Origin of the sequence: Bradyrhizobium xenonodulans, from assembly GCF_027594865.1 — a bacterium.
In the GTDB taxonomy this organism is placed as follows: Bacteria; Pseudomonadota; Alphaproteobacteria; order Rhizobiales; family Xanthobacteraceae; genus Bradyrhizobium; species Bradyrhizobium xenonodulans.
The window spans coordinates 1,299,781-1,355,917 of sequence record NZ_CP089391.1; the positions used below are offsets into that span (position 1 = coordinate 1,299,781).

The window sequence follows — 56,137 nt, forward strand, 5'->3', positions numbered from 1 at the left end:
CTGGGCGGGATGAATCTGCCGATCGGGCTCTTGTCGTTCTATCTGCTGGCGGCGCGTCCGCACTTCTTCCAGCCGGTCGAGGCCCAGCTTGCGCTGTTCCTGTTCTTCGCCGCCTGCCACTTCAGCCAGTTCGCCTATAACCTGCCGGTCCTGATGCGCGGAGGGCGTGTCGGGGTGGCTTACTGGCCCGTGCTGAAAGGCCCGATGCTCAGGATCTTCGTGATCGACGCGGCCCTGTTCGCCGCCAATCTCGGCGTCGCGCTGCTGCTCGTGTCTCGTCCCTGATCAGCGCGTTGCCGACAGGGCGGACCGCAGCATCGCGGCGAGATCCTGCCGCTTGAACGGCTTTGTCAGAATGCGCGCGTCGACCCCGTCGGGCGTCTTGACGGGATCCTGGGTGTAGCCCGAGGTGAAGAGCACCTTGAGCCCGGGCCGTAATTGGGTCGCTTGCCTCGCAAGCTCCGGGCCGAACATGCCGCCGGGCATCACGACGTCGGTGAACAGCAGGTCGATGTCCCCTCGCTGGCGCAACAGATCGAGCGCCGCGGGACCGTTTGATGCCGCGATGACGCGATAGCCGAGGATCTTCAGCTCGTTCTCGACATAGGCGCGAACCATATCGTCGTCCTCGACGACGAGAATGGTCTCGCTTCCCTCGTGCGTGACGATCCGTTCCGCAGGTGCCGGATGCTCGTTTTGCGGTGTTGCAAGGCGGGGAAAGAACAGCCTGACGACGCTGCCCTGTCCCGGCTCGGACTGCATCTGCACGAGGCCGCCGGACTGTCGCACGAACCCGTAGACCATGCTGAGGCCGAGCCCGGTCCCCTTGCCGACTTCCTTGGTGGTGAAGAACGGCTCGAACGCCCGGCTCGCCACCTCGGCGGTCATGCCGCTGCCGGTGTCCGTCACCGCCACCATGACGTAGTCGCCCGGCCGCGGCTCGCCGTTGACGTCGAGGTCGGATTCCCCGAGCGAAATGTTGCGCACCTCGATCGTCAGCTTGCCGCCGAGCGGCATGACGTCGCGCGCGTTGAGCACAAGATTGAGCAGCGCCGTCGCCAGTTGGCCGGGATCGATGCTGGTCAGCCACACGTCCGGCTCGAGCGTGACGGCGCACTCGATCTGCCCGCCCAGCGTTCGGCGCAGCAATTGCTCCATCTCGTGAATCTTGCCGGCGATGTCGATGTCGCGTGGCCGCAGCGGCTGCTTGCGCGCGAAGGCGAGCAGACTCCGCGTCAGATCGGAGCCGCGCTCGGCCGCGGTCGCGATGTCGTTGGCGATCCGGTGCAGCTCCTTGTTGCCCGCCAGCCTGTCGGCAAGATGCTCCGAATTGCCGAGAATGACGGTCAGGAGATTGTTGAAATCGTGCGCCACGCCGCCGGTGAGCTGGCCCATGGCCTCCATCTTCTGGGATTGACTGAGCTTCTGGTTGAGGTCTGCGATGGCGGCGCGTTGTTGCTGGAGCGACTCGGCGGTGTCGTTGAGCAACCTCATCAGCCCGCCCAGCTCGCCGCCCGGATGGGGAGGTGGAATTCGTGCGCCGAGGTCGCCGCGTCCGAGCGTCTTCGCCATCGCGGCGAGCCGGCCGACCTGGCGTCCGACGCTCACAGTCGCAAGGATCCAGACGGCCGCCAGCAACAGCAGCGAGGCCACCGCGAGCATTGCCACGTCCTCGTAGAGCCGGCGATTCGCCGCCGCGACCAGCCCGTCCTTGGACCGTCCGACCAGGATGGTGAGGCCGGCATCACGGGTCGAAGGCGAGCGGGCCGCGGCCCAGACCTGCGTGCGGCCCTCGCGATCGGTCACCTCCTGAAACATCTTCCGATCGGGAGCGGTGGCGAAGCGGAACAGGTCGGATCCCGCGATCGACGCGCCGACGGGCCCGGTCCAGCCTCCGCCCAAGGGCGCGACGAGAACCGTGCCATTGCCGTCGATGAGCAGGATGTCCTTCTCGCCGAGCAGCCGCTTGTGGTGATGCTCGGCGAATTTGCGCAGGTTGAACGACGCCAGCAGGATCAATTTCAGTGCGCCCGCGTCCGATCGTACCGGATAGGCGATCTGGAGCACCGATAGTCCGGTCAGCCGGCCGAACACCGGCTCGAGCACGACGTTGCGCGAGACCAGGGCCTGCTTGAAATAGGCGCGATCCCTCAGATCGAGCTTGCGGTCGGTCCGCAGCGAGTCGCAGAACAGGCTGCCGTCCGGATCGATGGTCAGGATCCCGGTGAACTGCGGGTACTCCTCGCGCACATCCGACAGAAACGCCGAGCATGCCGCCTTGTCGCGCGTGTCGAGATCTCGGGCGCGGGCGAGACCATAGTGAAGCTGGGCGGTGCCTTGGATCTTCTCGTCCAGATCGCTCGCGATGTTGTCCGCCGACGCCGCCAGGTTGGCCAGGGCCGCGTCGACCTCGCTGCTCCGGTTCTGCATGAAACGCAAGCCGACCAGGATCGCCGGCACCAGCATGGCGGCGATGACGAGTATCAGTAGCCGGGTACGCAAGCTCATCGGTCGGGCGGTCCAAACTGGTCATCGCGTGTGCTGCTTCGAAGGTACAATTTGCGGCACCATCCTCCGCTCAGTCCATAGGCATCGTGCGGAAAAGGCATCGATGGGGAAAGATTTCTGAAGTTGCGCGCATCATGGATGAGCCCCGAAAGGGCTTCTGCGGTACCGACGTCCGGCGATCAACTCGCGCGTGCATGCCGGCCGCGAGGGCGCTACTATCGACGTCAATCCGCGTGCGACGAAGATCGCGCCGGCAGATCAGGGAGGGAGCCGAATGTCGATTTCGGGCAAAGTCGATCCAGTGGTGCGGCCCGTGGCGGCGACCGACATCGCTGAAGCGCTGGTCGAGGGATTGCGCGATTTCCAGGCGCTGCCGTTCTACGGGCTCTGCTTCGGCGCGCTCTACGCCGGCGGCGGCATCGCCATCATGCTGTGTCTCACCGCCTTCGGTATGGTCTATCTCGTCTATCCCCTCGCGGCCGGCTTCGCGCTGATCGGGCCGTTCGTGGCGATCGGCCTCTACGAGGTCAGCCGCCGCCGCGAGCGCGGCGAGCCCGTCTCCTTCGGCGCCATCTGGTCGGCGATACGCTCGCGCAGCGAGATCGGCTGGATGGCGTTCGTCACATTGTTCGTGTTCGTGATCTGGATGTACCAGGTGCGGCTCCTGATCGCGCTGCTGCTCGGCCTGCACGCCTCGTTCTCGAGCCTCCAGGAATTCATGACGGTGGTGCTGACGACGAACGAGGGCCTGCTGTTCCTGGCCATCGGCAACGCGGTCGGTGCCGTGCTGTCGCTGATCTTGTTCTCGCTGACCGTGGTGTCGTTTCCGCTGCTGCTCGACCGCGAGGTCGATTTCGTCACGGCCATGGTGACGAGCGTGCGCGCGGTCGTGACCAGTCCGCTGCCGATGATCTCGTGGGCCGCAGTCATCGTGATGCTGCTGATCGTGTCGGCGCTGCCGTATTTTCTCGGACTGATCGTGACGCTGCCGGTGCTCGGGCACGCGACGTGGCATCTTTACCGGCGGCTGGTGGTGCGGGTGTGACTCGTCGCTGTTTCTCTTTCTCCCTTGCGCGGTGCCGTAGGGTGAGCAAAGCGAAGCGTGCCCACGCGTCTGTTGCAGTGTTGGCTTGGTGGTGGGCACGGCGCAAATGCGCCTTTGCCCACCCTACGATTTTGTGGTTGTGGCCGGATCGGCGTTTCGCTGGTCCGGGACGACGGCATTGGTGGCCGCTGTTTACGGCGTCTTGATTCCCATCGCCTTCAGCGCATCCAGCATCCGCTGCGGCGGGCCCAGCTTGACGACCAGCGGCTTGCCGGTCTCGAGCATGCTCTTGAGGCTGGAGAGGATCGCCGGCCAGCCCGAACGTCCGCCGGCAAGGATGTCGTCGCTGAGCGGGCGATCATGGCCTTCGCTCATGGTGAGCCGGACCGCATCGCCGACCGGCTCCATCTCGTAGGTGACGAGGGTCGGCCCCAGCTTCTCGATCAGCTCGGGCCAGTTGACGTTGAAGGTGACGGCGAGCTTTCGCGGCGGATCGTAGGCGAGCACCTCGCCGCTGATGTGCAACGCGCCGTCGGGCGTGCGCACGGTGAATGCGCCGCCAAGTCGCGGCTCGACCTCGACGGCATTGCCGAAGAAGTACTGCCTGCTGAACTCGGCCGAGGTCAGCGCCTCCCACACGTTCTCCGGTGTCGAGGCGATGTAGATGGTGTAGACGGTCAGCGGCTTGAACTGGTCGAGGGTCATCATTTAAATCCTTCGAAGTCGAGCGCGGCGGGCGGGATCGCCGGTGCCTTGCCGGTTTCGAGCAGGCTCTTGAGCCCGGACAGAATGGCGGGCCAGCCCTTGGAGATGCCGTCAAGCAACTTGCTGCCTGTGGTGAAGCCCTCATGCGTCACCGTCAGCTTCACGAGATTGCCCCAGGGCTCGATGCGGAAAACGACCTTTGTCGCCGGCTCCTTGCGCATTTCGGCATCCGCTTCGTGCTTGAACGTGTAGGACAGCCGTCGCGGCCGGTCGGCCTCGAGGATCTCGCCGGTGTCCGTGACCTTGCCGCCCATCACGAGGGCGAAGGGCGAGCCGACCTTCCAGTCGGACCTGACTTCGGTGTCGAACCAGTAGGCCTTCGTGAACGCGCTGTCGGTCAGCGCCTCCCACAGTTTTTCCGGCGTGGTCTCGATATAGGTTACGTAGACGAATTCCGGTTTACTCATCACGCTTCTCCAACTGGCGTTTCAACTCGCTGAGCGCGGCGAGTTTCCCGCGCTCGAATTTTCTGATCCAGCGCTCGCCGATCTGATGGATCGGCACCGGGTTGAGATAGTGCAGCTTCTCGCGGCCATGCCTGATGGTCGTGACCAGATTGGCCTCTTCGAGAATGACAAGGTGCTTGGTCACGGCCTGCCGCGTCATCGAAAGGCCCTCGCAGAGCTCGTTCAGCGTCTGGCCGTTCCTGGCGTGAAGCCTGTCCAGCAGCGACCGTCGTGACGCGTCGGCGAGCGCTTTGAAGACCTCATCCATGGCAGGGATAATATGCAACCAAATGGTTGCATGTCAAGATGATGTCTTTGGCGCACGCAAATGGCTGTGCTAGCCTTGAAGCTCAGCCAACGAAGATTGGTTCCGGGAGGACTTCGATGTTCCGCTGCGTCTTGACTGCTGCAGGCCTCGTCCTTTTTGCCTGCGGCACCGCGGCCTACGCGCAAAAGCAGACCATCGGCGCGCCGCCCGAAGCCTCCAACATGAAGCTGGTCGGCACCAACGACCTCCAGGCGCGCAGTGCCTATCAGCCGACGATTCATCGCCAAGGCGACCGCTGGATTGCCTATATCGGCCATCACGGCGGCACCGACGACGTGCCCGCTCCCCTCAATCCAATGACGGCGCAGGCCGAGCCGAACGGAACATCGATCGTTGACGTCACCGATCCCGCGCGTCCAAAATACCTGCGACACCTGCCGGGGCAGGAGGGCAAGTACGAATCCGGCGGCGCGCAGATGGTGCGGGTATGCGACGGCAAGTCGTTGCCGAAGGGCGATCCGAACGCCGTCTACATGCTGCGCACCTTCGGCAGCGCGGCGCACGAGATCTGGAACGTCGCTGATCCCGCCAATCCCGTACTCGTCACCCGCCTCGGCGGCTTGAAGGACACGCACAAGAGCTGGTGGGAATGCGACACCGGCATCGCCTTTCTCGTCTCGGGCGCACCGGACTGGCGCACGCGACGCATGACGCAGGTGTACGATCTCTCCGATCCCGCGCATCCGCAGAAGATCCGCGACTTCGGCCTGCCCGGCCAGGAGCCGGGCTCGACCGGCGCGGTGCCGACCGAGCTGCACGGGCCGATCTCGAGCGGCCCCGATGGCAACCGCGTCTATTTCGGCTACGGCACCAACAAGGGCGGCATCCTTCAGATCGTCGATCGCGACAAGCTCTTGAACGGACCGAAGGAGCCGACGCCGGACAATCTGCGCTATCCCGAGATTTCGCGTATGCCGATGTCCGCCTTCAACGGCGCGCACACGACGTTCCCGATGCTCGATATGCCCGTTGCCGAATTCGCCGAGGACAAGGATGGCAAGACCCGCGACATCGTCATGATCGTCGACGAGGCGATTTTGAACGAATGCGGCGAGGCGCGGCAGATGGTCTGGTTCGCCGACGTCACCACCGAGATGCGGCCGATGATGATCTCGAGCTACACGGTGCCGGAGGCGAGCGGACAGTTCTGCCAGCGCGGCGGCCGCTTCGGCTCGCATTCGTCGAACGAGAGCATGGCGCCGGTCTATTACAAGAAGATGGCCTTCATCGCCTTCTTCAATGCCGGGGTGCGCGCGCTCGACATCCGCGATCCCTATCATCCGAAGGAGGTCGGCTATTTCATCCCGGCGATCACGAGCGCGACGGACAAGCGCTGCATTCCGATCGAAGGCGGCGAGCGCTGCAAGGTCGCGATCCAGACCAACAATGTCGAGACCGACGATCGCGGCTACATCTACATCGTCGACCGCGCCAATACCGGGCTGCACATTCTCGAGCTGACCGGACCTGCGCGCGCCGTCGCCGGCCTGCCGAGGAACTGACGGTGCGGCGCGGGGTGGCGATCGCGGCGATGGTGATCGCGCTCGGTGTATCCGGCGTCGGGGCCTATCAGCTTGCGCCGTCGCCGGCGGAACAGACAGTGCATTGGCGCGAGATTGCCTGGCCGTTCCCGCGCGACGGCTGGCCCGCCGGGCGCGCCTTTCGTTGCGACGGTGCCTGCGCGGGCGCAGAGCTCTACATTCGTGCCAAGCGCGGCTTCTGCAATTGCAATCGCGGCGTCGCCGATGACGATGAGGTCGATCGGGTCGCGGATATCGATCTGATCAGCCCGCGCTTTGCAGCGGTCGCACCGGGTGAGGAAGTGGGCGTTGGCGAGCTGCGTGGTCGCGCCAGGCGCTATGATCTCGACATGCCGGACGTCCGTCACGTGGCAATCGGCATCGCCGTCTCACGCCGCTGCGATCTCTTCGTTGCGGCAGCGCAGGGTCGTGCGGAAGCAGACGTGGTGCAGCGCACGGCGCTTGCGTTTCTGGAGACGGAGGGGATGAGGACATGGGTGGCGGCGGCGCTGGATGGACGGTGAGCAAACCTCGGCCACGCCGCGCGCTCCGCTGTCATCACCCGCGAAGGCGGGTGATCCAGTATTCCAGAGACACTGGTGGGATACGGAGAAGCCGCGGCGTACTGGATACCCCGCCTTCGCGGGGTATGACGCCGATCGGGCGTACACCCCGCGCTCATCAGTCTTCCGTTCCCGCTCCTCCCATGCATTAATGCCCCGAAACCTCAGCCGAGTCCTCCCCATGATGTCCATGCAAGCCTATCTCGCCTTTGTCGCCGCCTGCATTGCGCTGGCGCTGCTGCCGGGGCCGATCGTCACCCTCGTCATCGCCAACGGCCTGCGCCACGGCACCCGCGCGGCGCTGACCAATGTCGCGGGCGCGCAGGCCGGGCTCGCCATCGTCATCGGCATCGTCGCGGTCGGCCTGACCTCGCTGATGTCGACCATGGGTTACTGGTTCGACTGGGTGCGCTTTGCCGGCGCCGCTTATCTCGTCTGGCTCGGCATCAGGCTGATCTGGGCACCGGTCGAGGGCGTCAATGTCGACGAGCCGCCGGCGCCGCCGCGCGGCGGGTTCTTCCTGCAAGGCTTTCTGGTGCTCCTGTCGAACCCGAAGGTGCTGGTGTTCTTCGGCGCCTTCATTCCGCAGTTCATGGACATGAACCAGCCGCACTTTCCGCAAGTCGCGCTGCTGGGCGCCACCTTCATGGTCACGGCGGTCATGACGGATGCGCTCTATGCCATCGCAGCCGGGCGCGCGCGAAAGTTCTTCTCGGCCCGCCGCACCCGGCTGATGTCGCGCATCTCCGGCGGCTTCATGATCGGCGGCGGCATCTGGCTGGCGCTGACAAGGGCGAAATAACCGCCCAAAATAACTTCCGACCGGCCGGTTGGCCTCGAACCCTTCGCGGCGGCGATGCGTCCAATCAGGCATTGCCGCTGACGAAGGAATTTGGCCGTGCCCGATCTGCCCTGGTTCGTCTATGCGATGCTGCTCGCACCGCTCGGGCTGTTATTGGTCGCGGCCGTTGTGAAGACCTGGCAGGTGCGCGAGGCGCGCAACTGGCCGCAGGCACCGGGCAAGGTCGTCACCTCGGTTGCAGAGGTGCGCGAGGTCAGGGTCTCCGACAGCGACCGCGAGGAAGGCTATCGCCTCGACAAACGCAATTTCGCGAACGTGACTTACGAATATGCGGTCGGCGGCCGCAAGCTGCGTTGCAACTGCATCTCGATCGGCGAGGATCTCGGCAATTTCGAGGTCGCCGAGAAGCTTGCAAAGTATCCCGCCGGCAGCATCGTCACCGTCTACTACAATCCGCGCCATCCCGATCAGGCCGTGCTGGAGCGCGACCTGCCCAAGGGGCTTTGGGGCTGCCTCGGCATCGGCACGGCGATCGTGCTTGGCATCGTGTTCGGCTCGGCGTTCGGTCTCAACCAGACTTATGCATACCTCGCGCACCAGATCGCCCGGCCCGATCTCGCGGGCCTCGTCGTCGGACTCGGCGCGTTCGGCATCGTCATTGCGCTGATGGGGTATGGGGTGCGACGGCAGGCGTCGATGGCGGCACGCTGGCCGGTGGTGCGGGGCACGATCAAGCTGTCGGGAATCGAGCAATATTACGAGGCCAGCGAGCCCGGCGAGCGCCGCGGTACCGAGATGTTCGGCAAGCGCGTGACCTACACCTATCGCTATCAGAACGTCAGCTACACCAATGAATGCGCGCGCATTGCGGCCGGGACGTCCGAAGCGATGTTGAAGAAGCTCATGTCGCGCTACCGGGACGGCGCGACCGTCGAGGTGCGCGTCAATCCCGACAACCCGGCCGAGGCCACGCTCGATACAAGCGGCCCCGTCCGCATCGCCTGGCTGCTGTGGGGCATCGCCGCGATCTTCGCCGCGCTCGCATTGTTCGTCGCGACGCGGGGCTAATCGACCAGTCTCTCCGCCTGCAGTTCCACCTCGATCTTCGCAAAGATCCTTGCCAGCCGCTCGGCCCATTCCTGCTGGCCGGATTGATCCGCGATCAGATCCTGACGGATTTCGATGCCGGTGTTGACGAGGCCGCGCGCTTCGCCGTGGACGGGGATGGTGTAGTCGCCGAGGTCGCTGACCGCATAGGGCTCGTTGTCGCCGACGACGAGATCGCCCTCGCTGCGCAAATGCTTCAGCAGAAGCTGCGGCAGCACGGTGTCGCGATTGTAGAGCGCGGCGATGTGCCAGGGCCGCGCGACGCCGGCATAGACGGGCGTGAAGCTGTGCAGCGACACCAGCACCGTCGGCCGCTCGTCGTGCAGGCGGCGGTCGATCGCCGCATTGATGCGGCAATGATAGGGCTCGAATATCTCGCGCCGCCGTGCTGCGCGCTCGCCCTCGGAGATGGCCTCGTTGCGCGGGATTGTGGTTGCCTCCGAGATCACGGGGATCGAGCTCGCGACGCCCGGTGAGCGGTTGCAGTCGATCACGAGCCGCGAATAGCGCTGCGCGATCAGATGTGCATCGAGCATCCTGGCCATCCGCTCGGCGACGCCGGCGATGCCGATGTCCCAGGCGATGTGCCGCGTCAGCTCGCTCTTGGCAACGCCGAGATCGCCGAGCGCGCGCGGCAGGATGCGCCCGTAATGATCCGAGGTGAGCAGGAAGGGCGATGTCCCTCCTGCATTCACCTCATGCACTGGCGGAATGTCTCCCTCGCCGAGGAGTTGATCCGTCGCCTCCGCTGTGTCTAAAGCCATCCTGATTGCCTATGGAAAAAGCAGTCGCCCCGAAAAATTGGGCAAAGAATCGCTATAAATTGGTTCGCCCAAAATCGCCATGATTGCCTGACGATGCCGCTGCTGACGATTCACCACAAGACCGAATATCGCTACAACCGCCCCGTGGCGTTCGGTGCGCACAGGATCATGCTGCGTCCGCGCGACGGGCACGATCTGCGCGTGCTCGACAGTCAGCTCGAGATCTCGCCGGAGCCGATGTCGCTGCGCTGGATCCACGACGTGTTCGGCAATTCGGTCGCGATCGCCGATTTCGACGAGCGCGCTGATCGTCTGACCTTCGACTGGCACGTCACCGTCGCGCACAATCCGGTGGAAGAGTTCGCGCTGACGCCTGATGATCCCGCCTATTTCTATCCGTTCGTCTACGACGACGAGGAATTCCCCGATCTCGTCCAGTACACCACGCCGCAATATGCCGATCCCGACGGCAAGCTCGGCGAATGGGCGCGCGGCTTCCTCGACGAGGAGGCGCCGTCGCCGACCTTCAGGATCCTGAGCCGCATCACCCACGCCATCCGCAAGCAGTTCAAATACCGCAGGCGGCACGAGCCCGGCACGCAGCATCCGCTTCACACCATGCAGTCGGGCAGCGGCACCTGCCGCGACTACGCGCTGTTCATGATCGAGGCGCTGCGCCATCTCGGCATCGCCGCGCGGTTCGTCTCCGGCTACATCTTCGTGCCTGAGGACATCGCCCAGCACCATGTCGGCGGCGGCTCGACGCATGCCTGGGTGCAGGTCTATCTGCCGAGTGCGGGCTGGATCGAGTTCGATCCGACCAACGGGATCGTCGGCACGCGCGATCTCATCCGCGTCGCGGTCGCGCGCGACCCGCGCCAGGCGATCCCGCTGCACGGCGTCTATATCGGCACCCAGGACGCCTTCGATGTCATGGAGGTGAGCATCAGGGTGGTCTCGGACGAAGAGCGCAGCGGCGAGGAGCTGGAAGCAGAGGTTTTGTAGATGGAGCTGCTATCCTTCGTCATTGCGAGCGAAGCGAAGCAATCCAGGGTCTTTCCATGGCGGCAGTCTGGATTGCTTCGTCGCAAGAGCTCCTCGCAATGACGGCTTTGAGCGTCTATAGAGCCCCCATGACCTCCGACCGTCTGTTCGTCTACGGCACCCTGATGCGCGGCTTCGACCATCCGATGGCGCGGCTGCTCGCGAGCCATGCGGATTTTCTGGGTGACGCCACCTGCCGCGGCCGGCTCGTCCTGGTGAAGCATTACCCGGGATTGCTGATGTCGGAGGCGGCCTCCGACATCGTCCACGGCGAGCTGTTTCACCTGCGCGTGCCCGACGAGCTGCTGGGCGAGCTCGACATGTACGAGGCCTGCGGCGAAGGCTTTCCGGAGCCGACCGAATATCTGCGCCAGCTGATCGATGTGACGCTGCCTGACGGCGCCACGGACAAGGCGTGGACCTACGTCTACAACTGGCCCGTGACCGATCTGCCGCGCATCGAGTCAGGTCGCTTTCTCGACCACTAAGCCGACAGCACTTCCTTCACGACACGCACGTCGACCTCGCGCTCGACATAGGTCCACTCCTCGGTTCGCCTGAGCATCGCGACCAGCTCCTCGAACAGCGCGGCGTCCGCGGGTGCGTATTCGAACCAGGTCAGGAAGTCGAAGGGGCCGCCGAGGTCGCGGCAATGATAGAGCTGCCGGGCGATGGCGGGCAGAAAACGAAGACTGCTGGCGATGTGGTGCGACCTGTCTTCGAAGATCCTGCGCCGCTCCTCCTGCGTCAGCTTCCACCAGGCCTGCGACTTGCGGATCGGGATCAGCGCCGCGGACGTCGCTTCGATCCGGCCGAGCCCGGCCTGCACGGCAACGAGCTGCTGCTTCTCGGGCCGCTCGGTGTAGCGGAGGCTGCTGGCGACGCCGACCAGCCGCCACGCATTGCGTGAGGGGACCAGCGGCAACGAGACGGCCTCGCTGTCGGTGACCGACAGCGCCGGCATGAAGGGCAGGGGCTCGCCCGTCACCGGTGAAATCGAGGTGACGCGCCAACCCCCGCTATGGCCGCCTCGAAAGGTCCTGAACATGGCCCATGGAAGCGTGGAACCGGGCCGGGTTCAAGCTTTCTGTCGAATCTTTCGGCCTGTGAATAGCCGGGAGAAGCCCCAAGTGCTTCGTATTTTGCGGGGCCATCCTTATATGCCTATCCGATTGGCCCAACGCCCGACTCACCCAGAAATTAACCTGATGCGCTTCACGCCCCAATTCCTCGACGAGCTTCGCGCCCGGCTTTCGGTCTCCGAAGTCGTGGGCAAGCGCGTCAAGCTGAAGAAGGCGGGGCGGGAGTGGAAGGGGCTGTCGCCGTTCCAGCAGGAGAAGACGCCGTCCTTCTACGTCAACGACCAGAAGGGCTTTTACCACGACTTCTCCTCCGGCAAGCACGGCGACATCATCAGCTTCGTGATGGAGACCGACGGCCTGCCGTTCGCGGAGGCCGTGGAGCGGCTCGCCAGCATGGCGGGGCTGGCGCTGCCGGCGGTGACGCCCGATGCGGCGCGGCAGGAGCAGCGTCGCCGCACGCTGCACGACGTCATGGATATTGCCGCGACATATTTCGCGGAGACGCTGGCCTCGCGGGTCGGTGCCAAGGCGCGCGGCTATCTCGCCGATCGCGCGATCTCGCCGGCGACGCAATTGCAGTTCCGCCTCGGCTATGCCTCGCCCGATCGCTTCGCGCTGAAGGAGCATCTCGGCAAGCTCGGAATCTCCGTCGACGACATGGTCGAGACCGGCTTGCTCGTGGCCGGCAACGACATCCCCGTGCCCTACGACCGCTTCCGCGACCGCGTGATGTTTCCGATCACGGATATTCGGGGGCGCGTCATCGCCTTCGGGGGCCGCGCGCTGGAGAAGGACGTTCCGGCCAAATATCTGAACTCGCCGGAGACGCCGCTCTTCCACAAGGGCGACAATCTCTACAACCACCAGACTGCGCGCAAGGCCACCCATGACGGCAGCGCGCTGATCGTGGTCGAGGGCTATGTCGACGTCATCGCGATGGTGACGACTGGTTTTCCCGGCGCCGTCGCGCCGCTCGGCACCGCGCTCACCGAAAGCCAGCTCGCGCTGCTGTGGAAGATGGCGGACGAGCCGATCCTCTGCTTCGACGGGGACCGCGCCGGCCAGAAGGCGGCTTATCGTGCCGCGGACCTTGCCATGCCGTTCCTCGCACCCGGCAAGAGTCTTCGTTTCGCGCTGCTGCCGGAAGGGCAGGACCCCGACGATCTCGCGCGTTCCGGCGGCCGCGGTGCGATTGAGGAAGTGATCGCGGCGGCGAAGCCGCTTGCCGAGATGATCTGGTCGCGCGAGCTCGAAGGCGGCAATTTTTCAACACCCGAGCGCCGCGCCGCGCTGGAAGCCCGCATCAAGGAACTGTCCAACGGCATCCGCGACGAAGTGGTTCGGCGCTATTATCGCGACGATTTTGCCGAGCGGCTTCGACGCACCTTCGCGCCTGAGGGCGGCCGCGGCGGCTTTGCCGGCCGGGGCAATTTCCAAGGTAACTCCGGGCGCTCCTTCCAGCCCCGCAGCGGGGGACAGGCGAATCGATTCGGGGGCCAGGGATTCGGCAGCCAAGGGCGGCGCGGGGCCCCCGGCCCTGCCTTTATTCCCTCCGGCCCCTACCAGGCCGCGAGCCCGCAGCTCGCGACGAGCCCGATCATGAAGGGCCAGCGCAGCGCCATCTCCCGCCGGGAGGCGCTGATCCTGCAATGCCTGATCAACCACCCCTGGCTGCTGCATGACCATCTGGAGGAGGTCGCCGCCCTGGAGCTGGCCCATCCCGAGGCCCATAAGCTGCGGGCCGGTATCATCGCCGCCTTCGCCAACGACCATCACCACTCCCCAGACCCGGGCGAGCTGGCCGATAAGATGCGCTCCGACATCGAAAAGAGCGGATTTTCTCAGCTTCTTCAAAGAGTTGAGAATGGCATCACGAACGCGGCGGTGTGGGGCGCCCGTGAGGGAGCGGCGCGGGACGATGTTCTCGCCACCTGGCACCAGCTCGTTACCTTGCATCGCCAATACCATTCACTACTTAGAGAGTTGAAGGACGCCGAGCTGGCCTTGGGGGAGGACCCCAGCGAGGCCAATTTGGCGTGGCTGCGTGACGTCAAGGCTCGGATAGGAGAAGTCGACGGTACCGAGGCCCTGATCGAGGGTTTTGGCGAGCTGTCGGGCCGGTTCCAGAAGAGCGTGTGATGAAAGAATCATGCGGACGGCCGGGGCCGGAACCGCTAAAAGACTCGCCAAATCCAAGGTTTGGCGGCAAAAACAGGGTTAATCGAGGCTTAACGGTCTTGTAGCACTTTGGCCACCAGGCGGCCGCAGGCAGAACAGACGCGTCAGGAATGAATCCGCGCAATCGCTGTTGGCACTACACCTGCATCCGCTGCGACAAAGAGGCTCACGAAGCGTTAGGCAAATCCGGCGAGAGAAAGGTCGGGGTGGCGGGAGACAGGCGCGCCGCCCTTTCCGTGTCGAGATCTGACGAAGCGAGAGCGTCGAACAACAGGTTCAAGTGATTTCACGCGGGCGCGGCGAGCCGTCTCGCATGAAGCGCGTTTAGGAGCAATGGATGGCCACCAAGGCAAAGACGCTGCAGGCGAAGGACAAGGAAAAAGACGACAAGGCAGCGGACGCGCCGGAGAAGGACTCCCAGGACGCGCCGTCGCCCTTGCTCGATCTGTCCGACGCGGCAGTGAAGAAGATGATCAAGCAGGCCAAGAAGCGCGGCTTCGTGACCTTCGATCAGCTCAATGAAGTTTTGCCGTCCGACCAGACCTCGCCCGAGCAGATCGAGGACATCATGTCCATGCTCTCGGACATGGGCATCAACGTCACCGAAGCCGACGATAGCGAAGGCGAGGAGGACAAGGACGAGGGCGGCGAGGACGAGACCGACAACGAGCTCGTCGAGGTCACCCAGAAGGCCGTCACCGAGGTCAAGAAGAGCGAGCCGGGCGAGCGCACCGACGACCCCGTGCGCATGTATCTGCGCGAGATGGGCACGGTCGAGCTGCTGTCCCGCGAAGGCGAAATCGCGATTGCGAAGCGCATCGAGGCCGGCCGCGAGGCGATGATCGCAGGGCTGTGCGAAAGCCCGCTGACCTTCCAGGCCATCATCATCTGGCGCGACGAGCTCAACGAAGGCAAGATCTTCCTTCGCGACATCATCGATCTCGAAGCGACCTATGCCGGTCCCGACGCCAAGGGCGGCATGAACAATGCCATGATCGGCGGTCCCACCGGCGAGAACGGCGAAGCATCCGCCGAAGGTGGCGAAGCCGCCGCGACGAACGGCGCCGCGCCGGCGCATGTGGCGCCGCCCGCAGCTCCTCCGTCGCCGACCCCGTTCCGCGCCGCGCAGGCCGCCCCCGGCGGCAGCCAGGCCGGCGGCGAGGACAAGGATCCGGGCGAAGCCGCCGCCGAATCCGACATGGACGAGGACGACGAGTTCGAGAACCAGATGTCCCTCGCGGCCATCGAGGCCGAGCTCAAGCCGAAGGTCGTCGAGATCTTCGACAAGATCGCCGACAGCTACAAGAAGCTGCGCAAGCTTCAGGAGCAGGACATCCAGAACCAGCTCGAGAGCACCTCGCACGGGCCCTCGCTGTCGCCGCACCAGGAGCGCAAGTACCGCAAGCTCAAGGACGAGATCATCGTCGAGGTGAAGTCGCTGCGCCTCAACCAGGCGCGTATCGATTCACTCGTCGAGCAGCTCTACGACATCAACAAGCGCCTCGTTTCGTACGAGGGCCGCCTGATGCGCCTTGCCGACAGCCACGGCGTCGCGCGCGAGGATTTCCTGCGCAACTACACCGGCTCGGAGCTCGATCCGCGCTGGCTCAACCGCGTCTCGAAACTCTCGGCCAAGGGCTGGAAGAACTTCGTCCATATCGAGAAGGACCGCATCAAGGACCTCCGTCACGAGGTGCATCAGCTCGCGGCGCTCACCGGCCTCGAGATCGTCGAGTTCCGCAAGATCGTGCACTCCGTGCAGAAGGGCGAGCGCGAGGCACGCCAGGCCAAGAAGGAGATGGTGGAAGCCAATCTCCGTCTCGTGATCTCGATCGCGAAGAAGTACACCAACCGCGGCCTGCAATTCCTCGACCTGATCCAGGAAGGCAACATCGGCCTGATGAAGGCCGTTGATAAATTCGAGTATCGCCGCGGCTACAAGTTCTCGACCTACGCCACGTGGTGGATCCGGCAGGCGATCACCCGCAGCATTGCGGACCAGGCCCGCACCATCCGCATCCCCGTGCACATGATCGAGACGATCAACAAGATCGTGCGCACCTCGCGCCAGATGCTCAACGAGATCGGCCGCGAGCCGACTCCCGAGGAATTGGCCGAAAAGCTCGGCATGCCGCTGGAGAAAGTGCGAAAAGTCCTCAAGATCGCCAAGGAGCCCTTGTCGCTCGAAACCCCCGTCGGTGACGAAGAGGATTCGCATCTCGGCGATTTCATCGAGGACAAGAACGCGATCCTCCCCATCGACGCCGCGATCCAGTCGAACCTGCGCGAGACCACCACGCGCGTGCTCGCCTCGCTCACCCCGCGCGAAGAGCGCGTCCTGCGCATGCGCTTCGGCATCGGCATGAACACCGACCACACGCTGGAAGAAGTGGGACAGCAGTTCTCGGTGACGAGAGAGCGTATTCGCCAGATCGAGGCGAAGGCGCTGCGGAAGTTGAAGCATCCGTCGCGGAGCCGGAAGCTGCGAAGCTTCCTCGACAACTGAGCGCGGACATCGATCCAAAGCAAAACGGCGGGCCAAGGCCCGCCGTTTTTGTTTTGGTCTTCGCTCTCGCCCCGCTCGCAATGACGTGGATAGGGCTGAAGTCTACTTCTTCTTCACCCCGACCCGCTCGATCCGCTTGATCTCCAGCGCCGGCCGACCGCTCTTTTCGGCGATCTCGCGGTCCTGCTCCATGATGAAGCCGCGCGCGGGTTCGTCGCCGTCGAGGCCGCCGAGCAGTTCGCTAGGCACGCGGCGGTTGGAGCGCTGGGTATCGTCCTCATAGAAGACGTTGAAGAAGGCGAATTCGCCTTTGGGATTGGTTCCGGGTTTCTTGGCCATGGCGGGCTTGTCGTCGATCAGGGGCCCGCAGTCAAATGACTTCGGCGATTTGTCGACATCTGCGCAGGCCGGAGCGCCCGTCCAGCCAGCCGCGGGCCGTTTTGATTGCAATTCTCTGCCGGGGAGGGGGCCGGGCGCCGGCAGCGCCCCTTCGATCAGGCCCTTGCCTCAATAAACGGCGGGCCGAAAAGCCCGCCGTTTATCTTTGGTCTTCAGTGTCGCCCGGGGCTGGCGGGGCGACAACCTAAAATAGAAGATTATCGCCTGCGCCATGTGATGGCAAGGCAAAACGTGACGGCTTGATGTCGCAGCGTGCGGATCAGATATGCGTCGATCGCGCGTGTTGCTGCCCGGGCGTTGTTACGGAAGATGATTTGAGGATTGAAGCAATTTGTTCATCTTGCCTGCTTTCGCGATGCAATTTGAGTTCCACGCGGTGTGGCGAAATGCGCGGAGCTGCATCTTTTGCAAAACGCATTGTGCGGGCGCTCAATCACTGCACGCAACATGAATTCCACGCCGCGCTGCGTGCGCCCGGAATGAGCGTGGCGCAAGCGTTCATCTCACGTCGCTGGCAGCACGATGGTGACGCGGATCAAAGCCTCACGGCGCCACCAGCTCGACGCGCCGGTTCAGCGCGCGGCCGGCGTCCGTCGCATTCGAGCCGACCGGGGCCAGCAAGCCGACGCCGGCTGTGCGCAGCCGCGTCTGCGCGATCCGGAAACTCTTCACCAGCTCGGCCGCGACCGCGTCGGCGCGGCGCTTGGAGAGATCGAGATTGTATTCATAGGTGCCCTGGCTGTCGGTGTGGCCGACGATGAAGACGTTGAGCTGCGGCTGGCCCGTCAAGAGCTTGGCGATCTGCTCCAGCGTCGGGCGGCTCTCAGGCTTGAGCACGGCCTTGTCGGTGTCGAAATAGATGCCGTAGAGCGCGATGTGGCCGGTCTCGCCAAGACCCTTCGCCATTGCAGCCGCGTCGACCATCTTGTTTGCGATCGCGCCGAGCTCGGCGACGGTGACCTGCGTAGTGATCTCCTGGTTGTTCTGGCTGACGATGACGCTGGCAAAAGTCTCGCGTCCGCCCTCGGCCTTGCGGCCGGCGAAGTAGCGGTAGTTGAAGCCGTCGACCCACATCTGCGGCACCGGCAGCGTGTCGATGCTTTCCGTGAAAGGAATCGCGCCGCAGGCGTCGGTGTCGCAGGCGAGCAGGGTCTCGAAGCCGGCCTTTGCCAGCTGCGTCTCGAAATTGCGCGACACTTCCAGGATCGAGGGGCCGGGATTGGTGCGGTAGGCGATGCGGACAACACGGCCCTCGAGCCGCCGCGCATCGGTCGGCTGCCCGTCCTTGAACGCCGCCGCCTGCATCCGCGTGGCGTCGAAATCCTTCACGACATAGCCGGTGATGACGCTGCCGGCGAAGCGGCCGATGCCGGGATAGTCGCGGGAGCCTTGGACGTCGCGCGTCTGCGCGGTGGCCGTGACGGTGGGGAGCGAGAGCAAAACGAGGACAGCAAGCATCCGGCAGGGATTGGGCATGGTCATCTCGAGCGGTTGGGGGACGGAATCAGCGCTGCCTTTTAGTCGCGCCCAGGCGGCAATCGGTTCTGGCGAGGTTTTGCCGCTTTGACGCGAATCCGGTTCCCGGGCATGATCTTGCGCCGCTTTCCGCGCTCATTCTTCAGAGGAATTTTCGATATGTTGAGACACGCTTTGGCCGCCGCCTTCTTCGTTTGTCTGGCTGGTGGCTCGGCGCAGGCCGCGCGCTGCGGCGGCGACTTCAACAGCTTCGTCGCCAGCATGACCTCGGAAGCGCAAGCGGCCGGCGTCTCGGCAGGCGTGACCAGCGCGGCCTTCAGCGGCATCACCCAGGACGGCGCGGTGCTCGCCTTCGATCGGCGCCAGCGCTACACCTTCAACAAGAGCTTTGAGCAGTATGTCTCGACCCGCGTCGGCCCCGGCCGCATCAATGGCGGCAAGGCGCTGCTGCAGCGTCATGCCGCGCTGCTCTCGCGCATCGAGCAGCAGTTCGGCGTGCCGCGTTATATCCTGGTCGCGATCTGGGGCCTGGAGAGCGATTTCGGCAAGGGCGACATCGGCAAGCTGCCGGTGATCCGCACGCTGGCGACGCTCGCGCATGATTGCCGCCGCACCGATCTGTTCCAGGGCGAGCTGCTCGCCGCGCTCAAGATCGTGCAGCGCGGCGACCTGCCGCTGCGCGACCTCATCGGCGCCTATGCCGGCGAGATCGGCCAGACCCAGTTCCTGCCGTCCTCCTACATCAAATACGGCGTCGATTTCGACGGCGACGGCCATGTCGACCTCCGCCACAGCGTCCCCGACGTGCTCGCCTCGACCGCCAACCTGCTCCACACCAGCGGCTTCAAGATGGGCCAGCCCTATGGCGAAGGCACCGCCAATTTCGAGGCGATGCGCGAGTGGAACAGGGCGGTGGTGTATCGCAAGACGATCGGCTATTTCGCGGACCGGCTGGCGGGGCAGTGACCACATAACCGGTGTCATCACCCGCGAAAGCGGGTGATCCAGTACTCCGAGGCGGCAGTGATTGAACCGAGAAGCCGCGGCGTACTGGATTCCCCGCTTTCGCGGGGAATGACAGCGCGAGGTGTGGCGCAATAGGTGCGCCACTGACGTCCCCACCTACGTCGCCGTCCCCTTCGCCATCTTCTCCAGCTTCCGCTGCAGCGGCGCCCAATACGTCCCCGGGCGAAAGCGCTGGAGCAGATCCATGAAGCGGGCGTCGTTGCCGATCAGGATGCGCGGCTCGTTCCGCTCGATGCCCCTGATGATGCGCAGCGCAGCGTCCTTCGGCGTGGTCTTCGCCGCGTTCTCGAACCGCTCGATCGATTGCGCGCGGCGGGCGTTGTCGGTGACGCCGACCCCGGTGCGCGAGTTGCGCGCAATGGCGGTGGCGACGCCGCCGGGATGGACGACCGATAGTTTCACCGAGCTGCCCGCAACCGCAAGCTCGTGGCGCATGCTCTCGGAAAAACCGCGCACCGCGAATTTGGCGGCCGCATAGGCCGACTGGCCCGGCGGCGCGATGATGCCGAAGATCGAGGAGAGGTTGACGATATGCGCCTCTGCCAGCGTCTTCAGATGCGGCAGGAAGGCGCGCGTGCCGTGCACCACGCCCCAGAAATTGATGTCGAACAGCCAGTCCATCTGGGTCTGGTCGATCTCCTCGAACGAGCCCATCAGCGCCACGCCCGCATTGTTGACGACGATGCCGAGCGCGGGATGCGCCGCGATCGCATCACGCGCGAATGCCGCGATATCGCCGGGTTCGCTGACGTCGACGCGGTGCACGCTGACCTTGCGTGCGGCTCCGATCTCGGCGGCGAGCGCCTTCAGTCCGGCCTCGTCACGATCAGCGAGCGCGAGGTCGCAGCCACGGCTGCCGAGCTCGATCGCCAGCGCGCGGCCGATGCCGCTCGCCGCTCCCGTGATGGCGGCGGCACCGCGAATCATCGTCATATCTTCCCCCGTCAAGCCCCCGGGCCGGGCGCCCGGATGACATTTTTTCAGAATGGAACCGAACCGTATCCGACTTGCGTCCTTAACGTAAGTTACTTGAACGGAGGCAAGCAGCATTGGGAGCCAGCGATGGGTCAATCGAAGCCATTTCCTGCAACAGCACTCATCGTCGAAGACGACGCCATGCAGCGAGAGATGCTCAGCCTTCTTCTTGAGGAGAGCGGCTACCAGGTCATTCAGTGCGAAAGCGCTGAGGCGGCCGAGCGCGTCCTCGAGAAGAACGCCGGAGCCTTGTGTCTGTTGCTCACCGACGTGCAGCTCGCCGGCCGGATGACCGGCGTCGAGCTTGCCCACGTCGCCAAGGACCGCAATCCCAAGCTGGATGTCGTCGTCACCTCCGGCCGTCCCCTGATGCAGGCCTTGCCCGACGGTGCGAAATTCTGGGCCAAGCCATGGGCGCCGCTCGACGTGCTGCGCGAGGCCGAGATCGCGCAACTCTCCTGACGGCGGCGGGCGACGGTCTGGCTTTCTTGCCGTGAGGCGGACTGATAAGGTCTGCTTATGTCCTGGTCGTTCCTGCTCACCTCGCTCATCGTCGTCGCCTCGCCCGGCACCGGCGTGCTCTACACGCTGGCCGCGGCGCTGACCCGCGGCTCGCGCGCCAGTGTCGCCGCCGCCTTCGGCTGCACGCTCGGGATCGTGCCGCACATGGTCGCAGCGATGCTGGGGCTCGCCGCCGTGCTCTACACCAGCGCGCTCGCCTTTGCCGCGCTGAAATGGGGCGGCGTGCTCTATCTGCTCTACATGTCCTGGCAGGCGTTGCGTGAAACCGGCGCGCTCGCGGTCGAGGGCGACATCAAGGAGCGTTCGAGCGGCCGTGTCGTCGTGACAGGCTTCCTGATCAACATCCTCAACCCGAAACTGTCGATCTTCTTCCTCGCCTTCCTGCCGCAGTTCATCGCGGTGGACGAAGTTCATGTGCTGGCGCGGATGCTGGAATTGAGCGGCGCCTTCATGGCGATGACGTTTGCGGTGTTCGTTGTCTACGGCCTCTGTGCGGCGTCGGTGCGCGAGCGCGTCATCTCCCGTCCCCGCGTCATGGCCTGGCTGCGCCGCAGCTTTGCCGCCGGTTTTGCCGCGCTCGGCGCCAAGCTCGCGTTCGTGGAGCGGTAGCTTCTCCACCCAATAAAAAAAAGCGGGCTTCGCGCCCGCCACCATCAAACTCTCTCGACCCTACCCGAAGCCCGGGCGGAGCGAGGCTCCACCCGAGCAAAGAAAAAGAAGCCTCGTTACTTCTTCTTCGCCTTCTTGGCCTTTTTCGCCTTCTTCTTCGTCGCCTTCTTCGCTTTCTTAGCCATAGGATCCTCTTAAGGGTTAATGGTGAAACGCGACACGAGGAACGCTCGGCGGAGGGCCAGCCTCGCAACATCCTCGGTGACAAACTCAGCAGATTCGCAGGGTTCTGCCCCGTGCCGTCACATCCGTGTCATCACGTTATCCACAGCTCAGATGCATTTTCGGGTGATTTTGGTGCGCGAATCCGCATCGCGAGACGTGCCGACGCGACCGTGCAGGGACGCCGCGACATGCCTAACGATCCGACAATCGCCGCGCGCCGTTCATGAATCCAAAACCAACGGCGCGCTTTCGAGGATCGCAGTGAGACTCCGTTAAGCGCAACCCGTGCATTGTCCTCCGCAAGAACACGGGGACGGGTCATGGACGAACGGCTGCCAGGGACGGGAGGCGCGAGGTTGCACGCGCTGCACGCGCCATGCTGAACGTGCCGACACTCTGGACCGTCTTCGTCGTCAACTTCCTGGCGCTCGGCCTGATCTGGGCCTACGTGACGCGCTCCTATCCGAAATTCGCGGCCGCGCGGTTCTGGATGGCGTCATGCTTCGTCGGCGCCGCCGGCGCGATGGCGGCGCTGGTCCGCCTGTTCGTCGCCTCTCCACTGCCGCTCCTGTCAGGGGCAGTCGGTATCATCGCGGCAAGCTGCCTTGCTGCGATGGGCATCCAGCGCTTCTACGACCAGCCGGTATCCTGGCGCATCATGATCGCGACGGGCGCCTTGAGCCTCGGCGGCGTCGTGTTCTTCATGCTCGGCTTCGAGCATATGCAGCTGCGTATGCTCAGCTACTCGCTCGGGCAGGCCCTGCCGCTGGCGCTGGCGCTGCGTCTGCTCTTGTCGCCGCCGGAAGGCCGCGTCAGCCCGGGTGCCCGGCTGTCCGGCATCGTCATCGTCAGCATCATCGCGATCTTCTTCGCCCGTGCGGTGGGCAACCTGCTTGGCGGTGACTTCTCCTCGGTTGCCGGCGGCCAGGCCCATGCCGTCATGGTGCTGGGACTGCTGTTCCTGTCGATGACGCTCAATTTCGGCTTCCTGCTGATGGCGATGGATCGCCTGCGGGGCGAGGTCGCCGACCTCGCATTGCTCGACGATCTCACCGGCGTCGCCAACCGGCGGCATCTGTTGCAGCGCCTGTCCGAGGAATGCACTCGCTCGGAGCGCAGCGGCGAGGCGTTCTCGCTGCTGGTGATCGACCTCGACGGCTTCAAGACCATCAACGACACCCACGGCCATGCCGCGGGCGATGCGTGTCTGCGGCACTTCACCCTGATGGCGCAGACACGCCTGCGGCCGGGCGACATGCTGGCCCGCACCGGCGGCGACGAGTTCTGCGTCGTGCTGCCGTCCTCCTCCTTGCGCGAGGGGGCCGCGATCGCCCGCCGCGTGCTCGAGGTCTGCCGCCAGGATGCAGCAAGTTGCACGGCCAAGGACATCCCGATCGCGATCTCGATCGGCGTCGCCGAATGGGACCGCGGCATCGGCCAATTCCCGGACCGCCTGATCGCGCACGCCGACCACGCCCTCTACGCCGCCAAGAAGAACGGCAAGAACGATTTTGCGGTCTACAATCCAGCCCCGCCGCTCTCGCCCGAGCCGGCAGGGCTCAGTGAGGCAAAGCTCTGTGAGGCAAGTCTCAGTGAGGCAAGGCTCAGTGAGGCCGCGCGCAAATTCGCCTGAAGCCTGCTACGCTGGGATCCGTTATTGGATCCTGATGATGATATCCCGCCTGTTCGCGGCTGCTCTCGCCGCTCTCTTCCTGATCACACCCGCCGCTGCCGAAGATGCCGACCTCGCAAAGCTGGCGCGCAGCTCCGGCACGCCCGACATTCCCGGCCTGAAGATCGTCTGGCTCGCGCCATGGGGCGACGTCGCCAAGGCTCGTGCCTGGCGCAACATCATCGTGCACCAGACCGAGGGGCCGACGGGCTCGGCGCGCGGCGGCGCCGAGGCGCAGGCGAAGAACCCGACACGCCGCGGCGTCACGGTGTGGGTCGAGACCGACGGCACGGTCTATTGGGCGGCGGCGGAGAACCTGGTGCCGACCCATGGCGACGGCGCCAACCGCAACGACAACAAGTACATCGACAACAGATCTACCTATCGCCAGGTGGTGCGCGACAATTCGATCGGCGTCGAGTTCGCCGGCAATTATCCCGATGTCGCCACCGGCCCCACAGAGGCGCAGGTTGCGGCGTGGAAGATCCTCGTGCAGGTGCTGCGCGCGCGCTACGGCATCCCGGCTGACCACGTCTACGCGCACAACTGGATCGACTACAAGGACGCCCGCTATTGCGAAGGCTGCTGGCTCGCGACGCTGGCAAGGGTTTGGGGGGAATGACGAGCTAGACCGGTTGCGCCATCCACCCGAAGAACCGCTCGATCAATCCCGGCCGCCGCGGCAATTCCGGCGGATCGTCGACGGCCAGCACGCGTTTGAAGAAGTAATCCAGAAACACCATGTCGTTCGGCTCGGTGACGGTGAAGTTCTCCTCGCCGAAGAACACGCTGTAGCTGAAGAAGAACGGACCCATGATCGGGATCGTCGCGGTCGAGGCATAGTCCTTGGAGATGATGAACTCGGCGGGATCGAGCCCGTGCTCGCGCATCGCCTGCTCGACCAGCGGCAGCTTGCGCATGAACTGGGCGGAAAAGCCGCCGACGGTGGATTGCAGGATGATCGACACGGTGGCGTCCATTCGATGCTGTCGGTCCGATATTTTTGGGTCGGTTGGCCGGCAGCGCCGGTTCAAGGCGAGCCTGGTTGTAGATCAGACGAGCGGAGGGGGATGTGATGGTCGTCTCACTCGTCCACACTCTCCACCGACTGCAGCCAAAACCACCGCTGTCGTTGCCCGGTTTAACCGGGCGATCCAGGTATTCCAGAGGCCTGCGTTGGATATCTCGCTGCTGCGATTGGTGCCGCGGCGAACTGGATGCCCCGCCCCCGTGCGCAATTGCGCACTAGGCGGGCGTGACACTGAATGTGGCGCCGCGCTTCGCATCACTCGAACAAGGCATCGCCCCAAACAAAAAAGCCGGCGTTGCCGCCGGCTTTTCCGTCTCTCATCGATCCGCCAATCTCTGGCGCTGAAGCTGCGCTTAGAGCGCGGCTTCCAGCGCGGCCTGTTCGGCCTTTGCAATCGTGCCCTTGACCGCGGCCTGCACCTTTTCAAAGGCGCGGACTTCGATCTGGCGGACGCGCTCGCGCGACACGCCGAACTCGGCGGCAAGGTCTTCCAGCGTCATCGGCTCATCGGCGAGGCGGCGGGCCTCGAAGATGCGGCGTTCGCGCGGGTTGAGCACGCCCATGGCGCCATTCAGCGCGTCACGGCGGTGATCATACTCCTCGTGCTCCGCCATCATGGCTTCCTGGTTGGGCGTATTGTCGACCAGCCAGTCCTGCCATTCGCCGGCTTCGCCGTCGTCGCGGATCGGTGCGTTGAGCGACGCGTCGCCACCGAGGCGGCGGTTCATGTCGATCACGTCCTGATCGGTGACGCCGAGGCGCTTGGCAATGATCTTCACCTGGTCGGGGCGAAGGTCGCCCTCGTCCAGCGCGTTGATCTTGCTCTTCGCCTTGCGCAGGTTGAAGAACAGCTTCTTCTGGTTCGCGGTCGTGCCCATCTTCACGAGCGACCAGGAACGCAGGATGTACTCTTGAATCGACGCCTTGATCCACCACATCGCGTAGGTGGCGAGACGGAACCCCTTCTCGGGTTCGAAACGCTTCACCGCCTGCATCAGGCCGACATTGCCTTCCGAGACGACCTCGGAGATCGGCAGGCCGTAGCCGCGATAGCCCATGGCGATCTTGGCCACGAGGCGGAGATGGCTGGTGACGAGTTGATGCGCCGCGTCGCGATCGTCATGCTCGCGCCAACGCTTGGCGAGCATGTATTCCTGCTGGGGTTCCAGCATCGGGAACTTGCGGATCTCGGCGAGGTAGCGAGAAAGGCCGGATTCTCCATTGAGGATCGGCAGAGCAGCGGTACGGGCCATACTGAAGCCCTCCAAAGGTTCAGGCCCCCGATAGCGGCGGGCCAGGCAGACGACCGCTTTGTTAAAGCCGGCCGTAGCTGCGATGTTCCGCGTTGGTCATTTCCAACGCACGCGCAATATACCCCATGGGGGGTCAAAAAGGGAAGGATTGCTGACGTCACGTCCCCGTGTGGCAGCTATAACTTTTTGTAATGTAACGCCTTTCTTAAAAGGCCTGCGTCATAGCGCCGCTTTCAGGGCCGCCTCCAAGAGAAGCAAATCCTCCGGCAGAGGCGCCTCCCAGTGGAGTAATTCTCCCGTCCTCGGGTGCTCCAGTACCAGCAAATAAGCATGCAGGGCCTGCCGCCCCAGCGCCGCCAAGGCGGCTTGCGACTCGGGGCCGAGCTGGTTTGCCTTGGTCTTGAAATGCGGGCCATAGACGGCGTCCCCCATCAGGGGATGGCCGATATGGGCGAGGTGGACGCGGATCTGGTGGGTGCGTCCGGTCTCGAGCTCGCAGGCGAGCAGGGCGGCGATCGGCTTGCCGTCACGCCCTGCAAAACTCTCCAGAAGCTCCCAATGGGTCACTGCCTCGCGGCCGCCCTGGCGCACCGCCATCTTCTCGCGCGCATGCGGATGGCGGTCGATCGGCGCATCGACGGTGCCGCGATGGCGGCCGGGCAGCCCCCAGGCGAAGGCCATGTAGCCGCGGCGCATCGCGCCGGTGCGGCCGTGGTCGGCGAATTGCGCGGTCAGCGAGGCATGGGCGAGGTCGTTCTTGGCCACCACCATCAGCCCGGTCGTGTCCTTGTCGAGCCGGTGCACGATGCCGGGCCGGCGCACCCCGCCGATGCCGGACAGCGAGCCGCCGCAATGGGCGATCAGCGCGTTCACCAGCGTGCCAGTCTCGTGCCCGGCCGCGGGGTGCACCACGAGGCCCTTCGGCTTGTTGAGGACGACGATGTCGTCGTCCTCGAACACGATATCCAGCGCAATGTCCTCGCCCTTGGGCTCCGGCGGAGCCGCCTCCGGCACGTCGATTATGATCGTATCGCCGGATGCGACGTGATAAGCGGGGTCGCGGACCGCGGTGGCCTTCAGGTGCACTGCGCCCGCCAGGATCAGAGCTTTCAGCCGCGATCGCGACAGGTCCGGCAAACGCGCCGCCAGCACGCGGTCGAGCCGGGCCGAGCCCTCGTCGCCGGCGACGACAACCTCCAACCTTTGCGCAGAGCCAGAATTTTCCATGACGACGTCTGATACCGCTGTTCCCGAACCGACCCCCGAGCAGGCCGCGCTGTTCGCGCGGGTGCGGCGGATGATGCTGATCGCGGGGTTGACCACGGCGCTGGCGATCTGCGCCGTTCTGATCGCGGTGGGCTACCGCCTTTTCAAGTCGGAGGGAAGGGCAGCGGAGCCGGTGGGTGACGTCACCGCCACCCTGCCGAAGGGCGCCAGGATCGTCTCGACCGGCGTGGCCGGCGACCGTCTCGTGGTTACGCTGGATATCGGCGGGGTCATCGAGATCCGCACCTTCGACGCCCACACCCTCAAGCCCGCCGGAAAGCTGAAATTTGCCAATGAGCCGTAAAAGGGCCATCCGGGTCCTTGCGGCGGACAAATTTCGAGGTTATTGGCTAGCCCTCACGCTCCCTTCGTCTAGCGGTTAGGACGCGGCCCTCTCAAGGCTGAAACAGGGGTTCGATTCCCCTAGGGAGCGCCATTGTCTTGAAGCCAGCTTTGTCTTGAAGCCAGCTTTTCCCCCGATCTCGATTTGATTGTTCCACCCCTTGGGTGAGCCTGTGGCATTGGCGATCAATATCCGGGCCGATAACGATTCAGCAGGCGAGATCGAGCGGCTGTGGGATCAGGTTGCCGTGTTCGAGGCCGAGCCCTCGATGCGCGCCCTCGGCTACCGGCCTCATTTGACGTTTGCCATCTACGACTCGCCAGCGGCTGACGAGAAGGCTGCGTGGGATGTGATGCTGGCAGCTACGTCTGGCCAGACGCAACTGCGGATCAGGTTCAAACGAATTCGCTGGTTCGAAGGTTCTCCGCTCGTCCTCTGGGCGGAGCCGGAGGTCGACGAAACCCTGGCTCGAATCCACGCCGCCATCAGCGCGGCAATCGATCCAGCACATTGTCGTCCTCACTACCGGCCCGGCGCGTGGACGCCCCATTGCACGCTCGGCACTGCCGTTGCCGACGAACGGCGCGATGATGCGATGGCTTTCGCGCAGGCGTTTGACCGCAACATTGAAGTGTTGTTCGACGTGGTCGACTGCGTCGCCTTTCCGCCTGTGCGGATTATTGCCGAACGCAGATTGTCGTCGTAGTCAATTGTTGCTCCGCGACGATGCGTCAAGCCAATGCCGCGCAGCCCTTCTCTCACGCCGTCGTGCCGTCGATCGAGCGGCGGATTACCTGCTGCACTTCCGCATTCGACAGGAACAGATCGTGGTTGATGATGCCCCAGCCTTCCGCTGACGCATCGACGACGCGCACGCCGAGCCGCGCGATCGCGGCCTTTTCGGCCGCGCCGACCCTGGTCATTCCACCTGCAATCTGTCCCGATAGCGCGAGGGCGCGATCGTTCGTCGAAGCGATCACGGTGATCTTGCCGGCCAGCGGGCCGATGCGCTGGACCGCCGACGAGAACACGTCCATGTCGATGTCGGGCGCGGCAAACACGACCGCGCCGATCTTGCTCGTGACCGTGTCGCCGTATCGCGCATAGAGCTGACGCAGGCTTTCCAGCGTCAGCATGGTTCCCATGCTGTGCGCAACGATGTGCACGCGGCCACCGCCCGGCGCCGACACCAGCGCAGAGAGCGCGCGTTCGAAATCGTCGCGCGACCACATCGCGCTGTCGCGATCATAGGCGTAGTCGAACAGTCCGGCCTTGGAGGGCCAGGCGAACACCATGGTCCGGCCGCGGAACTTGATCGCATCGGAGAGATAGGCGCCGTCCAGCACCGCCGTCTCGAACGTCTGCTTGAAGCCGTGCACATAGATCAGCACGTCGCCTCCGCCGGCCTGCGTCGCGAGATCGCCGGCGTCGGCTGGCACGGGTTCGATCCGATCAAGACGCCAACTGCCAAGTCCAACCGAGGCGAGAGACAGGCGGCTCTCGTCGGGGGCCACTAGCTTGGCCCGCGCGACCGTCATGCTCGTCGCGCGCTCCGGACCGAACCAGGGTTTGGCGCGAGCACCGTTCACGGCCTTGCGCGTGGTGGCGACAAGTAATGTGGAGTCAACGGAGAGGGACGAGGCGTCGAAGCGCGCGCCGGTCGCACCCAGGCCGGCGCATCCGCCGAGCGCGAGCGCACTTCCCGCCGACATAAGTCCGCCGAGGAAAGCGCGGCGCGAAACGGAATGACCGGAGTCGCGTTGCAGGAGACGTTGAATGATCACACGGAACCTTCGGGAACTTTGCCCCGTAGCGCCGCCCCGCCCAACTCCCTGAATGACAATGGGGGCGAGAAGACGGCGAAGCCGCTTCGCGGTCGGTTGCATGATCATGCGTTCGAAGGAGCGCCAACAGTCGTTGGAACTACAGTGCACTAGTTCAACGGGCGTTTGGCAAAACAGCCAGATCCGTTGTCAATCCGCTTGTCGAAAATATTCCACTTTACCGAAATTCCGATTTATCGTATTTGTCGGCCATCCCAGCCCAGCAAAAGGGGCAGTCGTACGTCACGCGCGTCAACCGGCGCGGTGCCGTGCATTTCGCCGGGGCGAGGGAGGCCAGAACGAACTCGGCTCCCGGGAGAGCACGGCATAGGCTGTCAAACCATCGCGCAGGGAAGGCCTGGTCTCGGCTGCCCTGTGTCTCCCCTGTGCATTGCGTGTGCATTCGTTCAGCATGGGGGTTTTGTGGGGGCCAGCCGGCGCCCGGTCTTCCCTGCGCCCTTTCTTGACGAGAGAAGCATAGCTCGGGCAAATCATGCCGCGAGATTGCGGCTACGTGTCTGCGATGACGTATGAGCTGACCTCTCGCGCAAGCATGCTGCATCGGCATCGACGGAGGTGGTCGTTCCCCCAAAAATCTGCATCTATGCGCGCCGAGACGGCGCGGGATGCGGCCGGTCTCCACCTCCGAAGCTGCTGCCGGGCCTTTGGAGGTTTGGCATTAGCTTTTTGGAGTGACGATATGAGCGGCTTGGTGATTTCTGGCGGCCGGGTGGTGGATCCCGCGAGCGGGATGGACGCTATCGGCGACGTGGCGGTGGTGGACGGCAGGATCGCCGCCGTCGGCACGGGCCTCGGCAGCGCCGAGCGGGTGATCGACGCCACCGGGCTCGTGGTCGCGCCCGGCTTCATCGATCTGCACGCGCATGGCCAGTCCATCCCGGCGGACCGCATGCAGGCCTTCGATGGCGTGACGACGACGCTCGATCTCGAGGCCGGCGTGCTGCCGGTCGGGTCCTGGTATGAGCGCCAGGCGCGGAAGGGCCGCGTGCTGAACTACGGCGCCGCCACCAACTGGGCCTTTGCGCGCATCGGCGCGATGACGGGCTCCAACGCCGAGAGCTCGCTGGAGGCATTCGGCAACGCGATGCGCGACCGTCGCTGGATGGACAACGTCGCGACCGACACGGAGGTCTCAGGCATCCTCGATCGCCTTTCGCGCGGCTTGAACGAAGGCGGCATCGGCATCGGCATCCTGAACGCCTATGCGCCCGGCGCCGGCGTGCAGGAATTGACCGCGGTCTGCCAGCTTGCGGCCAAGCAGGACGTGCCGACCTTCACCCACGTCGCCTACATGTCGCGCATCGACCCCGAAAGCGCGGCGGAAGCCTATATCCGCCTGATCGGCTATGCCGGCGCCACCGGCGCGCACATGCACATCTGCCATTTCAACTCGTCGAGCAAGACCGACATCGAGCGTTGCCGCGTGCTGGTCGAGAAGGCGCAGGCGCAGGGCCTGCCCATCACGGTCGAGGCCTACCCTTACGGCACCGGCTCGACCGTGCTGGCCGCCGCCTTCTTCAGCGACCCCGAGTTCGTCGAACGCAACGGCACCGGCTACGACTCGGTGCAGCGCGTGACCGACGGCCACCGCTTCAGCGATCGCGAGGAGCTGTTGAAGGCGCAAGCCGAGGAGCCGTCCTCGCTGGTGCTGTGGCACATCCTCGACACCGAGAACAATGCGCATCACCGCGACCTGCTCGACATGTCGGTGCTGTATCCCGGCGGCGCGATCGCCTCCGACGCGATGCCGTGGACGACGTCGGACGGCAAGACCTACACCGGCGATGCCTGGCCGCTGCCTGACGATGCCACCTCGCATCCGCGCTCTGCCGGCTGCTTCACGAAATTCATCCGCGAATGGGTGCGCGAGCGCAAGACCGTGTCGCTGCTGGAAGGCGTACGCAAATGCGCGCTGATCCCGGCAGAGATCCTGTCGCAGAGCACACCCGCGATGCGCGCCAAGGGCCGGCTCGATAGGGGCGCCGATGCCGACATCGTGGTGTTCGACTACGAGAAGCTGTCCGACCGCGCGACCTTCACTGCAATGAACCGTCCTTCGGAAGGCGTGCGGCATCTGGTCGTCAGCGGCGAGGTGCTGATCAGCGACGGCGTGCTGGATGTCGCTGCGCGGCCCGGCAAGCCCGTCCGCCGTCCCGTCGTCGAGAGCTGATCCATGCCGGTCCCCATTCTCCTGGTGACGGGCTTTCTGGGGGCGGGCAAGACCACTGTCGTCAACCATCTGCTGGCGAACGCGGAGGGGCGGCGGATCGCCGCCATTGTCAACGACTTCGGCGCCATCAACATCGATGCGGAGCTGATCGCGGGCGCCAGCGACGGCGTCGTCAGCCTCGCCAATGGCTGCATCTGCTGCTCGCTGGAAGGCGATCTGCTCCGCACGCTCTCGACCCTGCTGCGGCGCGATCCGAGGCCGGAGTACATCGTCATCGAGACCAGCGGCGTCGCAGATCCCGCCGACATCGTCCGCAATCTGATGGACCCTGTGATCCTGCGCGAGGCGCCGCTGGAGACGGTGCTCTGCGTGATGGATGCGGCAACGCCGCCGGCCGCCCTCGAGGATGCGCTCCATCGCTCGCAGCTCCGCGTCGCCGACATCGTGGCGCTGAGCAAGCTGGATCTCGCCGACGAGGGCGCAGGCGGGCGGATGCGCGAAGCCATCCGCGCCCAGCGCGTCCCGGCCGTGGTGGTCGATGCGCAGCACGGCGAAATTCCATCCGTGCTGCTGTTTCCCGCGAATGTCGATCGCACGCCCGCACCGCGGCAGCCCGGGCCGCGGCGACCGGCAGAACAGCGCTTCGAAACGCTGAGCTGGACCTCGAACCAGCCACTCTCGCTGCCGCGCTTGCAGCAGGCCATCGGCAAGCTGGCGCCAAAACTCGCGCGCGCCAAAGGCCTGTTCGAGACCGTCGAGCAGCCCGGCCGCCAGATGGTATTTCAATTCGCCGCCGGCCGCGCCACGATGGCGCCGGGCGATGCGCCGGCTCCCGGTGTGCCGCGGGCACGCATCGTCTTCATCGCCGAGCTCGGCGTGCTGTCCAAGGCCGAGCTGGACGGGATCATGGAGGCGTGCGTTGCTTCGGCGTGAAGCCCGCGCGTCGCCTCAATCCTCCACCGGCAGTCCGTCGCCGTGCACATACCAGTCCGCGCGCGATGCCCACTGCACGTGCCGGTCGGGTACCGCACCCAGCGGCTCGTCGAACGCGCCGGCATGGATGATCGCCTCGCGCCCGCTACGCGTGAGGTGCGGCATCGGGCTGCCGCAGATCTTGCAGAACGCGGTCGCAAAGCTTCGCGCATTCGGCAGATTGAAGCGCGCGACGGATGCTTCGCCGCGCAGCCAGCGCAGCGCGCCCGCCTGCACGATCACCTCGCAGGCATGCGCCGTGCCGGTCGCCTTGCGGCAGCGCGAGCAATGGCAGTTGAGGAAGCGGTCGAACGGACCCTCGACCTCGAACGCGACCTCGCCACACAGGCAGCTTCCCCGGAATGCGGCCATCTCACTCCCCGTCCGGCTCGGCCGGCTTGTCGATCACACTCAGCGCACTATCAGACCCTTGCGGCAGAGGATTCTCAAGAGCGGCGCGGCAAACTCATGCGAATTGCGCGATGCCGTGGCCGACGGACCAGTTCTCCGCGGGCGCGTCGAGCACATTCACGAAGACGTCCCCGGGGCGGATGCCCGGGTTGTCGCCGAGCAGGTCGGTGATCCGACGGTACAGCGCCTTCTTCTGTTCCGCCGTGCGCGAGGCGAACACGGTGATCTGGATCAGCACGGCGTCGTCGCTGCGCGCGACGCCGTAGGCGTTGCCGCAGCGGAAATTTGCTGGCGCAATCTCGCTGATGGTCATGAACTCGTCGCCTTCAGGGACGTTCAGCGCCTCGCGCATGGCGCGGTAGAGGCCGTCGAGGATCGCCCGGCGGTAGGCGTCCGGTTTCCCGGCGCGCATCGAGATATGGAGCAGAGGCATAGCTGGTCCCTTTGCATGCGGGTCCGGCCGGCCAGGGCGCATGCAGGCGCCGGCCGTTCGGCCCATTGACGAAATGGGCTATCAATCCCGATTAGTTTTTGACACGATGTCTAGAATCCATATTCTTGACATCGTGTCAATACTTTGCCGGACGGAGGAGTAAGAATTTGAGGCCGCGCGAGTTTGACCACGACGACGTGCTGCGCATCGCGTTCGACCAGTTCTGGCGCAAGGGCGTGCGCGGCACCTCGCTGTCGGACATTGCGCGAGACGCCGGCGTCCAGCGCGGCAGCCTCTACAACGCCTTCGGCAGCAAGGAGGCGCTGTTCCTGCAGGCCTATGAACGCTACGCGGGCGACTATCTCCTCGTCCTGCAAAAGGCGCTCGGCACAGGTACTTTACGAAAGCGCCTCACTGCGTTCTTCGACCTGACCATCACCAATTTCCGCTCCGGGACGCCGCCGCGGGGATGCCCGACCACGCGGGGACTGATGGAGCTCGGCGCGGCCGAAGGCGAGGGGCTCGACGAGGAGGCGCGCCAGGCGTTTGCCGGTCTCGTCTCGCGCATCACGGCTCTGGTTCAGGAAACGTTGTCGGCGGGCGCAGAGCGCGGCGAATTCAGCGGCAATCCCGCGGCCGCAGCGCTGCACATCATCACGGTGACGCGCGGACTTGCGGTGCTCGAGCGCGCCTTCGGCGACGAGCCGCAGCTGCGCAAGATCGCGGCCCACACCGTCGATCTCGTGCTCGAGGAGAAGGGTCGCCAGCGGGTGACACGAGAATGACGATCCCGGCGGTGGTCGCGCCGGGATCGTCTGGAGGTTTCATGGAGGGCATCGAGCACTGCGTCTCCATGACGATGTCGATACCGCAAGACGGCTCTATGTGCGAGTAGAACCCGTCAAAGCGTCAGCACAGGGCAAGCGCGTTGATCGCGCGCGTTGCCGCATCCTCTTTCCCGAAGGTCACGAACTGACACACGATGGCCTCGAGTTCACCTGGCTGCCTGCTTCGCGCGACCGCCAGCAGCCGCATCAGATCCGCCTCGTCCTTCGACAGGCGCCGGCACGACGGCGGCATGAAGCACAGCTCGCAAGGGCGGCCGCTGCGCAGAATTCTGACGAGCGCGGCCGCGCGCGCCACCAGTAGCGGACTGTCGGCGATATCAGGCGCCTCGTCGGCGAAGCGATAGGCCGCCTCCCAGCAGTCGGAGGCACCGGTCGCATAGGCCGCTCCGATGAAGCGAAACAGCGACAGCGCGATGCGGCAAAAATTATCGTAGCTGTCGACGCACGGACGGCTCGCAAGCGCGGCCCGGAACGGGCAGCGCTGCGACTGGCCGGCTTCCGTAACGGGCACAGAGCCACACGCATCCTGCATCATGAGCGGTCTCGTCAGTGCAATGTGGGACTTCCGACGAACCAGCTCTTCATCGCCATCGTCCGATCATGGTCGAGCGATCGAACCTGTCGGTCGGGCAGGATGAGACCGGCCATGCGGAAGATCGTCGCAAGCCCCCGGACCGGCGCCAGCGCCCAATCGGCACCGACCGGCGGGAGCCAGCACTCGAACTGCTCGCGCGCGACGTCGACGCGCTCCTGCTGTGCCGCGGCGATGGCGTGCAACATTCCGTGCTCGCTGTCCGACATCCTCGGACAGGTGGGGCAATGCACCTCGATCGCCGTATGCGCCGTGCACGCAAAGATCTCGATGATGGATTCCAGCGACGGCACGGCATCGCCCACGCGAAAGTGGTCGTACACCTGCTGGATGTCGGCGGCGGTCGGAACGGCGGTTCCGCTGCGCGCCTTGGCCCGAAATCCCCAGATGAACAGCCGCTCCGCCGCGCACAGCGCGGGAAGGTCGAGGGACCCTGTCGATGTCGATTGATGCATTGAGCCTCTGGCCTTTGGCTGCGCTCACGCCACTTCCGGCGCTGATGATCTGCGCCGATCGTTCGGCCAGGGCCGGCTGCAAGTCAACGCTCGGAGGGGCGATATCGAGGTCTTCTAGTTTTGAAGAACTTTCATCTCGGATGCGGCCAACCTCGCAAGCGAGCGAAGCCCTATGCAGCGTGCCGGCCGCCTTCCACGCAGTTTTGCGGGCTTTTGGGGGACCCAATGCTTAAGGCTTTGCTAAGGGGAGCAGGATAAACTGGCATATCAGCCCCGCTAATTCATGCGAGCATCAATGATTTTCTCCCGTATCAGTTTCAAGCTGGTCCTGATCGTTGCCATCAGCCTTCTTGGCATGATCGCTCTGGCGCCGATCGCGCTCTCGACCGTGCGCGCCCAGATGGTCGCCGACCGTCAGGCCAAGACGCAGCACATGGTCGATGTCGGCTACGGCATCCTGGCGCATCATCAGAAGCTCGAAAGCGAGGGGAAGCTGACGCGCGAGCAGGCGCAGGCCGCCGCGATCGCGGAGATCAAGAGCCTGCGCTACGACAAGGTCGAGTATTTCTGGATCAACGACATGGCCCCCAAGATGGTCATGCACCCGATCAAGCCCGAACTCGACGGCAAGGATCTCTCCGGCATGAAGGATCCCGCCGGCAACGCGCTGTTCATGGGTTTCGTTGACGTCGTCAAGAAACAGGGCGCGGGCTTCTACGGCTACCTCTGGCCGAAGCCCGGCTTCGATCAGCCGGTCGGGAAGATTTCCTATGTGAAGGGCTTTGCGCCCTGGGGCTGGATCATCGGCACCGGCATCTATCTCGACGACGTCGACGCGGTCTTTCGCCAGAACGCGATGACGTTCGCCTATATCTGCCTGGCCGTCCTGGTCGTGGTGCTCGGCGCCTCGTTCCTGATCGGCCGCAGCGTCACTAAGCCGCTCGCAAAGATCACCGCGCTGACTGAGCGTCTCGCCGGCGGCGACAGCACGTTCGAGGTGCCCTACACCGACCGCAGCAACGAGGTCGGCGCGCTCGCCAAGGCGCTTGCCGTGTTCAAGGACAATGCGGCTGCGGTGGGCCGGATGCATGCCGAGCAGCAGGAGGCCAAGCAGACGGCCGACGACGAGAAGCGCAGGACGATGGCCGATCTCGCCGACAAGTTCGAGGCGAGCGTTCAGGCCGTCGTCCGCGACGTCTTCAACGAGGCGCGCGCGATGCAGCAGGCCGCGCAAGGCATGTCGGAGACCGCGAACAAGGCGACCGACCGCGCCAGCTTCGTCGCCACCGCCTGCCAGCAGGCTTCGAGCAATGTGCAGACCGTGGCTTCTGCCGCCGGCCAGCTGTCGGCTTCGATCACCGAGATCAGCCAGCGCGTCGCGCAGGCGGCTTCCGTGGCCGACAAGGCCGCCGCCGACGGCCAGCGCACCAACGACACGGTGCAGGGATTGGCTGCGGCGGCCCACAAGATCGGCGAGGTCATCGACCTCATCAACCAGATCGCTTCGCAGACCAATCTGCTCGCGCTCAACGCCACCATCGAAGCCGCGCGCGCCGGCGAGGCCGGCAAGGGATTTGCCGTGGTCGCGAGCGAAGTCAAATCGCTGGCCAGCCAGACCGCGAAGGCGACCGACGAGATTGGCGCGCAGATCACCGCGATCCAGGCCGAGACCAACCAGGTCGTCGGCAACATCGACAGCATCCGCAAGACCATCATGGAGGTCAATGAGATCTCCTCGTCGATCGCAGCCGCAGTCGAGGAGCAGGGCGCCGCGACCCAGGCGATCGCGCACAGCGTGCAGGAGGCGGCCTCCGGCACCGACCAGGTCTCGCAGAACATCTCCGGCGTCACCGATGCGACGGCCGAGACCGGCCAGGCCGCCGGCCTCGTGCTGCAATCGAGCGGCCGGCTGACGCAGAAGCTGCAATCGCTCGAGGACGAGGTCAGCACCTTCGTTGCGGGCGTGCGGGCAGCCTAGTACAGCAGGGGGATGGGCCAAAATTCCGCGCGCATCCTCCTGATCAATCCGAACGGCTCTGAGACGACCACCGCAATGATGGTCGCCATCGCGACGTCTGCCGCTGGGGATGGCTTCGACATTGTCGGCGCGACCGCGACGCGCGCGCCGCAAATGATCGTGACGCCGGATGCGCTGGATGCAGCTTCCGCCGAAGTTCTGGAGATTGCGCGGGCACGTCGGCATGGATGCGACGGGATCATCGTCGCGGCGTTCGGCGATCCCGGCCTTGCCAGGATCAAGGCTGTAATGAAGTTGCCTGCGGTCGGCATCGGAGAATCCTCGATGCTGGAGGCTGCGCAGCACGGCCGCCGTTTCGGCGTGGCGACCACGACGCCGATGCTGGAGGCGAAGATCGACGCGCTGCCGCATGCGCTGGGATTGCAATCCCGCTACACCGGGACGCGCTTCGCCGAGGCCGATCCGCAGGAACTGATGCGCGATCCGGCGCGGCTGCGTGCAGCGCTGGCTGGTGCCGTCGAAGCCTGCATCGCGCAGGACGGAGCCGAGGCCGTCATCATCGGCGGCGGGCCGCTGGGCGAAGCCGCGCGCGAGCTTCAGCCGATGTTCACCGTGCCGGTCATCGCGCCGATCCCGTCTGCCGTGGCGCGGATTATTCGTCTCGTCACGGCGCGCGCCGGGAGTTGATATTCCGGCCGGCGGGACCGGTCACGGCCACAGGCTTCCCCACCCTTGACGGCTGCGGCTAAAGTCAGGAAGCAGGACCATTGAACCTGCCGACCCGCGCCTCCGCTCGCGGGCATGGAGACGCTGCATGTCGTTCAAGAAGCTTCTGATCGCCAACCGCGGTGAAATTGCCATCCGCATCGCGCGTGCCGCGGCCGACGCTGGCATTGCGACGGTTGCGATCCATCCGGCGGATGATGCGCTGTCGCTGCACGTGCGTGTGGCCGACGAGACGGTCGAAATTCCCGGCCGTGGCGCGCGGGCCTATCTCGATATCGAGGCCGTGGTGAAGGCGGCGAAGAGCGCTGGCTGCGATGCCGTGCATCCCGGCTACGGCTTCCTCAGCGAGAATGCCGCGTTCGCCAAGGCCTGCGCCGATGCGGGCATCGCCTTCATCGGGCCGAAGCCGGCCGCGCTCGAGCTGTTCGGCGACAAGGTTGCGGCACGGCAATTGGCAAAGCGCTGCGGCGTGCCGATCATCGCCGGCACCAGCGGCCCGTCCTCGCTGGACGACATCGCGGCGTTCTTCTCCTCGCTCGGCAGCAACGCGGCGATCGTGATCAAGGCAATGGCCGGCGGCGGCGGCCGCGGCATGCGCGTCGTGGAGAATGCCGGCGATCTTGCGGAGGCCTATGCGCGCTGCCAATCCGAGGCCAAGGCGGCGTTCGGCTTCGACGGCGTCTATGCCGAGCGGCTGATCCGGCAGGCCCGCCATATCGAGGTGCAGATCATCGGCGACCGCCATGGAGCGATCTCCCATCTCTGGGAGCGCGAATGCACCATCCAGCGCCGCCATCAGAAGCTGATCGAGGTGGCGCCGAGCCCCTCGCTCGGCGAGGCCCTGCGCGGCCGCATCATCGAGGCGGCCAAGCAACTGGCGGCTGCGGCGTTCTACGACAATCTCGGGACGTTCGAGTTCCTGGTCGACGGCACCGCCGAGGACAGCTTTGCCTTCATCGAGGCCAATCCCCGGCTCCAGGTCGAGCACACCGTCACCGAGGCGGTTCTCGGTCTCGACCTCGTCCGCGCCCAGCTCGCGGTCGCCGCTGGCAGCTCACTTGCTTCCCTCGGCCTCGCGCAGGGGGCGATCCCGAAGCCGCGCGGCCATGCCATGCAGCTCCGCGTCAATATGGAGACGCTGGACGAGACGGGCGCCACGCATCCGACGGGCGGCGTGCTTGCCGTGTTCGAGCCGCCGTCGGGCCCCGGCGTTCGCGTCGATAGTTTTGGTTACGCCGGTTACAAGACCAGCGCGGCCTTCGACTCGCTGCTTGCCAAGGTGATCGTGCACACGCCGGGCGAGGCCTGGCATGACGTGGTCGCCAAGGCCTCGCGCGCCTTGCGAGAGTTCCGGATCGACGGCGTCGTCACCAACATCGCCTTCCTCCAGGCGGTGCTCGCGCATCCCGATTTCAGGACCAACCGCATCGCGACCGATTTCATCGACCGCAATATCGCAAAGCTCGTGGAAGCGGCCGATGGCGCCGCCAAGCCGCTCTATTTTGCGGCGACCGAGCGAAGCGATGGTCACGGCGCGGAAACTCACGTCGCGCAAGCCGTGCCCGAGGGCGCGGTAATGGTCGCGGCGCCCTTGCAGGGCACCATCGTCGCCATCCAGGTCAGGGAAGGCGAGATCGTACGCCCCGGCCAGCAGCTCGCCGTGATCGAGTCCATGAAGATGGAGCACCTCGTCATGGCTGAGCAGGGCGGCCGCGTCATGAAGCTCATCGCCGGCGATGGCGTCACGCTGATGCATGGCGATCCCATCCTGTATCTGGAGCCGCTCGACGTTGCGGCTGATAGCGCGGCGGCAGAGACCGATATCGATCTCGACCACATCCGCCCTGATCTGGCCGAGCTGATCGCGCGCCAGGCCAATACGCTCGATGCGAACCGGCCGGCCTCGGTCGAGCGCCGCCGCAACACCAACCAGCGCACCGCGCGCGAAAACGTCGCGCAGCTCGTCGATGACGGCTCGTTCATGGAATACGGCAGCCTCGCGATCGCGGCACAGCGCCGTCGTCGCAAGCTCGACGATCTCATCAAGAACACGCCGGCCGATGGCCTCGTCATGGGCGTCGCCACCGTCAACGCGGAGAAGTTCGGGCCTGAAGGCGCACGCTGCATCGTCGTCGCCTATGATTACACCGTGCTCGCGGGCACGCAGGGCCATATGAACCACAAGAAGATCGACCGCATGCTGACCCTGGCGGAAGACTGGCGCGTCCCGCTGGTGTTTTATGCCGAAGGCGGCGGCGGGCGGCCCGGCGACACCGACCGGCTCGGGATGACCGGCCTCGACGGTCCCTCCTTCGTGCAGTTCGCAAGGCTCTCCGGCCTCGTGCCGGTGATTGGTGTCGTCTCAGGCTATTGCTTCGCCGGCAACGCCGCGATGCTCGGCTGCTGCGACGTAATCATCGCCACCAAAAATGCCTCGATCGGCATGGGCGGCCCGGCGATGATCGAAGGCGGCGGGCTCGGCGTCTACCATCCGGCTGAGGTCGGCCCGGTCTCGTTCCAGTCCCCCAATGGCGTCATCGACATCCTGGTCGAGGACGAGGAGGAGGCCACAAAGGTTGCGCAGAAATACCTGTCGTATTTCCAGGGCGCCGTGTCGGACTGGCAGGCCGCCGACCAGCGCCTGCTCCGGCGCGCCATCCCGGAAAACCGCCTGCGTGTCTACGACATTCGCAGCGTGATCGATCTCGTCGCGGACGAGGACAGCGTGCTGGAGCTGCGACGCGAGTACGGCGTCGGCATGATTACCGCGCTGATCCGCATCGAAGGAAAACCGTTCGGGCTGATCGCCAACAATCCGCGCCATCTCGGCGGCGCGATCGATGCCGACGCCGGCGACAAGGCCGCGCGCTTCCTCCAGCTCTGCGACGCCTTCGACCTGCCTGTCGTCTCGCTCTGCGACACGCCCGGCTTCATGGTTGGCCCGGAAGCCGAGAAGACCGCGATTGTCCGCCACGTCTCGCGCATGTTCGTAACAGGCGCGAGCCTCACCGTGCCGCTGTTCGGCATCGTGCTGCGCAAGGGCTACGGGCTGGGTGCGCAGTCGATGATCGGCGGTGGCTTCCACGCTTCCTTCTTCACCGCGGCCTGGCCGACCGGTGAGTTCGGCGGCATGGGTCTCGAGGGCTATGTTCGCCTCGGCTTCCGCAAGGAGATGGAGGCGATCGCCGATCCCGAGGAGCGCGAGACCTATTATCGCAACAAGGTCGCCGAGCTATACGCCAACGGCAAGGCAGTCTCGATCGCCTCGGTGTTCGAGATCGACAACGTCATCGACCCCGCCGAGACGCGGCGGTGGATCATGGCGGGCCTGCGCTCGGCGCCCAAGCCGCCGGCGCGGACAGGGAAGAAGCGGCCGTGCATCGACACGTGGTGAGGGCGGTGCAGCAAGCTTGCGTCCCGGTTCCCGATTGACATCCCCGCCTGTGGTGCCAGACTTTGCACAATAATACAGGGTGGAGACGTCTGCGATGGCCAGCCTGTCGGCCTCGAACCATGTCGCCCGTGTCTTGTCCGTCGCCAATGATGTGGCCGACGTCGATGCGGAGTCGCGGATCGCGACCTCCTGGCGGCGCTGCCTGATCAGCCACAAGCTCGATCCCGCCCGCCAGGGCCCGCCGCAGACGCTGACCGAGGCCGAGATCCGTCACGTCGCCGAGCCGCTGGAGCAGACGATCCGGCTCCTCACGCCCGAGCTCGACGATCTCGCCCGCGTGCTGCGTGATGCCGGCTATTGCGTCAATTTGGCTGACGCCAACGCGACCATGCTGTTCAGCCGGCTGCCGGGCGAAGCCGATAACGAGATCTTCCTGCGCTGGAAGGTCTACACCGGCTCGAATTTTTCGGAAGCGTTTGAAGGTACCAACGGACTCGGCACGTGCCTTGCGGAACGAAAGCCGATCCTGGTCCATCGCGATGAGCATTTTCGCGCGCAATGGGGCATCTTCTCCTGCGCGGTGACGCCTCTGTTTGACCAGGCCGGACGTCTCGCCGGCGCCGTCAACATCACGTCCTGCCGCGAGGACCTCGAACGGACCGCGCATCAGCTTGCGCTCGCTGTGGCAATGGAGGCGACGCGGCGGATGGAAGGCGCGATCTTCCGCGATCATTTCCGCGATGCCTGGATCGCGACCGTGCCGGGCGATGCCGGCCGCGGCCTGCTTGCCTATGATGACGATCGCCGCATCGTCGGCGCATGCCGCTCGGCGCGTGCGCTGCTGGGCCTCACCGACGGCCTGATCGCATCCGGCATCGATCTGTCGCGCTACATCAAGCTCGATCATCTGCGCCATGGGGACGACATTGTCGAGCTGCGCCGCGCCGATGGACGTCCGCTCGGCCAGAGCCACATTGCCCCGCCATTGCGCGCAAGATCCCCCTCGCACCGCCGTGATGCGTCCGTCGATCGCTTCGACGCGCTGCATCGGCTCGCCGGTAGCGATCCCGGCCTGGTCAAGAGCGTGAAACGGCTGAGGAGCATCGGCGATCACAATCTGCCGGTGCTGCTGCATGGCGAGACCGGCGTCGGCAAGGACGTGTTCGCGCGCGCGATCCACGCTGCGAGCAGCCGCGCCCGCAACAACTATGTCGCGCTGAACTGCGCGGCGATGCCGGAGAGCCTGATCGACGCCGAGCTGTTCGGCTACGAGGCCGGCGCCTTCACCGGTGCGCGGCGCGAAGGCTCCAGGGGCCTGATCGTGCAGGCCGATGGCGGCACGCTGTTTTTGGACGAGATCGGCGACATGCCGATCGCGCTGCAGACGCGCCTCTTGCGCGTGCTGGAAAATCGTGAGGTCTGGCCGCTCGGTGCGCTCAAGCCGGTGCCGGTGGATATTCGATTGATCAGCGCCACCCATCGCGATCTCGGCCGCATGGCCGAGGAGGGCGCCTTTCGCGCCGACCTCTATTTCCGCCTGCGCGGCCTGGAGGTGCGGCTGCCGGCGCTCCGCGAGCGCGCCGATCGGGATGATGTCATCCGCCAGATCGCGCGCGAGGAAGCACCAAATTGCAGCCTGTCGGATGAGGCCTGGGCGCTGCTCTCGGCGTATCCGTATCCGGGCAACATGCGCCAGCTCCGCCACGTGCTGCGGCTCGCCGGTTGCACGGCGGAGAACGCCGTCATCACCGATGCGGATCTCGATCTGCCGCCGTTCGGTAGGCGGGTGATGGAGCCTGATCTCGAAGCGGCAGAGCGTGCCACGATCGTGGAAGCGCTCCGCAAGCATGGCGGTCGCGTCACCGAAGCAGCCGGCGTGCTAAAACTCAGCCGCGCGACGCTGTATCGCAAGATCAAGCTGCTGAAGATCGAGACCGCGCAGTAGTGCCGAGCAGCGAGGCTTTTCGCCTTCCCCGCAAGCGGGGCGAGGGAACGCACTGGCGATGCCGCGGCCCCTACGAAAAATCGCTCCAGCTCAGATGTCGCGAATCGAGGTCGCCGACTGAAACGGTGCCGCGGATTTCCTGCGGTACGTGGAAGCTGCTGCGCAGATAGACCAGCGGCGAGGCCGCATCCGAATGTGACACGCCACGCACCTCGCCGACGAAGATCGAATGCGTCTTGGTCTCGAACTCCTGTGCCAGCACGCAGTCGAACGCGGCGACCGCATCGGTCAGCACCGGTGCGCCCGTCTCGCCGCGCGTCCACTGTCCGAACGCAAAGCGGTCGTCGCCGTTGACGCCCTTCTGGCCGCTGAAGGTCAGCGCCAGCAGCGCGTGATCCTCGTGCAGGAAGTTGATCGCGAAGGCGCCTTCCTCGCGGATGCGCGTGTGCGCGCTGGCGTTGCGGTTGACGCAGACGATCAGCGAGGGCGGACTGTCCGACAGCGAACAGGCCGACGTCACCGTCAGTCCGGTGCGCTTGCCGTGCTCGGCGCCGACCGTGACCAGCGCGACCGCGCCGGCGCATTGGCGCATCGCCTGCTTGAAGTCCTTGGCGTCGACCGTCACGCGGAAATCTCCGAAAATCGATGCGGGTGCGGCACGATCGCGCCGCACCCGCTGACGGTCAAGCCGCCTTCTGCGCGGAGCCGAGATGCTTCAGGCGCGGCATCACCTCGTTCCTGAGCAGCGACAGCGAATGGTGCCAGGCTTCGGCCTTGTGCTTGTAGTCGAAGCCGAACACCAGCAGCACGCCGAAGCCGCCGACCTCGTCGTAGATCTTCTCGATCTTCTCGGCGACGGTCGCGGGCGAGCCGACGATCCAGTTCCGCTTGGCGCAATATTCGACGGTGACATCGCTGTCGGGCACGTCGGGCGCGTGCTTCAGATAGTCCTTGAAGCCGAAATGGCCGAGCAGCGGCAGGAAGTACTCGTGCATCATCCGGCCCATCATGTCGCCGGTCGAGAGCTTCCACGCCTCCTCGTCGGTGTCGGCGACGAACACCTCGCGCACCAGCCGCCAGTCCGCGCGGTTCGGCTTGCGCCCGGTCTTGGCTGCGCCGATTTCCACGGAATCCCAATGGCTGCCGACATAGGCCGGATTGAGGTTGAGGCTCATCGGGATGAAGCCGCGCTCGCCGGCGAGCTTGAGCGTGTCCGAGTTCTTCGACAGCCCGGCAACGCCGATCGGCGGATGCGGCGCCTGCAGCGGCTTGATGTGCGGCTTGAGGAAGTCGAACATCGTGTCCGGCTTGGTCACCGTCCAGAACTTGCCCTTGTAGGTGAAGGGTGCGGGGTCGGACCAGAGCTTCAGGATGATCTCCAGCGCCTCACGGGTCATGTCGCGGTTCTGCCCGCTCATGCCGTCGACGTTGAACATCGCCCAGTCGCTCGGCAGGCCACTGGCCGCAACGCCGAAATTGAGCCGGCCCTCGGAGAGATGGTCGAGCATCGCGACGCGGTTGGCGAGCTCGGCCGGGTGGTGGTAGGGCAGCAGGAAGCCACCGGGGCCGATGCGCAAGCGCTTGGTCTGCATCAAGGCCTGCGCGATCAGAAGGTCCGGCGTGGGATTGGGTTCCCAGGGCGCGGTGTGGTGCTCGCCGACCCAGGCCTCCTGATAGCCGAGCTCGTCGAGCCAGCGCATGACTTGCAGGTCCCAGTCGTGTCCTTCCTTCAGGCCGCACTCCGGCGGATGCGAAGGCATCGTGAAATAGCCGATCTCCATGGGTTTCCTCATCTGATGTTGACGCGTCTTGTCGCGCGTTCCGGGACTTGAACAGGACAGCTTCAGCAAGCGGTGTGCCAGCGTCGTAGCGCCTCAGACCTGCGAGAAAAGGCTGGTTTGCGGCGGCAATTGCCGATATCCCGGGGCAGATTTGCGCAGCGCCGTCTCATTGTCGCGAGACGGTGTCTTGGCGGTGAGACGAGGATACCCGTTGCGATGACCGAACCCGCTTTTGTCGCCGTGGACTGGGGCACCAGCAGCTTCCGGCTGTGGCTGCTCGACCGTGCGGGCCAGGTGCTGACCGAGCGCCGCAGCGACGAGGGCATGATGGCGGCGGCCAAGGCCGGTTTCCCCGCCGTGCTGCAATCGCATCTCGCGGCCGTGGAGGCACCGGATCATCTGCCGGTCCTCGTCTGCGGCATGGCCGGCGCCAAGACCGGCTGGGTCGAAGCCGGCTATGTCGATACGCCGGCGCCGCTCTCTGCCGTCCTGAAGCAGGCCGCGCGCGTGCCGGGCGAGGCGCGCGACATCCGCATCCTGCCGGGTATCGCGCAGCGCGATACCCGGGCGCCGGACGTGATGCGCGGCGAGGAGACCCAGCTGCTTGGCGCGCTTGGGCTCGATGCCGCCGGCGAAGCGCTGGTCTGCATGCCCGGCACCCATTCGAAATGGGTGCGGGCGACGGACGGCATTGTCGCGCATTTCTCCACCTTCATGACCGGCGAGCTCTTCAGCGTGGTCTCGCGCGAGACGATCTTGTCGCTCGCGGTCGCCGGCGCGAATGACGCCGAAGACGTCGCGAGCTTCAAGGCTGCGGTGAAGACCGCGTATGACGCACCGGCCTTCGCCGCCAATCTCCTGTTCGGCGCGCGGTCGCGGCAGCTCCTGTTCGGCAGCACGCCGGCTGCGGCGCGCGAGACTCTGTCCGGCACGTTGATCGGCGTCGAGCTGGCTGCGGGGCTCTCCGGAATTGTGCCGAAAGCCGGCATCACGCTGATTGCATCGGGGCGGCTCGCGACGCTGTACCGCCTGGCCTTCGACGCGCTGTCGGTGACCGTGCAGCCGATCGATGCAGACGAAGCCGTCCGCCGCGGCCTGTCGATGGCCGCAGCCGCCATCTGGACGAAGTAGAAGGATGTTTGAGATGAGCGTTCCCTTTCCGCCGATGCAGCGTCCGCTGGTCGCCATCCTGCGCGGCGTCAAGCCGGAGGAGACCGAGGCCATCGTCGGCGTCCTGATCGAGGCCGGAATGACCGCGATCGAGATTCCCCTGAACTCGCCCGATCCGTTCCGCTCGATCGGCACTGCCGTGAAGCTCGCGCCCGCCGGTGTTCTGATCGGCGCCGGCACGGTGCTGGCCACCGCAGATGTCGATCGTCTCAATGATGTGGGCGGCAAGCTGATGGTCTCACCGAATGTGGACGCGCAGGTGCTCACGCGTGCACATCAGTACGCCATGGTGACGCTGCCGGGCGTGTTCTCGCCGACCGAGGCGCTGCTCGCCGCGCGCTCGGGCGCATCGGGCCTGAAATTCTTCCCGGCGAGCGTGTTAGGTGCCGCGGGCATTGCCGCGATCCGCGCCGTGCTGCCGGCCGGCGTAATGATCGCCGCGGTCGGCGGCGTCTCCGACCAGAATTTCGCGGAGTACATCAAGGGCGGCGTCACCGCGTTCGGGCTCGGCTCCAGCCTCTACAAGCCCGGCATGACGGCCGCCGATGTCGCCGTTCGTGCGAAGGCGACGATCGCGGCTTACGATCGGGCGATTGCGAAAGACTGAGCCGGCAATAAACAAGCCGTGATGGCGTCACGGTCGCGCGTTATCCTATCTTGCTCTACTAGCGAGATCAGGAGACCGACATGGCGATCAACAACGTGGCCGATCTGTTCGTGGCAACGCTCGAACAGGCCGGCGTCAAGCGCATCTACGGCATCGTCGGCGACAGCCTGAACGCGATCACCGAGGCGCTGCGCCGTCGCGGCACCATCGAATGGATCCATGTCCGGCACGAGGAAGTGGCGGCGTTCGCCGCTGCCGGCGAAGCCGAGATGACGGGTAGCCTTGCGGTCTGCGCGGGTTCCTGCGGTCCGGGCAATCTGCACCTGATCAACGGCCTGTTCGACGCGCATCGCAGCCGCGTTCCCGTGCTGGCGATCGCGGCGCAGATCCCGTCGGCCGAAATCGGCGGCGGCTATTTCCAGGAAACCCATCCACAAAACCTGTTTCGCGAGTGCAGCCATTATTGCGAGCTGGTCTCCGACCCGAGCCAGCTTCCGTTCGTGCTGGAGAACGCGATCCGCGCGGCCGTGGGCCTGCGCGGCGTTGCGGTCGTTGCCATGCCCGGCGATGTCGCCTTCCGCAGCCCGCCGAAGCGCGCGCTGTCGACCACGCGCGGGCTCGCGCTGTCGGCGCCGAAAGTAGTCCCGCAGGCCGATGAGCTGGAGGCGCTCGCGGATCTCCTCAACGGCGCCGAACGCATCACGCTGTTCTGTGGCCGCGGCTGCGCAGGTGCGCATGCGCCGCTGATGCAGCTCGCAGAAAGCCTCAAGAGCCCGATCGTGCATGCGCTGGGCGGCAAGGAGCATGTCGAGTACGACAACCCCTATGACGTCGGCATGACCGGCTTCATCGGCTTTTCCTCGGGCTACGCCGCCATGCACGCCTGCGACGCGCTGGTGATGCTTGGTACCGATTTTCCCTACAAGCAGTTCTTCCCGACTGATGCGAAGGTTGCCCAGATCGACATCCGCCCGGAAAATCTGGGGCGGCGGTGCAGGATCGATCTCGGCCTCGTCGGCGACGTCAAGCTCACCATCGAGGCGCTGCTGCCGTTGCTGAAGACCAAGACGCAGCGCAAGCATCTCGACGATGCCATCGCGCATTACAGGAAGGCGCGCGAAGGGCTCGACTCGCTCGCCAAGGGCACGCCCGGCAGCAAACCGATCCATCCGCAATATCTGGCAAAAGTCATCAGCGATCACGCCTCCGACGACGCCGTGTTCACCGCCGATGTCGGCACGCCCACGGTGTGGGCCGCGCGCTATCTCGACATGAACGGCCGCCGCCGGCTGATCGGCTCCTTCGTGCACGGCTCGATGGCCAACGCGATGCCGCAGGCGATCGGTGCGCAGGCTGCGCAGCCCGGGCGCCAGGTGATCTCGCTCTCGGGCGACGGCGGCTTCACCATGCTGATGGGCGACCTCATCACGCTGACGCAGATGAAGCTGCCGGTGAAGGTGGTCGTCTTCAACAATGGCGTGCTCGGCTTCGTTGCGCTGGAGATGAAGGCGGCGGGCTTCGTCGACACCAATGTCGATCTGGAAAACCCCGATTTCGCGGCGATGGCGCGCGTGATGGGCATCTTCGCCAAACGCGTCGAGGATCCCGGCGAGCTCCCCGGCGCCATGGAGGAGATGCTGGCGCATAACGGACCGGCGCTGCTCGACGTCGTCACCGCCAAACAGGAGCTGTCGATGCCGCCGACCATTACGCCCGAGCAGATCAAGGGCTTCAGCCTCTGGGTCCTGCGTGCCGTGATGAACGGCCGGGGCGACGAGGTGCTCGATCTCGCCAAGACGAACCTGCTGCCGCGTTAACCCCGCTTCACCGACGGCACAGGCAGCCGTTCGTGGCGGCGCTGGAAGCGTTGCCAGTGCAGCACGATGCCGATCAGCAGGGCCGGGACGAAGCCGAGCGCGATCAGGAAATGCGGCAGCTGCGCCGGCGAGATGAAGGCGATGGCGATGTCGGAGATCAGCCAGAGCGCCGCGAACATCACCACGAAATCCAGGCGCGGGCAGCGCAGATAATAGAACACGGCGGTGATGACGATGGCGGGCCCGATCGCAATGCCGATCATCACCGCCGTCAGCTCCTTCGGCGTCAACGCGTCGAGCACCATCGATGCCAGCAGCCAGAGCGCGGCGAACATGGCGACGATGTCGAGCGGATGCCGCAACAGAGTACCTCTCGCAGGGAACGTGCTATCGTTGTGCCCGGCCCCCTGGCCGTCAAGTAAAATACGCCTATTCCTCGTCACTTCCAGGCGTCGGCCGCAGCATGAAATGGCCGAAGGCGGTGGCGATCGGCTTGTTCGCATTGTCCTGCCAGGCGCGTGCCTCGAAGGCGACGATGCGCCGGCCCTGCTTCACGATCGAGACGTTGGCGAAGGTGTCGAGCGCGCGGCCGGAGCGCAGATAATTGACGGTCAGTCCGATCGGCTTCGGCAACGCGGCGATGCCGAGCTCGCGCCTGACGCCGATGATCGCGGTGGTCTCGAGGAAGGCGCCGGTCATGCCGCCATGGATCGCGGGCAGGATCGGATTGCCGATGATCTTTGGCGAGAACGGCATCGTCAGCGTGCCGTCGTCGTTGATGCGGATGCCGAGGCAGCGCGCGAACGGGCTGTTCGCGAACGGGCCGTCCGGATCGTCAGGCGCCTCCAGCGTCGGGATGCTGCGCGAATCCATCCTGCGGTCGGCGAGCATGTTGGTGCGGTTGGCGCCGATCATGAAACAGGCGGTCGCGGTCGCGACCGGATCGTCCTCGGAGTCCTGATAGGCGGTCGAGCGCACGAACGCGATCGATCGCGTGGTGCGATAGCACACCGAATGCGCCTTGATGTCGAGGCCCGGCGTTGCCGGCTTCTGATAGTCGATCCGCAGATCGAGGGTTGCGATCGCGCGCGTGCCGTCGAGCGCGAGTTGCACCGCCATGCCGCAGCTCTCGTCCAGCATCGCGGTGACGACGCCGCCATGCAGCACGCCGGTCTCGGTGTCACCGACGAAGACGGGCCGGTAGGGCAGGCTGGACCAGGCCTCGCAGGGCGCAAAGCGGTCGAGCTGGAGCCCGCTGATATGGCCGTAATCGGAGCGACGGTCCTTGATCGCCTCGGCGAGTTCCTCGAACGGGAGCGTGGTCGGAGAGTTGGACATGGCAACGTTCTAGACCAGTGTCGGGCGTCGCGCAAAACCTCGAATACGGCCTGTTTGGCCTCGACAGGGCCGGCCGAAGCAACGATGGTGTGCGCTTCGTCCGTCGACTAGCCGTAAGGAGTGCCCATGGCCGACCCCGAAACGCCCGCCACCAATCAGGGGCCCGTCACCATTTCGAGCTCGAGCTCGGAGCGGGCGCCGATCATCTATTTCGACGGCGCATCCTGCTTCGGCCATCACAACGGTGCGATCCAGATCGAGCTCGCCGCCAACCTGTTGATGCCGGTCGGCGCCGCCGTCAGGGTCGACGTGGTCCAGACCGCGCATTTACGTTGCAGCGTAGCCGCGGCGCTGGCGCTGCGCGAAGCGCTCGACAAGGCGCTGGCGATGTACAAGCAGGGCCAGCAGCAGCCGGCGACGGAGGAGATTCCGGCGGTGAAGAATTGAGGCCGGGGGTGCGATCGCGTCGGCCTTCATGGTTCGAGACGCGCCGCGAGGCGGCGCTCCTCACCATGAGGGTCTAAGGTCTCGCCGCGAAACAAGATCTCATCCTGAGGGCCCGCCAACGGCGGGCGCCTCGAAGGATGGCCGCAAGCGCGGGCCCCTCCAAACGAATATTTCCGACTCAGCTCACATGCACCTTCGGCTTCTTGCCGCCGTTCCACTTGCCGTCCAGCGCGCGCTCGATCTGGGCGGCGAGTTGCAGCAGGAGGCCGTCATTGGCCTGCTTGGCGATCGCCTGGATGCCGAGCGGCAGGCCGTGCTCCTGCGCGGCCATCGGCATCGAGATCGCGGGCATGCCGCAGAGATTGGCGAGCGGGGTGAAGGCGAAGAAGCGCCAGAGATTGCCGAACCAGTCGAGCACATCGGGATTGTCGGAGATGGTGAGATATTCTCTTGTGCCGACCTTCGGCGTCGGCAGCGCGGTGATCGGCGTCAGGATCACGTCCCACTGCTCGAAGAACGCGCCGAAGCCGCGCGAGGTCGTATTGAATACGCCCTGCATCTTGGCGCGCTCGGCGAAGCTGGTATGCCGTCCGGCCTCCCAGATCCGGATGTTCATCGGCTCGATCAGATCTTCCGGCGGCTTGTCCAGTCCGCGCGCGGCGAGCATGTTGGAGATCACCACCGCAAAATTGCTGATGTAGCAGGTGGTCTGCGCCTCGAACGCAGCGCGGAAGTCGAGCTCGGGCAGCGCGTAATCGACGTGATGGCCGAGGCCTTCGAGGAAGCGGCCGGTCTTCTCCAGCTCGGCCGCGATCTCAGGCGTCGCGGTGTAGTCGCCCCATGTGTGCGACAGCGCGATGCGAAGTTTTGACGGATCGCGCTTGATCATCTCGGAATAGGGCTGCGCCGTGGTCCAGAACGGCATGAACTCGCCGGGCGCAGGACCGCGGGCGTGGTCGACGAAGGCGGCAGTGTCGCGCACCGAGCGCGACTGGCAGCCCTGGATCGAGACGAGACCGGTGAGGTCGGACATGTGCGGCGCCAGCGAGAACACGCCGCGCGAGACCTTCAGCCCGATATTGCCGTTGACCCCGGCGGGAATGCGGATCGAGCCGCCGCCGTCGGTGGCATGCGCGATCGGCACCACGCCGGCGGCGACCATGGCCGCGCTGCCGGCAGATGAACCGCAGGTGGTGTAGTCGGTATTCCACGGATTGCGCGTCACATAGACGGCGGGATTGTCGGCCGAGCTGCACACGCCGAATTCCGGCGTCGTGGTGCGGCCGATCAGATTCAGTCCCGCCTGGCGGAGCTTACCGGTCAGGAACGTGTCGGCGCCGGCGCGATTGCCGCGCATCAGCAGCGAGCCCATCTCCTGGAGCCGGCCCTTCATGGTCGGCCCGAGGTCCTTCATCAGGAAGGGCAGGCCGGCGAACGGGCCGGCGAGATTGGCGCCGTCCTTGGCGGGATCGGCGATCACGTCCTCGAACAGCTCGACCACGCCCGACAGCGCCGGATCGACCTTGGCGACGCCGGCGGCGGCCTGGCGCGCCAATTCCTTCGCCGTCAGATCGCCGTTACGGACGCGTGCCGCGAGGCCAACGCCATCGTGTTGCGCCCATTCATTCCAGCTCATCGGCAAAGTCATGAAATCCAAATCCCCTTAAGGTGCGGCGTCACCTTTTTCGCAAGGGCCCGCGTTTATCAACTGAGCCGGTGCGAGGGGCAGGGTTGCGCCGGGCGGAGAGGTCGCGAGGCGCAGAAATTCCGGCCGTATCAATCCGACAGTCGTGCGATGACTGCAACCGGCCCACCGCCGGCTGGCCCCTGGTGCTCGGCGCCACCGGAGACGTAGACCGCCCCGGTGCCGGCAAGGCCTGCGATCAGGCCGCCGACGGCGGCGCGGGCGTGGCGTGTCGAGCTGATGTCGGTATCTTCGAGCATGGTGTGACGGAAGCCGCGCACGCTGCCATCAGGCGAGGCCTCGGCCTTGGCGAAGATGTTGACGAGCTCCCGGCCCGCGGCGGTGTGTGGCGCAACACCTAGCCCAACACTCTTCAGCGCCGACACCACCGCCGGGGCATCGATCGCGTCGTCCATCACGGCGTGTCCGATCTCGAACCTGCTTGCCGATGAAGCGGAGTTGCCGAGCACGATGACGACGTTGTGCATCAGCTCGATGCCGGACGAGGTCGAGGCGACCTTCGAGAACAGGTCGTAGCGGTGCAGCACGTCTTGATCGCGGATGTCAGAGGCGATCTCGCCGAGCGGGACCGCAACGCCGAGCGCGGAGGCGCCGCGCGAATAGGCCATCGAGCTGTAGGCGCTGGTCGTGGCCGTCTTGTTGCCGCGCGCGCCCGCCGCCGCGACGCGATCGCTGGTGAGCAGCGGGCATTTGATCTGCGCGAAATGAACATCAGTGGGATCGGTGATGCCGGCGTCATCCATCGCGGTCTTGACGGCCTTCGCCGTCTCCGTGATCTGAGCGGAGCGGCCGAGCTCTTCAGGCAGGAAATCGCGCGTGTGCGCCATGCCGATGCTCAGCCGCTTGCCGGACAGGCCTGCCGGCCGCTCGGCCTCGCCGCGCGTGAACACCGTGATATGCGGGCTGAGCACGCCCTCGGTGCCGCCCGACATCACGAAGGCGATGCGCTGCTCGACTGCTTCCGCGGACAGATCAAGCCGCGGCGCCAGCGCCGTGCACAACGCCGCGACGGCATATTCCCGGGTGAAATCGTTGACGCCGCCATTGCCCTCGGTCTTGCCGAGGATGGCCAGGATCGATGTGGGATCGATCGCGCCGGAGTTGATCATGGCCATCAGGCCGGAGACGTCGCCAGGGCCGTTGGTGGCGACCTTGAAGACGCCGACCGATGTGGTGCGCATGACTGGTCCTCATATGCAGTTCGGTGGTCCGGCGGGTCCACCAGCCGTGGAACAGCGGCCTCTGTCAAGCCACAAGCGGTGCGTTGGCACCCGCAAGATTGTGGCGAGATCGCATCGGTTCAACAAAAAATCCTCTGTCGACGGTTGCGCGCCGCACCTTGATGAATCAACCTCGGTTGGTCCATAAGCGGCGTCCCGCTGCCGGTGGTTCGCCCCCGCGTCGCGTGCTTGGATAGAGGGATTCTCGCGTGGCAAATATCAACCAGAAAATTGCGCAGGAGCTTGGGGTCCGGGCGGAGCAGGTCGAGGCGACGGTGACGCTGCTCGACGGCGGCGCCACGGTTCCCTTCATCGCGCGCTACCGCAAGGAAGCGACCGGTGCGCTCGACGACGCGCAATTGCGCACCCTGGAGGAGCGCCTGGGTTACCTGCGCGAGCTCGAAGACCGCCGCAAGGCCATCCTCGAATCGGTTCGCGAGCAGGGCAAGCTCGATGCCGCGCTGGAAGCCTCGATTCTCGCCGCCGACAGCAAGGCGCGCCTCGAAGACATCTATCTGCCGTTCAAGCCGAAGCGCCGCACCAAGGCCGAGATTGCCAAGGAAGCCGGCCTCGAGCCGCTCGCCAACCAGCTGTTGGCGGAGCCCGGCAACGACCCGAAGGTCGTCGCCGAAGGTTTCATCAATGCCGAGAAGGGCGTTGCGGATGCCGCAGCCGCGCTCGACGGCGCCCGCGCCATCCTGGTCGAGCGCTTCGACGAGGACGCCGATTTGATCGGCGCGTTGCGCGAGGAGATGTGGACCAATGCGCGCATGGCTTCCAAGGTGCGCGACGGCAAGAAGACCGAGGGCGAGAAGTTCGCCGACTATTTCGAGTTCTCGGAGCCGCTGACCAAGCTGCCCTCGCACCGCATCCTCGCGATGTTCCGCGGCGAGAAGGAAGAGATCCTCGATCTCCAGATCCAGGCGGAGGCCGAAGCGCCGCCGCCGGGCGTGCCGAGCGCGTATGAATTGAAGATCATGAAGCGGTTCGGCATCGCCGACCTCAAGCGCGCCGGCGATCGCTGGCTGATCGACACCGTGCGCTGGGCCTGGCGCACCAAGATCCAGGTGCATCTGAACATCGACCTGCGCATGCGGCTGTGGAACGCGGCCGAGACCGAAGCTGTGCGCGTGTTCGCCTCCAATCTGCGCGACCTCCTGCTCGCCGCACCTGCCGGCACCCGCGTCACCATGGGTCTCGATCCCGGCTACCGCACCGGCGTCAAGGTCGCCGTCACTGACGCGACCGGCAAGGTCGTCGATACCGCCGTGATCTATCCGCACGAGCCGCAGCGGCAGTGGAACGAGTCGCTTGCGATCCTGGGCAAGCTGGCATTGAAGCATCGCGTCGAGCTGATTGCGATCGGCAACGGCACCGCCTCGCGCGAGACCGACAAGCTCGCCGGCGATCTCGTCAAGGGCCTCGCCGAGCTGAAGATGACCAAGATCGTGGTCTCGGAAGCCGGCGCGTCGGTCTATTCGGCCTCCGCCTTCGCCTCGGAGGAATTGCCGGGCCTCGACGTCACGCTGCGCGGCGCGGTCTCGATCGCGCGGCGGCTCCAGGATCCGCTCGCCGAGCTGGTCAAGATCGAACCCAAGGCGATCGGCGTCGGCCAGTATCAGCATGATCTCGGCCAGGCCAAGCTCGCCAAGTCGCTTGATGCCGTGGTCGAAGACTGCGTGAACGCGGTCGGCGTCGACGTCAACACCGCCTCGGCACCGCTGCTCGCCCGCGTGTCGGGCGTCGGCTCCGGCCTTGCCTCGAGCATCGTGGCGCACCGCGACGCCAACGGCCCGTTCAAGTCGCGCAAGGCGCTCAAGGAGGTGCCGCGGCTCGGGCCGAAAGCGTTCGAGCAATGCGCGGGCTTCCTGCGCATCCTCGGCGGCGAAGACCCGCTCGATGCCTCCGGCGTGCATCCGGAAGCCTATCCCGTGGTGCGCCGGATTCTCGCGGCCACCAAGAGCGACATCAAGGCGCTGATCGGCAGCAGCGAGATCGTGCGTACGCTGAAGCCGAAAGATTTCGTCGACGAGACGTTCGGTCTGCCGACCGTCACCGACATTCTGCGCGAGCTGGAAAAGCCCGGCCGCGATCCCCGCCCGGCGTTCAAGGCCGCCGTGTTCATGGAAGGCGTCGAGGAGATCAAGCACCTCAAGAAGGGCATGATCCTCGAGGGCACGGTGACCAACGTCGCCGCGTTCGGCGCCTTCGTCGACATCGGCGTGCACCAGGACGGCCTCGTGCACATTTCGGCGATGTCCAGGACCTACATCAAGGATCCGCGCGAGGTGGTGAAGCCCGGCGACATCGTCAAGGTGAAGGTGCTGGACTTCGAGGTCGCCCGCAAGCGCATCTCGCTGACGCTGCGCCTCGATGACGAGGTCGGTGCCAAGAAGGACGCCCCCGGCATGCAGCGCGACAACAGCGCGCGCAACCCCGCCCGCATGACCTCCTCGGCACCGCGCAAGGAGGAATCGTCCGGCGGCGGAGCGCTTGCCGAAGCGCTGCGCCGTGCCGCCGAAAAGAACAACGGCAAGCGGGCGTGAGGTCTTAACCTCTCCCCGCCCTTCTGCGGGGAGAGGTCGGATCGCGTCAGCGATCCGGGTGAGGGGCAGGGCACTACGTTGCTGAGATGGAAGTCTATCCGGCGCGTAGGATGATTGCGCGCTGGACATCCGCCTCCAATTCAAATCGTCTTCGCGGACACAGCCCCTCACCCCACCCTCTCCCCGTAAGAACGGGGCGAGGGAGCGATAGAGCTCCGCCTCCCTAACTTCCGCGTCAGAATCTGGCGCATTTGTAAGTTGAAGGAAAAAGCCCGTTCTCCTCA

At 65.3% G+C, this 56,137-nt stretch carries 52 protein-coding genes and 1 tRNA gene (1 of these 53 cut by a window edge); 30 read left to right on the forward strand and 23 right to left on the reverse strand.

Annotation, left to right across the window (positions count from 1 at the left end; genetic code table 11):
- Positions 1-285, forward strand: the 3' portion of a protein-coding gene (locus tag I3J27_RS06175) for a hypothetical protein (protein ID WP_270166439.1). 159 nt of this gene lie to the left of the window's left edge; 285 of the gene's 444 nt are visible here — the last part of the coding sequence; its start codon lies off the left edge, out of view; its stop codon occupies positions 283-285.
- Here I3J27_RS06175 and I3J27_RS06180 read toward each other — a convergent pair whose 3' ends face one another.
- Positions 286-2,508, reverse strand: a complete 2,223-nt coding sequence (locus I3J27_RS06180; RefSeq protein WP_270166441.1) for an ATP-binding protein — start codon at positions 2,506-2,508, stop codon at positions 286-288.
- A 274-nt stretch (positions 2,509-2,782) separates the two neighbouring features.
- On the opposite strand from I3J27_RS06180, the gene I3J27_RS06185 reads away from it, so the two are divergent.
- Entirely contained in the window at positions 2,783-3,553 is a 771-nt protein-coding gene (locus I3J27_RS06185) for a DUF2189 domain-containing protein (RefSeq protein WP_270166443.1), read from the forward strand.
- Between the two features lie 192 nt (positions 3,554-3,745).
- On the opposite strand, the gene I3J27_RS06190 is transcribed toward I3J27_RS06185, so the two are convergent.
- Genes I3J27_RS06190 through I3J27_RS06200 form a run of 3 tightly spaced genes read right to left on the reverse strand, consistent with a single transcriptional unit; the run spans position 3,746 to position 5,032 of the window.
- On the reverse strand, positions 3,746-4,258 hold the full coding sequence (locus I3J27_RS06190) for an SRPBCC family protein (RefSeq protein WP_270172586.1): 513 nt from the start codon (positions 4,256-4,258) through the stop codon (positions 3,746-3,748).
- A complete protein-coding gene (locus I3J27_RS06195; protein ID WP_270166445.1) occupies positions 4,258-4,725 on the reverse strand; it encodes an SRPBCC family protein in 468 nt (155 codons plus the stop codon). The genes I3J27_RS06190 and I3J27_RS06195 overlap by 1 nt, the downstream gene beginning before the upstream one ends.
- Positions 4,718-5,032: an ArsR/SmtB family transcription factor gene (locus tag I3J27_RS06200; RefSeq protein WP_200498124.1), complete on the reverse strand. Its 315-nt coding sequence runs from the start codon at positions 5,030-5,032 to the stop codon at positions 4,718-4,720. Before I3J27_RS06200 ends, I3J27_RS06195 begins: the two co-directional genes overlap by 8 nt.
- A 116-nt stretch (positions 5,033-5,148) precedes the next feature.
- Between I3J27_RS06200 and I3J27_RS06205 the strand changes: the two genes are divergently transcribed.
- The 4 genes from I3J27_RS06205 (at position 5,149) to I3J27_RS06220 (ending at position 9,045) form a co-directional block, all read left to right on the forward strand.
- Positions 5,149-6,594: an LVIVD repeat-containing protein gene (locus tag I3J27_RS06205; protein ID WP_270166449.1), complete on the forward strand. Its 1,446-nt coding sequence runs from the start codon at positions 5,149-5,151 to the stop codon at positions 6,592-6,594.
- A gap of 29 nt (positions 6,595-6,623) precedes the next feature.
- Entirely contained in the window at positions 6,624-7,136 is a 513-nt protein-coding gene (locus I3J27_RS06210) for a hypothetical protein (RefSeq protein ID WP_270166451.1), read from the forward strand.
- 220 nt (positions 7,137-7,356) lie between these two features.
- A complete protein-coding gene (locus tag I3J27_RS06215) occupies positions 7,357-7,977 on the forward strand; it encodes a LysE family translocator (RefSeq protein ID WP_270166453.1) in 621 nt (206 codons plus the stop codon).
- 96 nt (positions 7,978-8,073) lie between these two features.
- The gene (locus tag I3J27_RS06220) at positions 8,074-9,045 is read left to right on the forward strand and encodes a DUF3592 domain-containing protein (RefSeq protein ID WP_270166455.1); all 972 of its coding nucleotides are present in this window, start codon (positions 8,074-8,076) and stop codon (positions 9,043-9,045) included.
- On the opposite strand, the gene I3J27_RS06225 is transcribed toward I3J27_RS06220, so the two are convergent.
- Positions 9,042-9,848 carry an N-formylglutamate amidohydrolase gene (locus I3J27_RS06225; RefSeq protein ID WP_270166457.1) on the reverse strand — a complete coding sequence of 269 codons (807 nt, stop codon included), beginning with the start codon at positions 9,846-9,848 and terminating at the stop codon, positions 9,042-9,044. The genes I3J27_RS06220 and I3J27_RS06225 overlap by 4 nt on opposite strands.
- A 93-nt stretch (positions 9,849-9,941) precedes the next feature.
- On the opposite strand from I3J27_RS06225, the gene I3J27_RS06230 reads away from it, so the two are divergent.
- Positions 9,942-10,853, forward strand: a complete 912-nt coding sequence (locus I3J27_RS06230) for a transglutaminase family protein (RefSeq protein WP_270166459.1) — start codon at positions 9,942-9,944, stop codon at positions 10,851-10,853.
- 128 nt (positions 10,854-10,981) lie between these two features.
- On the forward strand, positions 10,982-11,380 hold the full coding sequence (locus I3J27_RS06235; RefSeq protein ID WP_270166461.1) for a gamma-glutamylcyclotransferase family protein: 399 nt from the start codon (positions 10,982-10,984) through the stop codon (positions 11,378-11,380).
- On the opposite strand, the gene I3J27_RS06240 is transcribed toward I3J27_RS06235, so the two are convergent.
- Positions 11,377-11,940, reverse strand: coding sequence for a chlorite dismutase family protein (locus I3J27_RS06240; RefSeq protein WP_270166463.1), 564 nt, complete (start codon positions 11,938-11,940; stop codon positions 11,377-11,379). The two genes, I3J27_RS06235 and I3J27_RS06240, sit on opposite strands and share 4 nt — an antisense overlap.
- A gap of 160 nt (positions 11,941-12,100) precedes the next feature.
- On the opposite strand from I3J27_RS06240, the gene dnaG reads away from it, so the two are divergent.
- Both dnaG and rpoD read left to right on the forward strand, forming a co-directional pair.
- Positions 12,101-14,113 (forward strand): DNA primase, encoded by a 2,013-nt coding sequence (gene dnaG / locus I3J27_RS06245; RefSeq protein ID WP_270166465.1) that lies wholly within the window; start codon positions 12,101-12,103, stop codon positions 14,111-14,113.
- 376 nt (positions 14,114-14,489) lie between these two features.
- Positions 14,490-16,658: an RNA polymerase sigma factor RpoD gene (gene rpoD / locus I3J27_RS06250; protein WP_270166467.1), complete on the forward strand. Its 2,169-nt coding sequence runs from the start codon at positions 14,490-14,492 to the stop codon at positions 16,656-16,658.
- 102 nt (positions 16,659-16,760) lie between these two features.
- Here the strand turns inward: rpoD and I3J27_RS06255 are convergent, their stop codons facing one another.
- A complete protein-coding gene (locus tag I3J27_RS06255) occupies positions 16,761-16,997 on the reverse strand; it encodes a hypothetical protein (protein WP_270166469.1) in 237 nt (78 codons plus the stop codon).
- Positions 16,998-17,600: 603 nt separating this feature from the next.
- The gene (locus I3J27_RS06260; RefSeq protein WP_370691939.1) at positions 17,601-18,533 is read right to left on the reverse strand and encodes an OmpA family protein; all 933 of its coding nucleotides are present in this window, start codon (positions 18,531-18,533) and stop codon (positions 17,601-17,603) included.
- A 159-nt stretch (positions 18,534-18,692) separates the two neighbouring features.
- Between I3J27_RS06260 and I3J27_RS06265 the strand changes: the two genes are divergently transcribed.
- Positions 18,693-19,499: a lytic murein transglycosylase gene (locus tag I3J27_RS06265; RefSeq protein WP_270166473.1), complete on the forward strand. Its 807-nt coding sequence runs from the start codon at positions 18,693-18,695 to the stop codon at positions 19,497-19,499.
- Positions 19,500-19,655: 156 nt separating this feature from the next.
- Here I3J27_RS06265 and I3J27_RS06270 read toward each other — a convergent pair whose 3' ends face one another.
- A complete protein-coding gene (locus I3J27_RS06270; protein WP_270166475.1) occupies positions 19,656-20,492 on the reverse strand; it encodes an SDR family NAD(P)-dependent oxidoreductase in 837 nt (278 codons plus the stop codon).
- A 129-nt stretch (positions 20,493-20,621) separates the two neighbouring features.
- Between I3J27_RS06270 and I3J27_RS06275 the strand changes: the two genes are divergently transcribed.
- From I3J27_RS06275 to I3J27_RS06290, 4 genes are all read left to right on the forward strand, one after another.
- Positions 20,622-20,996: a response regulator gene (locus tag I3J27_RS06275; protein ID WP_270166477.1), complete on the forward strand. Its 375-nt coding sequence runs from the start codon at positions 20,622-20,624 to the stop codon at positions 20,994-20,996.
- A gap of 57 nt (positions 20,997-21,053) precedes the next feature.
- The gene (locus I3J27_RS06280) at positions 21,054-21,665 is read left to right on the forward strand and encodes a LysE family translocator (RefSeq protein WP_270166479.1); all 612 of its coding nucleotides are present in this window, start codon (positions 21,054-21,056) and stop codon (positions 21,663-21,665) included.
- Between the two features lie 601 nt (positions 21,666-22,266).
- The gene (locus I3J27_RS06285) at positions 22,267-23,523 is read left to right on the forward strand and encodes a GGDEF domain-containing protein (RefSeq protein ID WP_270166481.1); all 1,257 of its coding nucleotides are present in this window, start codon (positions 22,267-22,269) and stop codon (positions 23,521-23,523) included.
- Between the two features lie 34 nt (positions 23,524-23,557).
- Positions 23,558-24,184: a peptidoglycan recognition protein family protein gene (locus tag I3J27_RS06290; RefSeq protein ID WP_270166483.1), complete on the forward strand. Its 627-nt coding sequence runs from the start codon at positions 23,558-23,560 to the stop codon at positions 24,182-24,184.
- 4 nt (positions 24,185-24,188) lie between these two features.
- Here I3J27_RS06290 and I3J27_RS06295 read toward each other — a convergent pair whose 3' ends face one another.
- The 3 genes from I3J27_RS06295 to I3J27_RS06305 form a co-directional block, all read right to left on the reverse strand.
- The gene (locus tag I3J27_RS06295; protein ID WP_306417067.1) at positions 24,189-24,530 is read right to left on the reverse strand and encodes a hypothetical protein; all 342 of its coding nucleotides are present in this window, start codon (positions 24,528-24,530) and stop codon (positions 24,189-24,191) included.
- 415 nt (positions 24,531-24,945) lie between these two features.
- Positions 24,946-25,845: an RNA polymerase sigma factor RpoH gene (gene rpoH, locus I3J27_RS06300; RefSeq protein ID WP_270166487.1), complete on the reverse strand. Its 900-nt coding sequence runs from the start codon at positions 25,843-25,845 to the stop codon at positions 24,946-24,948.
- 219 nt (positions 25,846-26,064) lie between these two features.
- Positions 26,065-27,072, reverse strand: coding sequence for an RluA family pseudouridine synthase (locus tag I3J27_RS06305; protein ID WP_270166489.1), 1,008 nt, complete (start codon positions 27,070-27,072; stop codon positions 26,065-26,067).
- Here I3J27_RS06305 and I3J27_RS06310 point away from each other — a divergent pair.
- The 3 genes from I3J27_RS06310 (at position 27,071) to I3J27_RS06320 (ending at position 28,160) form a co-directional block, all read left to right on the forward strand.
- Positions 27,071-27,415 (forward strand): hypothetical protein, encoded by a 345-nt coding sequence (locus I3J27_RS06310; protein WP_270166491.1) that lies wholly within the window; start codon positions 27,071-27,073, stop codon positions 27,413-27,415. The genes I3J27_RS06305 and I3J27_RS06310 overlap by 2 nt on opposite strands.
- A 57-nt stretch (positions 27,416-27,472) precedes the next feature.
- Positions 27,473-27,547: transfer RNA gene (locus I3J27_RS06315), tRNA-Glu, on the forward strand.
- Between the two features lie 79 nt (positions 27,548-27,626).
- Entirely contained in the window at positions 27,627-28,160 is a 534-nt protein-coding gene (locus I3J27_RS06320) for a 2'-5' RNA ligase family protein (protein WP_270166493.1), read from the forward strand.
- Positions 28,161-28,212: 52 nt separating this feature from the next.
- On the opposite strand, the gene I3J27_RS06325 is transcribed toward I3J27_RS06320, so the two are convergent.
- Complete coding sequence (locus tag I3J27_RS06325; RefSeq protein WP_270166495.1) at positions 28,213-29,166, reverse strand: alpha/beta hydrolase; 954 nt, start codon at positions 29,164-29,166, stop codon at positions 28,213-28,215.
- 784 nt (positions 29,167-29,950) lie between these two features.
- On the opposite strand from I3J27_RS06325, the gene I3J27_RS06330 reads away from it, so the two are divergent.
- Positions 29,951-31,468 carry an amidohydrolase family protein gene (locus tag I3J27_RS06330; protein ID WP_270166497.1) on the forward strand — a complete coding sequence of 506 codons (1,518 nt, stop codon included), beginning with the start codon at positions 29,951-29,953 and terminating at the stop codon, positions 31,466-31,468.
- 3 nt (positions 31,469-31,471) lie between these two features.
- The gene (locus I3J27_RS06335; protein ID WP_270166499.1) at positions 31,472-32,401 is read left to right on the forward strand and encodes a CobW family GTP-binding protein; all 930 of its coding nucleotides are present in this window, start codon (positions 31,472-31,474) and stop codon (positions 32,399-32,401) included.
- Between the two features lie 15 nt (positions 32,402-32,416).
- On the opposite strand, the gene I3J27_RS06340 is transcribed toward I3J27_RS06335, so the two are convergent.
- Complete coding sequence (locus tag I3J27_RS06340) at positions 32,417-32,812, reverse strand: GFA family protein (RefSeq protein ID WP_270166501.1); 396 nt, start codon at positions 32,810-32,812, stop codon at positions 32,417-32,419.
- A gap of 94 nt (positions 32,813-32,906) precedes the next feature.
- Positions 32,907-33,284 carry a tautomerase family protein gene (locus tag I3J27_RS06345; protein ID WP_270166502.1) on the reverse strand — a complete coding sequence of 126 codons (378 nt, stop codon included), beginning with the start codon at positions 33,282-33,284 and terminating at the stop codon, positions 32,907-32,909.
- Between the two features lie 167 nt (positions 33,285-33,451).
- Between I3J27_RS06345 and I3J27_RS06350 the strand changes: the two genes are divergently transcribed.
- On the forward strand, positions 33,452-34,069 hold the full coding sequence (locus I3J27_RS06350) for a TetR/AcrR family transcriptional regulator (protein WP_270166504.1): 618 nt from the start codon (positions 33,452-33,454) through the stop codon (positions 34,067-34,069).
- Between the two features lie 124 nt (positions 34,070-34,193).
- Here the strand turns inward: I3J27_RS06350 and I3J27_RS06355 are convergent, their stop codons facing one another.
- Positions 34,194-34,667, reverse strand: a complete 474-nt coding sequence (locus I3J27_RS06355) for a hypothetical protein (protein ID WP_270166513.1) — start codon at positions 34,665-34,667, stop codon at positions 34,194-34,196.
- Positions 34,668-34,678: 11 nt separating this feature from the next.
- Positions 34,679-35,179: a hypothetical protein gene (locus tag I3J27_RS06360; protein ID WP_270166515.1), complete on the reverse strand. Its 501-nt coding sequence runs from the start codon at positions 35,177-35,179 to the stop codon at positions 34,679-34,681.
- 295 nt (positions 35,180-35,474) lie between these two features.
- On the opposite strand from I3J27_RS06360, the gene I3J27_RS06365 reads away from it, so the two are divergent.
- From I3J27_RS06365 to I3J27_RS06380, 4 genes are all read left to right on the forward strand, one after another.
- Positions 35,475-37,157, forward strand: coding sequence for a methyl-accepting chemotaxis protein (locus tag I3J27_RS06365; RefSeq protein ID WP_270166517.1), 1,683 nt, complete (start codon positions 35,475-35,477; stop codon positions 37,155-37,157).
- A 12-nt stretch (positions 37,158-37,169) separates the two neighbouring features.
- Positions 37,170-37,844 (forward strand): aspartate/glutamate racemase family protein, encoded by a 675-nt coding sequence (locus I3J27_RS06370; RefSeq protein ID WP_270166566.1) that lies wholly within the window; start codon positions 37,170-37,172, stop codon positions 37,842-37,844.
- Between the two features lie 127 nt (positions 37,845-37,971).
- Entirely contained in the window at positions 37,972-41,277 is a 3,306-nt protein-coding gene (locus tag I3J27_RS06375) for an acetyl-CoA carboxylase family protein (RefSeq protein WP_270166579.1), read from the forward strand.
- Between the two features lie 94 nt (positions 41,278-41,371).
- The gene (locus tag I3J27_RS06380; RefSeq protein ID WP_270166581.1) at positions 41,372-43,222 is read left to right on the forward strand and encodes a sigma-54-dependent Fis family transcriptional regulator; all 1,851 of its coding nucleotides are present in this window, start codon (positions 41,372-41,374) and stop codon (positions 43,220-43,222) included.
- Between the two features lie 70 nt (positions 43,223-43,292).
- Here the strand turns inward: I3J27_RS06380 and I3J27_RS06385 are convergent, their stop codons facing one another.
- Both I3J27_RS06385 and I3J27_RS06390 read right to left on the reverse strand, forming a co-directional pair.
- Entirely contained in the window at positions 43,293-43,847 is a 555-nt protein-coding gene (locus tag I3J27_RS06385; protein ID WP_270166583.1) for a flavin reductase family protein, read from the reverse strand.
- A gap of 58 nt (positions 43,848-43,905) precedes the next feature.
- Positions 43,906-45,003, reverse strand: coding sequence for an LLM class flavin-dependent oxidoreductase (locus I3J27_RS06390; protein ID WP_270172588.1), 1,098 nt, complete (start codon positions 45,001-45,003; stop codon positions 43,906-43,908).
- A gap of 216 nt (positions 45,004-45,219) precedes the next feature.
- On the opposite strand from I3J27_RS06390, the gene I3J27_RS06395 reads away from it, so the two are divergent.
- The 3 genes from I3J27_RS06395 to poxB all read left to right on the forward strand — a co-directional run bounded on the left by I3J27_RS06395 (position 45,220) and on the right by poxB (position 48,597).
- Complete coding sequence (locus I3J27_RS06395) at positions 45,220-46,134, forward strand: 2-dehydro-3-deoxygalactonokinase (protein ID WP_270166585.1); 915 nt, start codon at positions 45,220-45,222, stop codon at positions 46,132-46,134.
- Between the two features lie 13 nt (positions 46,135-46,147).
- Positions 46,148-46,780: a 2-dehydro-3-deoxy-6-phosphogalactonate aldolase gene (locus I3J27_RS06400; RefSeq protein WP_270166587.1), complete on the forward strand. Its 633-nt coding sequence runs from the start codon at positions 46,148-46,150 to the stop codon at positions 46,778-46,780.
- An 80-nt stretch (positions 46,781-46,860) separates the two neighbouring features.
- On the forward strand, positions 46,861-48,597 hold the full coding sequence (gene poxB, locus I3J27_RS06405) for a ubiquinone-dependent pyruvate dehydrogenase (RefSeq protein ID WP_270166589.1): 1,737 nt from the start codon (positions 46,861-46,863) through the stop codon (positions 48,595-48,597).
- Here poxB and I3J27_RS06410 read toward each other — a convergent pair.
- A complete protein-coding gene (locus I3J27_RS06410; RefSeq protein ID WP_270166591.1) occupies positions 48,594-48,959 on the reverse strand; it encodes a hypothetical protein in 366 nt (121 codons plus the stop codon). The two genes, poxB and I3J27_RS06410, sit on opposite strands and share 4 nt — an antisense overlap.
- Before the next feature lie 67 nt (positions 48,960-49,026).
- Positions 49,027-49,935 carry a PaaI family thioesterase gene (locus tag I3J27_RS06415; RefSeq protein ID WP_270166607.1) on the reverse strand — a complete coding sequence of 303 codons (909 nt, stop codon included), beginning with the start codon at positions 49,933-49,935 and terminating at the stop codon, positions 49,027-49,029.
- A gap of 126 nt (positions 49,936-50,061) precedes the next feature.
- Here I3J27_RS06415 and I3J27_RS06420 point away from each other — a divergent pair, with 126 nt between their 5' ends.
- Positions 50,062-50,382 (forward strand): hypothetical protein, encoded by a 321-nt coding sequence (locus I3J27_RS06420; protein ID WP_270166609.1) that lies wholly within the window; start codon positions 50,062-50,064, stop codon positions 50,380-50,382.
- Between the two features lie 178 nt (positions 50,383-50,560).
- On the opposite strand, the gene I3J27_RS06425 is transcribed toward I3J27_RS06420, so the two are convergent.
- Together I3J27_RS06425 and atzD are read right to left on the reverse strand one after the other, a co-directional pair.
- On the reverse strand, positions 50,561-52,030 hold the full coding sequence (locus tag I3J27_RS06425; RefSeq protein WP_270166611.1) for an amidase: 1,470 nt from the start codon (positions 52,028-52,030) through the stop codon (positions 50,561-50,563).
- 128 nt (positions 52,031-52,158) lie between these two features.
- Complete coding sequence (atzD, locus tag I3J27_RS06430; RefSeq protein WP_270166613.1) at positions 52,159-53,268, reverse strand: cyanuric acid amidohydrolase; 1,110 nt, start codon at positions 53,266-53,268, stop codon at positions 52,159-52,161.
- 248 nt (positions 53,269-53,516) lie between these two features.
- Between atzD and I3J27_RS06435 the strand changes: the two genes are divergently transcribed.
- The gene (locus I3J27_RS06435; RefSeq protein WP_270166615.1) at positions 53,517-55,853 is read left to right on the forward strand and encodes a Tex family protein; all 2,337 of its coding nucleotides are present in this window, start codon (positions 53,517-53,519) and stop codon (positions 55,851-55,853) included.
- Positions 55,854-56,137 lie beyond the last annotated feature (284 nt).

What these genes read in the sequence shown, in the direction of transcription:
- poxB (WP_270166589.1), top strand. Translation starts at nt 46,861, where the DNA reads ATGGCGATCAACAACGTGGCCGATCTGTTCGTGGCAACGCTCGAACAG.
- I3J27_RS06190 (WP_270172586.1), bottom strand. Translation starts at nt 4,258, where the DNA reads ATGACCCTCGACCAGTTCAAGCCGCTGACCGTCTACACCATCTACATC.
- atzD (WP_270166613.1), bottom strand. Translation starts at nt 53,268, where the DNA reads ATGCGCACCACATCGGTCGGCGTCTTCAAGGTCGCCACCAACGGCCCT.
- I3J27_RS06425 (WP_270166611.1), bottom strand. Translation starts at nt 52,030, where the DNA reads ATGACTTTGCCGATGAGCTGGAATGAATGGGCGCAACACGATGGCGTT.
- I3J27_RS06290 (WP_270166483.1), top strand. Translation starts at nt 23,558, where the DNA reads ATGATGATATCCCGCCTGTTCGCGGCTGCTCTCGCCGCTCTCTTCCTG.
- I3J27_RS06375 (WP_270166579.1), top strand. Translation starts at nt 37,972, where the DNA reads ATGTCGTTCAAGAAGCTTCTGATCGCCAACCGCGGTGAAATTGCCATC.
- I3J27_RS06240 (WP_270166463.1), bottom strand. Translation starts at nt 11,940, where the DNA reads ATGTTCAGGACCTTTCGAGGCGGCCATAGCGGGGGTTGGCGCGTCACC.
- I3J27_RS06265 (WP_270166473.1), top strand. Translation starts at nt 18,693, where the DNA reads ATGTTGAGACACGCTTTGGCCGCCGCCTTCTTCGTTTGTCTGGCTGGT.
- I3J27_RS06215 (WP_270166453.1), top strand. Translation starts at nt 7,357, where the DNA reads ATGATGTCCATGCAAGCCTATCTCGCCTTTGTCGCCGCCTGCATTGCG.
- I3J27_RS06210 (WP_270166451.1), top strand. Translation starts at nt 6,624, where the DNA reads ATGGTGATCGCGCTCGGTGTATCCGGCGTCGGGGCCTATCAGCTTGCG.
- I3J27_RS06275 (WP_270166477.1), top strand. Translation starts at nt 20,622, where the DNA reads ATGGGTCAATCGAAGCCATTTCCTGCAACAGCACTCATCGTCGAAGAC.
- I3J27_RS06205 (WP_270166449.1), top strand. Translation starts at nt 5,149, where the DNA reads ATGTTCCGCTGCGTCTTGACTGCTGCAGGCCTCGTCCTTTTTGCCTGC.
- I3J27_RS06200 (WP_200498124.1), bottom strand. Translation starts at nt 5,032, where the DNA reads ATGGATGAGGTCTTCAAAGCGCTCGCCGACGCGTCACGACGGTCGCTG.
- I3J27_RS06235 (WP_270166461.1), top strand. Translation starts at nt 10,982, where the DNA reads ATGACCTCCGACCGTCTGTTCGTCTACGGCACCCTGATGCGCGGCTTC.
- I3J27_RS06370 (WP_270166566.1), top strand. Translation starts at nt 37,170, where the DNA reads ATGGGCCAAAATTCCGCGCGCATCCTCCTGATCAATCCGAACGGCTCT.
- I3J27_RS06310 (WP_270166491.1), top strand. Translation starts at nt 27,071, where the DNA reads ATGACGACGTCTGATACCGCTGTTCCCGAACCGACCCCCGAGCAGGCC.
- I3J27_RS06355 (WP_270166513.1), bottom strand. Translation starts at nt 34,667, where the DNA reads ATGATGCAGGATGCGTGTGGCTCTGTGCCCGTTACGGAAGCCGGCCAG.
- I3J27_RS06260 (WP_370691939.1), bottom strand. Translation starts at nt 18,533, where the DNA reads ATGCCCAATCCCTGCCGGATGCTTGCTGTCCTCGTTTTGCTCTCGCTC.
- I3J27_RS06230 (WP_270166459.1), top strand. Translation starts at nt 9,942, where the DNA reads ATGCCGCTGCTGACGATTCACCACAAGACCGAATATCGCTACAACCGC.
- I3J27_RS06400 (WP_270166587.1), top strand. Translation starts at nt 46,148, where the DNA reads ATGAGCGTTCCCTTTCCGCCGATGCAGCGTCCGCTGGTCGCCATCCTG.
- I3J27_RS06395 (WP_270166585.1), top strand. Translation starts at nt 45,220, where the DNA reads ATGACCGAACCCGCTTTTGTCGCCGTGGACTGGGGCACCAGCAGCTTC.
- I3J27_RS06305 (WP_270166489.1), bottom strand. Translation starts at nt 27,072, where the DNA reads ATGGAAAATTCTGGCTCTGCGCAAAGGTTGGAGGTTGTCGTCGCCGGC.
- rpoD (WP_270166467.1), top strand. Translation starts at nt 14,490, where the DNA reads ATGGCCACCAAGGCAAAGACGCTGCAGGCGAAGGACAAGGAAAAAGAC.
- I3J27_RS06345 (WP_270166502.1), bottom strand. Translation starts at nt 33,284, where the DNA reads ATGCCTCTGCTCCATATCTCGATGCGCGCCGGGAAACCGGACGCCTAC.
- I3J27_RS06185 (WP_270166443.1), top strand. Translation starts at nt 2,783, where the DNA reads ATGTCGATTTCGGGCAAAGTCGATCCAGTGGTGCGGCCCGTGGCGGCG.
- I3J27_RS06285 (WP_270166481.1), top strand. Translation starts at nt 22,267, where the DNA reads ATGCTGAACGTGCCGACACTCTGGACCGTCTTCGTCGTCAACTTCCTG.
- I3J27_RS06360 (WP_270166515.1), bottom strand. Translation starts at nt 35,179, where the DNA reads ATGCATCAATCGACATCGACAGGGTCCCTCGACCTTCCCGCGCTGTGC.
- I3J27_RS06270 (WP_270166475.1), bottom strand. Translation starts at nt 20,492, where the DNA reads ATGACGATGATTCGCGGTGCCGCCGCCATCACGGGAGCGGCGAGCGGC.
- dnaG (WP_270166465.1), top strand. Translation starts at nt 12,101, where the DNA reads ATGCGCTTCACGCCCCAATTCCTCGACGAGCTTCGCGCCCGGCTTTCG.
- I3J27_RS06380 (WP_270166581.1), top strand. Translation starts at nt 41,372, where the DNA reads ATGGCCAGCCTGTCGGCCTCGAACCATGTCGCCCGTGTCTTGTCCGTC.
- I3J27_RS06390 (WP_270172588.1), bottom strand. Translation starts at nt 45,003, where the DNA reads ATGGAGATCGGCTATTTCACGATGCCTTCGCATCCGCCGGAGTGCGGC.
- I3J27_RS06335 (WP_270166499.1), top strand. Translation starts at nt 31,472, where the DNA reads ATGCCGGTCCCCATTCTCCTGGTGACGGGCTTTCTGGGGGCGGGCAAG.
- I3J27_RS06280 (WP_270166479.1), top strand. Translation starts at nt 21,054, where the DNA reads ATGTCCTGGTCGTTCCTGCTCACCTCGCTCATCGTCGTCGCCTCGCCC.
- I3J27_RS06340 (WP_270166501.1), bottom strand. Translation starts at nt 32,812, where the DNA reads ATGGCCGCATTCCGGGGAAGCTGCCTGTGTGGCGAGGTCGCGTTCGAG.
- I3J27_RS06415 (WP_270166607.1), bottom strand. Translation starts at nt 49,935, where the DNA reads ATGTCCAACTCTCCGACCACGCTCCCGTTCGAGGAACTCGCCGAGGCG.
- I3J27_RS06420 (WP_270166609.1), top strand. Translation starts at nt 50,062, where the DNA reads ATGGCCGACCCCGAAACGCCCGCCACCAATCAGGGGCCCGTCACCATT.
- I3J27_RS06325 (WP_270166495.1), bottom strand. Translation starts at nt 29,166, where the DNA reads ATGTCGGCGGGAAGTGCGCTCGCGCTCGGCGGATGCGCCGGCCTGGGT.
- I3J27_RS06225 (WP_270166457.1), bottom strand. Translation starts at nt 9,848, where the DNA reads ATGGCTTTAGACACAGCGGAGGCGACGGATCAACTCCTCGGCGAGGGA.
- rpoH (WP_270166487.1), bottom strand. Translation starts at nt 25,845, where the DNA reads ATGGCCCGTACCGCTGCTCTGCCGATCCTCAATGGAGAATCCGGCCTT.
- I3J27_RS06180 (WP_270166441.1), bottom strand. Translation starts at nt 2,508, where the DNA reads ATGAGCTTGCGTACCCGGCTACTGATACTCGTCATCGCCGCCATGCTG.
- I3J27_RS06195 (WP_270166445.1), bottom strand. Translation starts at nt 4,725, where the DNA reads ATGAGTAAACCGGAATTCGTCTACGTAACCTATATCGAGACCACGCCG.
- I3J27_RS06255 (WP_270166469.1), bottom strand. Translation starts at nt 16,997, where the DNA reads ATGGCCAAGAAACCCGGAACCAATCCCAAAGGCGAATTCGCCTTCTTC.
- I3J27_RS06365 (WP_270166517.1), top strand. Translation starts at nt 35,475, where the DNA reads ATGATTTTCTCCCGTATCAGTTTCAAGCTGGTCCTGATCGTTGCCATC.